Origin of the sequence: Bacillus sp. VT 712 (genome assembly GCF_001614195.1) — a bacterium.
GTDB classification, from domain to species: Bacteria; Bacillota; Bacilli; order Bacillales; family Bacillaceae_H; genus Priestia; species Priestia flexa.
Window position 1 is genome coordinate 1 of sequence record NZ_LWBK01000014.1, and the last position, 53710, is coordinate 53710.

Genomic DNA, 53710 nt, shown 5'->3' on the forward strand with positions numbered 1-53710 from the left:
GCGAAATAAACAATTATGCCTAAAATAATTGAACCAATCCAACTAATTAATCCTATTTTCGTAACTAATTTTTCCCAATCACCAATCCAAAAGTACAGAATGATTAAATGAACAATAACTAAAGGTACTGAAATTATTGCTAATAGTTTTTTTAACATATTTATCCCTCCAAGCATTATTATACTATTATTCTTGGAAAATTTTCCAACACCTTTGCCTTCCAATAGCAACAATCTTTTAGAAAAGAGCCAAAGGAAAAGACTTTTCCGCCTGAATCTCGCTTACCATCTGAGCATGAGCTTTCGAAAATGTTTGGCGTTAGTCGTGCACCTATTCGTGAAGCGTTAAGCGTTTTGTCAGCTAGTGGATTAATTGAATCCAGACAAGGTGGAGGAAGCTATGTTAAGCGAGTAAACTTAGCAGGCATGCTTGATCCGATGACGTTTGAAATGGTTGAAGCAGACCAGGTGTTAGAATTAGTTGAGATGCGAATTATCATTGAATCAGAAGCGGCAAGCCTAGCGGCTATTCGTCATACCGAAGAAGAACTACTAGAAATTAAAGAATCGTTAGAAGCATTCAAAGGAACGATTAAAAATAGTGCTGAAATTGGTTATGAAGCAGATTATCGCTTTCACCATGATATTGTAAAAGCGGCACATAATTCATTTTTGCTTCACACAGTAGAGAACTTGGGTCATCTATATCGCAAAGCGTTAGCGTATTCGTTAACGCAAAGGCCTGAGAGTCGCAAGCAGGTTCATGAAGATCATGATCGCATCTTTGAAGCAATTAAAAATAGAGATGCTCAAGGTGCAGCAGAAGCAGTTCGTGAACATTTAGAGCATGTTCGTATGAAAGTGATGCAAGGATAATAGATTCACAAAAAAGAACGCTAGCAATGGCGTTCTTTTTTGTGGCTTCCAAATGCTCTAAAGTAGTTATGCTTGTTTTGGATCAAACAATGCAAACGTTACGTCCGCTTCACAAGCCACTTCGCCATCGACCGACGCAACAGCACGAGCTTTCGCAATCGTACCGCGCACGCGTGTCATTTCTACTTCTAAACGAAGCTGATCGCCAGGAACAACTTGCTTTTTAAAGCGACAGTTGTCGATACCTGCAAATAAGCCAAGTTTTCCTTTGTTATCATCTTTTTTCAACATAACAACGGCGCAGACTTGAGCAAGTGCTTCTACAATTAGAACACCTGGCATAACTGGATATTCAGGAAAGTGTCCGTTGAAAAATTCTTCATTAGCCGTCACGTTTTTAATACCTACGGCACTTTTGCCTTCTTCTACTTCAATAATACGGTCCACTAGTAAAAATGGATAGCGGTGAGGGATAATTTCTTTAATTTGCTCAATTGTTAGCATAATGGTCTCTCCTTTATGTAAAAACTTATACCTGATACTAGTATCAAACTATATACGTACAAAGTCAACTTGTAAAGAGTAAAATTAATAAAAGTGCATGGATCTCATTTCGGTTCCGTTAATAAGATTTGGGTAAAGCGATAAGTGAAATAACATTGTCCAAATAAACCTAACATTCCAAGTGGAATTAAGAAAAGGTATCTTTCAGAATACAGCATGCTAATAGAAAAGAGTAAAAAGCAGGCTGTGATTGTTAATAGATGAATGACTAGTTTACGTGTCATGAATTAGACCTCCCTCTTATAAGAATCGTATACCATATTTTATTATATTTAGTTATGTTTGGATTTTTATAAAAGGCTGTTTTCGTAAACTTTGTTGCTTTTATGATGAAAAATAAATATTGTAATACAATTAGGATATAGGTTTGAATGCGGTAAATTAAGAATAGGAGGAAATGTCTTGAACAGAAAATATACTTTTTTGTCCGCAATTATATTTATCGTATTACTATCTGCGTTTGGTTCTCCCAACGATGATAAAACTGACAATGGCAAGATAGCTGAAATTAGTGGGATTGAAAAAACAGTTTCTAATTTTGTAGGTACAATCAAGGATATTAACGGTCATAGGGCAATCGTTAATGCTAAAATTGGCGGGGGAGAAGGGGATGTGTTTGTTGACCTTTCTGTGAATAAAGATGAAACATTCCAAGTCGGAGACAATATAAAAATAGAATACGATGGCACTATTTTAGAATCGAATCCTGCCAAGATAAATACACTTTCTGTTGAATTAGTTAAGTAAATAAATACTTTTTCGGTTAACCCCCTTAGAGTTCAATACGGTCATTACAATATTGCTAATAAGAACGTTCAGATAGTCTGAGCGTTTTTATTTGCCGATTGTAATGCCGATTTGCCGTTTAAAGTTTTCTCCCCATCATCCGAACCTGATAGAAGAGCAATATGCTTTCCTTTTATGCTTTACGAAACAGCCTTTAAAGAATTGACAGTAGTGTTGTTCGATTTTCGACACGCTGAAATAAGCATTTGCTCAACTTGTTTTTCAAATGCCAAGTTTTTCCCTATATCAAGCCAACGGAACCAGTAGAGATAGTTGTCCAGGTATTTCGTTGCGACCCCTTGAAACCGTTCCATCCACTTTTTCAAGCGATTATGAAAGTTATTGACGTGCTGAATGTGGTATATGCCTTTCTTTACACGCTGTTTCTGACGCTCGTTGACCGTTTCGTGTTGTAATCCTTTTATCTTGGCAAACTTTTTATAATTCGTTGCTGTATCCGTACATAACAAAGAAGACGGGTGAATATACTCATCTATCACAGTGTCAATTTCTTCGGCTCTTACACGACCTATTCCTGCTTTCCGAGCAATCACGCTACAGTTACGGTCTTGTGCAACCACAACAGCAATTTTGAGGTTAGAAATACCTCTCTTCTCGTCTTTCTCACCACGCTTCTTGGGTTTTCTGTGGGTGATTTCGCTACCTTTCATAGACTCACGAAAGAAGGTTTCGTCACTCTCAACGATGCCTTGCAGTTGATTAAAGCCGATGCTTCCTAATGCGTTCAGGATTTTATGTCTCCAATAGAATGCAGTAGAGACATGAATTTTTAGCCGTTCAGCGATTTTGGGCAAAGTATAACCTTCGACCATTAGTTCAATATACTTCACCCATTTTTCAGGATAGCGTGAGCCAGAAAATGGCGTATTCGTCATATCATTGAACGATTTCCCACAATCATTACAGAGATAGCGTTGTCTTGAACGATATTTACCGTTCCTTTTAACCGATGTGCTTCCGCAATGAACACAGCCCAAACCAGAAGCAAATCGGGCTTCACGAATGCTTTTGAGTAGTTTGGTAATCTTATCTGGTTCATCTGGAAACAAGTCATCTTTCATTGTGTTAAACAACGCCAATTGCTCTGATTTAGTAAGTTCGCTGAAATCTACATATACTTCTTTCTACATACTCAAAGGCCTCCTGACCGTCGTTATATCAACTATTTAACAGTGTGGTCAAAAAAGCAACAATCTATACAAAACAGCCTTATAAAAAGAGGGTGGGACATAACAAAACAAATTTCCAAAAAGACGAACACTCTCTTTTCTCACCTCTTTACGTTGTCAGAACCATTCGTTCCATTGCGCTACGGCCACTCGCTTTCCGCGGAGAGGAAATTGAGCTTCCTCGCTGCGCTGCGGGATCTCAGTTTCCCTCTCTTTCCTCCAGGAGTCGAGTGTCCTACGCTCCATTCCACCCTGTTTCCAACATTGTTTTCACAATCAACAAAAACCTGAACGGTTAAAAGTGAGGAACTCTCGATCGTTCAGGTTTATCATTGGCTGAATTACCTATGTCTCAGCCTCTTTTTAATAGGAAAGAGCCACGGATTGTTTTAAATGAATTTCTGCATTTGCTGCGTGTAATAAAAAGTGGGCTACGTCTGCGCGGCTAATGTTTTTGCTGTCTTCAGGTACACCCGTCACAGCTTTTCGATACTGAGCGGTTACGGGGCCATTTGTTAACCCCATTGGTCGAGCGACTGTCCAATGAAGGTTGCTTGTTTTTAGCAGTTGAACAGCTTTTAAATGGTCGCGTAGTGGATTTTTTAAAATATTTTGAGCAAGCCAACCCGTCATACCTGGAATTTCTCCTTCAATTCCAGCTGAAGCAGTATATAAGATTCGGTGTAAGCCTTGCTCTTGCATTGCTTTAATAATAGTAGATGTTGCTTCTTCTAAAAATGTAGAAGGGCCTAATCCATCAGTTCCTAAGCAAGAAACAACAGCATCGTGGCCTGTAATAGCATGAGCCACCTGAAAGGAATCCGTTACATTTCCTTCTATAATATGCAAATTGCTATTTGTTATTGTTAGCTTATCTGGTGTTCGAACGAATGCTGTGACGAAATGTCCTTCTTCTAAAGCCTGATTCACGAAAGCTTGTCCAGTGCGTCCGCTAGCTCCAAATACAACAAATTTCATGATCATCATCCTTTTCTGTAGAATTACTATCCCATATCCTTCTTATAAAAAATATTCTATACGTAACATAGCATATTTCGCGGTGAATTTCTCACAAAAAGTATAGAATTGCTGAAAAAAACAGAAAACTAGCGTTTTAATAAGAGATTTGCAAGATGAAGGAAAAAGGAACGAGGCTTGTACCCACCGTCTGACAAAAGGATGTCTAATTTTAAAACTCTTGTCATAGACTGTCTAGAAAAGAGAGAATTGAACGAACGGTTTATAAAGGTGTTTTTTAATAGAAAGCGAACTTTGTATATAAGCATATGGAGCGAAAAGGGAGCGATGAGGAATGGGAAAAAAGATAAGCAAGGTTCGGATTGGTGTTGTATTGATAGGGCTACCACTCGTTTTTGTCATCGTATCCATCATCACAAAAGACTGGCGATATTTAACGTGGAGTATACCACCTGCGTTAATGTCTTGTTGGACTGCACTTGTTGTTTTACGAAAGCAAGAAGAATCTTAAAAGCCAAAAAAAGGAGATGGGGAAATGAATGGTCAACAGCTTCTTTATAGTTTGCTAACAGCGAATGGACAAGGGTTACAAAGTGCGTTTGTCATAAGTAAACATAAAATATCCAAGCTACAACCAACTTTGCCAAACGAAAAGGATGAACACATCCAGTTTCAGCAAAATCTCCAGCAGGATATGAAAAAAATTGCTAAGCAGCCAGAGGTCGATTTGCATCTTCAGCTGTTTTTACATATGGCTGAATACTTTCGACTACCTGTTTCTCACACTACAACAAATGGAGAACTATACGAACTTAGTGAAGAAATAGGCAATATGTTTGTCGCAAAGTATAATGAATTGTTTTCAATTGCTCGCTGTCATTCCCTAGACGATGTTTTGCGTCATCAAATTCGTTTGTTTATTCACCTTGCAGATTCACAGTACTTAATCGCTTCAAAGCGTGAGCAGATGCTGTTACAAACAGCTCTTTTAACATGGATTGAGCAGTTACCAAGCTTATATCAAGATCGGATTCTAGAACTATTCAGCAGAGAAGTCACTCAAAAAGCAATGGAAGAGGTCTTACAGAGACAGGGAATTATCAGCTTTTTTAAGCAACTTCCTCCAAGTGCATACGATCTACTATCATCTTTACTTTGTGCAGTAATGCCTTTGTTTGTGCCTATGCAGCATGCACCGTCACTTCTAGTTGGTTTCAATGCACCGCTATGGACGTTAGCGAGCTTGGAAAGTCATGAAATTGTAGCCAAGCGTAAGGAAGCAGAACCTTTTTTACCGCTGTTAGCGACCGTTGTTCATTTAATGTGGATGTGTAAGCTTGAGCACCAAGATGAGTTGCTTAACTACCAATCTTTGTTAATTAAGTGGTCATCTGTGTATCATCGGTATGAAGATTTTCAAATAAAAAAAGAGCAGGCTCAGTTTGACGTCGAGCGTCTTGAGGGCCTTATTTATAATGGAGAGCAAGATATTAAAGAGCTTAAAGGTATAGAAAGACAGCTTACTAAAAAAATAGATAGCTTAAAAGAGTCCATTCGCCATCAGCTTAATCAAATGGATTTAAAAACGTTAAACTGCGGCCTTGTTATGAAAAGGATGGTTCAGGAGCATGAAGCCTTAAAGGAAGATGTAGATGAATTAAAAAGAAAGCTTTCAATAAAAGGCGATATCATGGAACGAATTCGACTTACGTTTCGTTCAGCTGAGCGCATAGTAAAAAGTAAAGTAAAGGAAGTTGAGCGCAAAAAAATACTGATGCAAATGACGGATTTTATTTTAGCGAACCGGCTTCCAATCTGTGTGGATATACAAAATGAAATTGAAGAATTACAGGAGCGTTTAACAAGCACGCTGTTGAAGCTTAATCAGCATATTGAATTGCTGGACGAAACAAAAAGTTCTCGAGGGCTAACGAGCGGTAAACTTAAGCGATACGAAGCAGAAATCAAGCGCTTGGAGAAAGTCTATTATGGACTAGCTGTCAGAGAATTAGAGCCAATTTCGTAGATTAGATAAGCTGATAGATAAATATGAGTTACCCTAAATTTAGCCTAGGTTATTATGAATAAAAAAAGCAAAAAAAGTACGATTTCTTTGAAAAAAATGAGTAAAAGTTTATACAAATCCCTTTGAAATTTTTTTGATAATTTGGTACAATAAAGTTGCTTATTTTTGTTCCATAAGGATAGTTCGATGGGTTTCGTCTTGACTTATTGTAAGAGCAAGAATGGAGTAATACACAAGGTGTAGCTTGCTGCACGAGGAGGAAAAGAGATTATGTTACAAGGTAAAGTAAAATGGTTCAACGCTGAAAAAGGTTTCGGTTTCATCGAAGTTGAAGGACAAGACGATGTATTCGTACACTTCTCAGCTATCCAAGGCGAAGGCTTCAAAACTTTAGAAGAAGGCCAAGAAGTTACATTTGAAATCGTTGAAGGTGCTCGTGGACCACAAGCTGCTAACGTTCAAAAGTAATTCTTTTTATAGGATTATCAGGGGCTCCCAAATGGGGGCCTTTTTTCTTTTCCTTCGAAAAAGGCTGGTCATCTTGTATAAAAAAAGCGTATAATGAAATGATGAAAATAGGAATTGTATAGTAGAAAGGATAATTAAACTTATGAGCAATCAACAGCAACAGCAGATGGTCGACTCACGTCGTACGTTCGCCATCATTTCCCACCCGGATGCTGGAAAAACAACATTAACTGAAAAAATGTTATTACTAGGTGGAATGATTCGTTCTGCTGGAACAGTTAAAGGTAAAAAGTCAGGAAAGTTTGCAACATCTGACTGGATGGAAATTGAAAAGCAGCGTGGAATCTCCGTTACATCAAGTGTAATGCAGTTTGAATATAAAAATCATTTTATCAACATCCTAGATACACCTGGACACGAAGACTTCAGTGAAGATACATATCGAACACTAACAGCGGTAGATAGTGCTGTCATGGTTATTGATGGAACAAAGGGAATCGAAGCGCAGACGTTAAAGTTATTTAAAGTGTGTCGTATGCGCGGGATTCCAATTTTAACATTTATCAATAAGCTAGATCGTGAAGGAAAAGATCCTCTAGAGCTATTGGAAGAAATTGAAGAAGTACTTGGAATTGAGTCTTACCCAGTGACGTGGCCGATTGGCATGGGGAAAAGATTCCAAGGTACGTACGATCGCTTTTCGAAGCAAATCGAAGTGTACCAAGGAAATAAAGAATCATATTTTGCAGACTTTGACGGTGAAAACATTGATGATGAAGTGAAAAAGCATGTGGATGAAATGTATTTGCCAACGCTTGTGGATGAATTATCTCTTCTTGATGAAGCAGGTAACGATTTTTCAATTGAAAAAGTAAAGCAAGGCCTTTTAACACCTGTATTCTTTGGTAGTGCGATTGCAAACTTTGGAGTACAGTCGTTTTTCAATTCATTTTTGCAATTAACATCACCACCACAGCCGCGTGAATCATCTGTTGGAACAATTCAACCAACGGATAACAATTTCTCAGGCTTTATCTTTAAAATTCAAGCAAATATGAACCCAGCTCACCGCGATCGAATTGCCTTTGTACGCGTGTGCTCAGGGAAGTTTGAGCGTGGCATGAACGTAACGCTTGCTCGTACAAATCGTAAAATGAAGCTTGCTCAGTCACATCAATTTTTAGCATCAAGTCGTGAGACGGTGGATACAGCATATCCAGGTGACATTATTGGTTTGTATGATTCTGGTACGTATCAAATTGGAGATACGATTGTGGGCGATGGTAAGGTGTTTCAATTTGATGCGCTTCCGAAGTTTCCACCCGAGCTATTTGTGAAAGTACGTGCTAAAAATGCCATGAAATCAAAGCATTTTGAAAAAGGAATTAACCAGCTTGTACAAGAAGGAGCGGTTCAGCTCTATCGTACACCGTTCTTTGGAGATTATATTTTAGGTGCTGTTGGTGAGCTTCAGTTCCAAGTGTTTGAACACCGTATGAAAGGTGAGTATAACGTAGATTTAGAGTTTGTTCGCATGTCTCATAGCATTGCAAAATGGGTGGACAAAGAGACGATTAAGGATAGCATGTTTGACTCTCGCGTTATGCTTGTTGAAGATCGGGATGGGCATGCTGTACTCATGTTTGAAAATGATTTTGTATGGCGCTTATTCCAAGATAAGTATCCTGACGTGAAGTTTTTAGATCCATTTAATTTATAAAAGAAACGCTTGGCGGTTGCCAAGCGTTTCTTTTAATGCGCAAATGACTTTAAATTTAAAATGACAACTCCTGCAATAATTAACGTAATGCCAATGACCATTGAGATGCTGCCGCTTTCCTTCCAAATCACAACACCGATAATAGCTGTAAGGGCAGTTCCTACTCCTGACCAAATTGCGTAGGCAATGCTCAGTGGAATTTGTTGAAGAGAAGCAGAGAGTGAATAAAACGCAACTCCAAATCCAACGATTACACCAATGCTTGGCCAGAGTTTTGTAAATCCCTGAGATGCTTTTAACATGGATGTTCCAAAAAGTTCCGCTGTAATAGCAAGTGCTAGAAATAAATAGGCTTGCATCTGAATTCACCCCTCGCTACGTAAAAAAATATTTTTTACGACGTATACTGTAAGATATGCTAAATTTAACTTCGACATCTTATCATAGGATGAAAAAACTCGCTACTATTTTTTCTTGGATAGGTAATCCACAGTTTCTTGCTTTCCTAAAGCGGCATGTCCTTGTTTTTTGTTATAGTTTAATATCACTTTAATTTCATTGACTTCACATTCATCACTTAATGTGTGAAGACCTGATAGAAAAGGAGTAAGATGATTAGTCATATCAAATTCTGAGGCTGCGTTTTGGAGATAATCAATTGGTGGGACGTAACCAATTTTCTGATAAAACGCTAAGATGTTAATTCGCTCATAAAACATTTGAACCACTTCTTCTTGTGACATGTTGGGATAAGATAAAGAAAAAACGTTACGAACGGGTGTTTTAAGCCACTTCGTTAAGCATGTTTGTGGATTATTTACAACTGCTGTAGCACCTTTTAAATAACCCGCTAAAATGAGCGACATGAAGCCTCCGCCTGACGACCCGTAACAGGTTACGTGTGATAGGGGGACTTGTAAATTCGCTAGAATTTCACCTAACAAAACAGAAATTTCTTGAAGATAAAACCTTTCTTTTGTTCCTTGTCCCCATCCTAACGAAAGCGGACCTAAATATAAGGTAGGATCGTTATAATAAATGACGGATGCATCGAATAGGTCCATCCATGAATGGCGCTGAAAATAAGGAGGACCTTGCGGGTGCTCTTGCTTAGCACCGGCTCCAGAGCCTAACAGAATCATCTTTGAAGAGTTTTCTTTTAGTTTGATTAAAAATTCATATAATACGCCGTCCCACTCAACAGCAAGGACATACGGCATGTCATTTAATAAATCAACATCATGTAGCTGATGCTTTTTGATTGCAATTCGCGTGTAGTTTTCAATCAATTGTTTAACACCACTTTCTATATAGTAAAAAGCATTCATTCCATCTTATGAAAAATCTAAAAAAGTGCTTGTACGTTTAATGTATACTCTATAAAAATCAAGTCATATTAAGAAACAATAGAAGGGAAGTGATCGTTGTGCGAGATATATATCAAACGTTTCAAGAGCTATCTCAGTGTGAGCGAGCTGGAATTGACTATGAAATTGAGTGCATCATTCGTAAGAAAGACATTGTTGTGTTGGCGATTCATGGCGGTACAATGGAAGAGGGTACACTTGAAATGGCAAGGGAATTGGCGCAGGAGGTTAACGGGACTTTTTATGCATTTAAATGCTTAAAAAAAGAAGATCCCTTTGAACTGCATGTAACATCTACTCATTACGATGAAGAGTTGGCAAGGTCATTAGTCCATCAGTCAAATATAACTATTTCATTTCACGGTGCACGCGGTGCGGAACGAGAGATTTATATAGGAGGGCGCGATGAACCTCTTGCATCTCGCGTGAAAGAATTATTAAAACCCGGGTTTATTGTAGTTGAGCCGCCCCCTCATTTAAGAGGAGTTTCGCCAGATAATATTGCAAATGATAATACCCGCCATCAGGGACTGCAGTTAGAATTGACAGTACCTCAATATGATGAGCTGCTAACTAACGTAGAAAAAAACCAGTCTTTTATTGAATCGTTAGTAAAAGCGATTAAAGAAAGTGAATAGCATGTATACAGCGCCGGAAAAAATAGGCGCTGTATTTTTATTGCAGGATAGTTGAAAAGCGCATCTCCATATGGAAGATATGCTAAAATATAGAAAAAGAAAGTGTTGCACCTTTAATGGTTGGTTTATAAAGTGAGGAGATAAGATGAAAATTAAAACAGAAGGAATATCAGAAGTTGTCCTTGAAGTACAGTCAATGGAACGAGCCGTACAGTTTTGGTCTAATCAGCTTGGCTTTCCAATCGTGGAACAATGGGGGTATGATAACGGACAGTTTACCCAGGAATCAAATGGAATTTGGGCAACATGGCTCTATGTTGGAGGGCCAACAAGGCTAGGACTATGGCTTCCTCGTATGTTTTCCAAAGCTGAGCAAAAGATGAAGCAGCTGAATGTTTCAAGCTGGCCAAACCTTTACGATGAGGGTGGCGTTCACGTTCACTTAGCTCTCCACGTGCAGAAGCAAAATCTTGAGGGAACGCTTATATTGTTGAAGCAGGAAGATATCGATGTGAAGATAATAAAAGAAGCAAATGAAACAAGAGTGTATTTTAAAGACACGGAATCAAATATTATTGAATTCTATACAAAATCAATGGCCGACGATTACACAAAACAAGTGATAAAGAAATAGTAGAACACTAGGGAGGGGTATCAATGAATGAACTCAATGGTTATTTGCTTGCAATGGAACACGTAAATCATTATACAAATCATGTCTGTACGTTTGTATTTGATACAAAAGAGATGCTATATGTGCTTGAGCTTGGAATTGATAGCTAGAAGAAGCTATTTCAATGAGAAGTGAAGGAATTAAAAATTCGGCGCTTTCACCTTTAGAAAGAGGTGACTTGCACTTTGGTAATGTTTATACATACGTTCAGATGAAACGCTATAAGAAAGCAACCTCATGCTTTGACAATGCGTTTGAGGAAGCAAGACAGGAAGAGTTTCCTTATGATAAACAGTATGAGCAGATACTAGAGATTTATCTAAAAGCGGGAAGAGAGTAAGATGCACTCCGTATCGTTGAGGAATTAATAGAAAGAAGCTACTATGATAAAGAGTTTTTAAGGTTAGAAACAGCTAAGCGGTGGGTGCAAACAGAAATGCAAAAGCGTGCTCTATCATGAGTACGCTTTTAAATTTCGTTTAGCTTCGAGGCCAAACAATGACAATAACGCCAACTAAGCAGATAATGCTACCTAACCAATCTTGGAAATCTGGTGTTTCTTTGTCAATTAACCAGCCCCAAAATAGACTCATGATAATAAAAACACCCCCGTAAGCCGCATATACTCGTCCGAAGTCGGGAAAAGCCTGCCAAGTGGCGATAATCCCGTATAGAACGAGAGAGATTCCACCAGCTAATCCAAACCAGCCAGACCAGTCATCACGAAGCCATTTCCAAATAAAGTACCCGCCACCAATTTCAGCAATTCCAGCTAATATAAAAATAATAGTTGCCTTAAACATAATTTGAAGCTCCTAACATAGTAATCTCTGTTTTAATGATATCTGTATTTGTTTAAAAATACGAGGTGAAATTAAAAATGTGTTAAAATGGATAATAAGGAATAAAAAGTATAAAAATGGAGGTAGTTCGTTTGGGTTTCATATTGTTCTGTCCAAAGAAGGTAAACAACGAGTATTGTAAGAACGGAAAAATATGAAACTTTTTAAACACTATTTCGTATTACTTAATATAAATTAGATTTTTTATTTTAACAAAGGAGATGACAGAAATGAAAGAGGCGGGATGTATAAAATGTGGTGGACAGAGCGTTGGGCAAAAGGAAGTGGCAATGACAGGCACAGGTCTTTCAAAGCTTTTAGACGTTCAGCATAACCGCTTTGTTGTGGTTTATTGTAAGTCATGCGGTTACTCAGAGTTTTATAATAAAGAAGCGTCTAAGGCGTCTAATATTCTCGATTTGTTCTTTGGTTAATTTAGAAGAAATACGACTGTTTAGCCACTTTTCATCATATGGATAAGTTATATGCATATGATGAGGAGGGGAAACTGTGAGTGATTCGTTTTATTCGCCGTTCATAAATAAAGAGGGAAGAAAGCTAACGATTGCTGAAATTTGTTTCTCTGATGTAGAAGTGATGGTTGCGAAGCAGTTAGAAGAAGGGTATCAGCTTGAATTTAAGCGAGAAGTTAGTTCCACTGTGAAGAGGAAGATTCCAAATATTATTGCATCGTTTGCCAATGAAATGGGCGGGTGGCTAATATTTGGAGTTGATGAAGATGATTACTCAATCAATTTACTTGAAAAAAAAGAGTATGAGCTCTTTATTCACAACATGCTGAAGGATGTAACGAATCCAATTCCTCGTATTTTTACTCGGTTTCTATCACCTGAACATACCACAGAGTACGGCGTCTTTGTTATTTGGATTCCAGAAGGCTTGTACCCTCCTTATATGTCATACGGGAAAGTTTATCGCCGTATTGGGAGCGGAACTTCTCCAATTTCAGAAATTGATGACCGCTATCACCTGGACCGTCTATATCAAAAGTCAAAAGACCGAATGATGCGTTTAGAAGCATTTTGCACAAAAGAATTATCTATCTATAACCGAAAGGGACTTACGCACGGCGAAGGCTATGTTCACTATGGAATGTGCAATATGTACGTCATTCCAATTTATGACTTGTACTTATTGGAACATATGGATGAAGATAAATTAAAGCAGTATATCTTATCAAAATCAAATGAACCGAAAGCTTATCCAATGTATGAAGAAATTGAAATGAACGTTCATTTACCGTTTGTTAAAGCATCATATTCTGCAGAGTCAATTATTTTTCGAAACACTGATGTTATTGACTCCTATGATAAAACCGTTGCTTGGGAACAGTTTGTTAATGGAGCGGCAAAATTTCATATTCCAATTCCATATGTAGAAGAGCTTGATGAAGTAAAATCTGTTTTGCAAGAGTGCGTACCAAGCTACAGAAATGCTGCTATTTTTGATCAATTTCAATACGTTGATGGCCATCAATTTTTAACATTGTTACTAAGCTGTCTTGGTGAGTACATTGAATGTATGACGCAGCTCAACGCTGAATTAGAAGATATGATTGTTGTAATTGATCTTGAAAACGTGCGAAATGATGTTTTGTATTTTAACCATGGGGCATATAAAGGTTTTTTAAGAGAAGAAGGCCTAGTTTTTTCTGATAAAAAGCATTATCGATTTAATAAATCTTTTCGAGCTATGAAGCTAAAAGAAAAAAACGGTGAATCTTTATTTCAATATGTTGATTATATTATTAACGCGTTTGGTCTCTCTAAAAACAAAGCTCTTCATTTTCTTATGCAATCTTTTTATCAATCAAAGTAAAAAAAATGACTATTTTTTAACAATTGAGAACATTTATACATTTTCTGAAAAAGGTATGGTACCATCAAATAGAGTGAGGGGAATAGTGGTTATTCCTCAAACTCGCTTGAATAAACCTTTCAAACAAAAGGGGATGTTACAAAGGTTTATATCAGACTTTGTGAGACATAGGGGAGAGAATGAAACATGAAAAAGGTTGGGTCCATTCTGTTAATTGTGTTAGCGCTAGCAGGATTGGGAGGGGTGTGCGCTGCTTATTATCATTTCGAGCAGCAAAAAGAAGCAGTAGATAAGTTTGTGGTAAATGAAACATACATATTAACAGTAGGGGTAACACAAATATAGAGATTTTAACCAGATATACGGGTAAGCTATTCAAGAAAAAAATCCTAATAATTGTTAGGATTTTTTTCTTGAATAGCTTTTTTAATTTGTTTAATTGTTTCAACATGCATTCCCTCATGGTAAAAGTTAAACAAGAACGTGCTGCCAACGTGATCAAACGAAATGCCAGCTTTATTAGTGAACCGCTTGGCTAGCTTCAAATCATAATGAGCGGGTATGAATTCTTTAATACGCTCAGTTTAAGTCATCAGCTCTTCTTTTAGTTGAATTAAGGTAGGAGGTGTTTCCTTCCATTGAGAAGGTTTTGTTTCAGCCGCGAATAATCGCTCATATGAGGCAGGCAATTGATTTTTCTTTCCAGCAAGCTCAAAAACAAGCTTTTCTTGAATATATACAATGTGCCCTAAATTCCAAAAAATGTTGTTTGAAAAGCCATCGGGAGTTACTAACGATTCCTGTTCAGTTACGCTTGATAAAACTTTTAGCGTAATACTTCGAACGGTTTCTAAATGATGTAATAACAATAAATTCATAAATAATTCCTCCTTTAGACTTGTTTCTTTTCTAGTAATATCTTTTAATTATAACAGGGAAACAGTCAAATACGGTGTAGTTTGCTTAACGAAAAGAGTAAGAAGAAAGGGCGATACCATGTCTAGTTTACGTTTTGAAAAAATATTGCAAGTAACAAAGAACCATATTGAGTTGTTAAAGGAAGCTGATCCATCAGAAGAGGTTATTTCAGGCTATATTGAGAGAGGAACATGCATTGCAGGAAGAGCAGATGGTGAGTTAGTGGGGCTTGTTGTACTGCTACCAACAAGGCCGAATACGGTGGAAATTGTCAATATTGTAGTAAAGAAAAACATGCGAAATCAAGGATACGGAAAGCAATTGGTGGAAGAAGCTTTAAAGCTTTCAAAGCACTATGGATATAAAAGCGTAGAAATTGCAACAGGTAATTCAAGTATTGAGCAGTTGGCGTTGTATCAAAAATGTGGATTTCGTATTACAGGAATTGAAATGGATCACTTTGTTCATAACTATGAAGAAGAAATCTATGAAAATGGTATTCAATGTCGTGATATGATTCGACTGCGACAAATATTGAGTTAAGGGTACATATTTTTAGAAAATGGGCGTTTAGACAAGCAAAAGGATGATGCGTGCATACACTGAGACAGAAAGGATGGTGTATGTTATGTGTTTTTACGGCGGTTATTGTGGAGGATACGGCTATAATAAAGGCGGCAGTGGGTTTGCCTTAATCTTAGTTCTGTTTATTCTTCTTGTTATTGTAGGATGCGTTTGTTGGAATTAATAAAGAAAAGAAGTATACAAAAGGAGACTTTTGTATGCTTCTTTTCTTTAAATTAAAACTAATCTAAAAAATTTTATAAAATAAAATTAAAAAAATATTGACACTATATACAAACTACCTGTAGAATAGCCATCATAACAAAGTGAATAAAAAAGCAACTCTTATCGAGAGTGGTGGAGGGACTGGCCCTATGAAACCCGGCAACCTATCAGCAATCGTGCTGTAACGGTGCTAAATCCTGCGGTGTATCTTTATACACTGAAAGATAAGAGAAGCAGATTGGTTAAAATCGCTTCTCTTTATCTGCAAGAGGCGTTTTTTTTATGGAAAAAAAGAAAAGGGAGCGATTGACATAATGAAAAAAACAACAAAAGTACTAGGTTTAACACTGGCGTCAGCACTACTAATTGTAACGGCTGCGTGTGGAAAAGAAGAAGCAAAGACTTTGAGCACAGAAAAGATTACAATCGGAGTAACTGGTGGTCCTCATCAACAAATTAACGAAGAAGTGAAGAAGTTAGCAGAAAAAGATGGATTAGAGATTACCATTAAAACGTTTAACGACTATAATACACCGAACACAGCGCTTGATGAACGTGATTTAGATTTAAATAATTATCAAACATTACCGTTTTTAGAACAACAGGTAAAAGATAAAGGCTATAAAATTGAGGATGCGTTTAAAACGGTTGCGTTTCCAATGGGTATTTATGCAGACGGCATTAAAGATATAAAAGAACTGAAAAAAGGTGACAAAATTGCTGTGCCAAATGATCCAAGTAATGAATATCGTGCGTTAAAGCTATTTGAAGCGGCTGGAGTTATTAAATTAAAAGAAGGCGTTGAAGAAAAAGCAACGAAAAAAGACGTAGCTGAAAATAAACTGGATCTTGAAATCGTTGAGCTAGAAGCTTCACAAATTCCATCTCAATTAGGTGAAGTAGCAGCTGCTGCAATTAACACAAACTTTGCGATGGGTGCAGGTTTAACAATTAATGATGATGCCATTTTCCATGAAGAAATTGAAAACAATCCATATCCAAACTACGTTGTTGTACGTACGGAAAATAAAGATGATGAAGTTGTAAAACAGCTAGAGAAATACTTCCATTCAGATGAAATTCGTCAATTTATTGAAGAAGAGTTTAACGGCTCAGTTGTCCCAGCATTTTAAGGAGTGGTGAACGTGATTGAATTAAAGCAGACTTCCAAAACATATGAAGTCAACGGCAAGAAAGTGGAGGCTGTGAAAGACGTGTCCTTGACTATTGAAAAAGGAGAGGTGTTCGGAGTAATTGGATATAGCGGTGCGGGGAAAAGTACGCTGATTCGCTGTGTTAATCTACTTGAAAAACCAACGTCTGGAGAAGTATTCATTAATGGTGTAAGCCTAACGACTCTTTCAAAGCAGGATCTTCAAAAGACACGCCGGAAAATCGGGATGATTTTCCAGGGGTATAATTTATTAAAAACAGCAACTGTATATGAAAACATTGCAATTCCTCTAAAACTAGAAGGCATTGATAAAGAAACCATTCAAAAGCGCGCAGAGAAGTATTTAGAAATTGTCGGGTTGTCTGATAAAGTTAATCACTACCCGTCTCAGCTATCTGGCGGTCAAAAGCAGCGTGTTGCCATTGCACGAGCGTTAGCGCATGAGCCTGAAATTTTATTAAGCGATGAGGCCACAAGTGCCTTAGATCCAGAAACAACGGAAGCTATCTTGGAGTTACTATTAAAAATTAACCGAGAATTAGGCTTAACAATTTTTCTAATTACGCACGAATTAAACGTTGTTCAACGTATTTGTGATCGCGTAGCAGTGATGGAAAATGGAAGAGTCGTAGAAGAAGGAAAAGTAGTGGATATATTTACTCATCCACAGCATCCAACAACTAAGCGTTTTATTGGTTCAGAATCTGCATTTAATCTTCCAGAAGCTTTAAAAACAGAATATCGTAAAACTGGTAAGCTTGTATCACTTTATTTTAAAGGAAGTGAAAAGTCCAATGAACCGGCGCTTGCGATGGTTTCACGCAAATTTGATGTATTACCAAGTATTTTAGCCGGTGGAATTGAACAGTTAAAAAATGAAACGCTTGGAAAGCTGCTTGTTCATTTAAGAGGAGATAAGGAAGCTTATGAAGAAGCAATCGGATATTTAGAAAGTGAAGGCGTTATTGTAGAGGAGTGGAAATAAGATGGCTGAATTTTTTGTAGAGTGGGGAGACGTTATTTGGGAAGGCTTCCTTCAAACGTTAACCATGACAAGTATCTCATTAGTTATTGCCATCTTGATTGGTTTACCGCTTGGGATTTTACTTGTTGTAACTAGACAGGGTGGACAGTCAGAAAACAGATGGTTATACCAAGTTCTGAACTGGATCATCAACATTATTCGTTCGATTCCATTTATTATTCTATTATTCTTCATTCTACCATTTACTAAGCTTATTGCTGGAACAACCATTGGTGTACAAGGCGTAATTGTTCCCCTTGTGGTTTATACCGCACCTTATATTGCAAGATTAATGGAGTCTGCGCTGTTAGAAGTTGATAAAGGAATAGTGGAAGCATACCAATCAATGGGGATTTCAACGTCAAAAATTATTTGGTACGTTGTTGTAAGAGAAGCGCGTTCTGGTATTATCTTAGGATTAACTATTGCAACAATTGGTCTCATCGGTGCTACTGCAATGGCAGGCCTTGTTGGTGCTGGTGGGCTTGGAGATATCGCCTTTCAATATGGGCATTTACGCTTTGAACCAACAGTGATGTACACAACTATTCTCGTATTAATTATTATGGTACAGTTGATTCAATCGTTTGGTAGCCAGCTAGCTAAGAGATTAAAAAGAGAAGGGTAAGAGAGAGGTAGGTTGCTCATGGGAAGGAAAGTTGGAATTATTGGATGTGGCAATGTTGGCTCAGCGACAGCTTTTTCATTAGTTAATCAGCAAGCAATAGAAGAATTGGTACTTGTGGATTGTTTAAAGGAAAAAGCGGAAGGTGACGCGCTTGATTTACAGGATGCAACTGTCACAGCGTCTGGGTTTACAAACGTATATGCAGGTGGATTGATCGATATTAAAGATGCAGATGTGATTATTATAAGCGTTGCCGGTCCAAGACCTCAAAAAGGTGAAACGCGGCTTGATGAACTAAAAGCAACTGCACCTATTATTATGGAAGTAGTTACAACTCTAAAAGAGCTTGGTTTCTCAGGCTGTTACGTTGTAGCCACAAATCCATGTGATGTTATTACATACCATGTATGGAGTTTGTCTGGATTGCCAAGAGAGCGTGTAATTGGAACAGGAACTTTATTAGATAGTTCACGTCTTCGGCGAGTTGTTGCAAATGAACTCAAGGTAAAGCCACATGACGTTCATGCGTATATGCTTGGTGAACATGGCGATTCGCAGTTTGCACTATGGTCACATTCAACAATTTTTGGACAAAAACTAGAAGATTACTACCAACATGAGCAGTCTATTTTAGATAAAGAAAAAATTGAAAAAGAAGTGATCAAACTAGGTTTTGAAATCTATTGGCTGAAAGGAAATACGGAATTTGGTATTGGAAACGCGATTGCACAGCTAACCAAAGCCATTGTCAGTAACGAACGAGCTGTTTTTCCAGTTTCTACGATATTGCAGGGAGAGTATGGCTTACATGACGTAGCTATTAGTATTCCATCTGTTATTGGAAAAGGAGGAATTGAGAAACGAATTCCTCTTCATTTATCACTAGAAGAACATCGTAAGCTGGAATATTCAGCAAACATTATTCAAACAGCAATTTCTGAAATACGTTCTCAAAAAATACAGCACTAAAAAAGAGTTTGGGACATAACAAAATGATTGCTTCTAAGAGACGAACAATAGCTGTTCCAATCTCTTTGGTTCGTCTGAACACGTTCGTTCCATTGCGCTACGGCCACTCGCTTTCCGCGGGGAGGAACCTGAGCTTCCTCGCTGCGCTGCGGGATCTCAGTTTTCCCTCTCTTTCCCGCAGGAGTCGAGTGTCCTACGCTCCATTCCACCCTGTTTCCAACATTGTTTTCACAATCAACCAAAAACCTGAACGATTGAAAGTGAGAAACTCTCAATCGTTCAGGTTTATCATTGGCTGAATTACTTATGTCCCAGCCTCTTTTTAACGATAGCTTGTCGTACATACATAACTCATACTAAATAAAATAAGGTTTTTGCCTGCTCCGTCTTTTTGAAAATTTCTATGGTTGTAACAAGCAAAAAGATAAAAGCAACACTAGAGGCTAAAAGGGAAATACGCAAAAATAAACGCTTTCTCTTTAACAGCCGATAAATAAAGAAAAGCATGATCCCAATTAACACAATACAAGCAATACCAAGTTGGATAGAGAGCTTTGCTAATTCATCAATGGTTTCTTTAAATAAAAGTAGCCCTTCGTTGTTAAGCTTTGTTTCAGAAATATTTGTTTTTTCTTCATGGTTTAATACGCCGATGTCCCACTTTTGAGAGGATGTATCATTGTATACTGTGTAATAAAACGGCCCGAGTTTTTGTTCATCAACGTGATGGTTACTTGCTGAGACGTGTGAAGCAATGGGAAAGGCGAGTAAAAAAATAAGCAGTGAAATCCATCTTTTCATAGTTAAAATCCTCTTTCTCTATCACAATCTTCTTTTATTATAAAGGAGATTTTTTTTTGTATCTATCATCCCTCCGTCCTATTTAGATTTCTATATATAAGGCGAAAGGGGGAATGAAGGATGGCAGAAAAAATTCAGGAAAAAAGCCAGCTTCGCATGACATTTCACAACGGTGATAAGGAGGATGGAACGATGATTTTAAAATCCAAACTATACCCAAATATTGCAATAGCTTCTTCACCTGATGCGTTGCTAACAGCAAGTGAAGCCATTGCGAGTCTACAGTTACTTCCACTTGTTGAAGTCGCAGAAGTCGTAACATATACGCTTGTAAGTGAATAATAAAGGGGGGAGCTAAATGAAAACATTAACAATGCAGTTTTTGAACTTAGAACAAAAAACAGTGGGTATTTCAATTGAGCAGCCGAAAGAAGGGCTTGAAGCTTCTGAAATCAGCGCAGCTATGGATCAGATTTTAGCAAGCAATGTGTTCACATCAAATGGTGGAACACTTACATCAAAAAAGGGTGCACAGATCATTGAGCGTAACGTAACGGAATTTGAAATCTAAACATGGTTTGCCTTGACCAAAAACCACCTCCGCACTACAATGAGTAGTGTGAGGTGGTTTTTTTATGAAGATTCAACAGTTTAAGTTTAAAGAAAGTGGCTTGAATCGTTTTTTTGGACCTCTAGAAGCAAAGGTAATGGAATGTATATGGCATGGAAAACAAATGACAATTAAAGATGTGCAAATTGCTCTTGAAAAAGATAAGATAGTCAACTTCAATACGGTTATGACCGTTATGAATCGTCTTGTAGAAAAAGGGCTGTTGGACAAGTATGTAAAAGGGAGAGTTTCTGTTTATCAACCTGTGCTGTCACAGCAGGAATTTTTAGAAGGGCAATCTAAGGAATTAACGTCTGAATTAATTGATGAATTTGGACTCTTGGCTGTGAGTCATATGTTAGATGCAGTAGAAGAAGCAGATGAAGAGCTGCTGCTGCTTTTAGAACAGAAAATTAAAAAGTTAAAAGCGAGCGAAGAAATATGAATAAAAAGCAATCTGTTGTTCTTTTTTACGCATCCATACTAGTAGCCATTAGCCTGCTTGTACAAATGACGGTTTATCTCATAGACCCACATCATCATTTAAATGTGTTTACTCTATGCTATCACGCTGTAGAACATATTGGTTGGAAGTGGGCACAGTATGTTTTATATGGGTTTGTGGTTTATACCCTCTTGCTTGTTTTCTGGAAGCTAACTAGACAGTTTTGGCTTTTGTACCAATTTTATCATCAAATTAAAGTCAGTAAAGTATCAAGCTTAACTCGTTACATAGGCAAGGATGAAGATATTTATCAAGGGGTCGTTGTTGTTAATTCTACCCGTCCATTTGCTTTAACGAAAGGATTTGTGAAGCCTCAAATTGTTGTTTCAACAAATTTAGTTAATCTGTTAAATAAAAAAGAACTTGAAGCAGTGTTATATCATGAGCAATTTCATGGGCGTAATAAAGACCCACTGAAAATTTTTCTGTTATCATTGTGTGCATCTGCACTGTGGTATCTTCCTGTGCTGAAGTGGAGCAATGAACGTTACAAATTAATAAGTGAACTGTTAGCTGACCGTGCTGCGATTGATTCGCTAGACTCGACACTTCCAATTGGAAGTGCGCTTTTAAAACTGATTAAGTACCAAAAGCAGCAAACTTCTTATGCATATGCGCCTTTTGCCGAGACAGCAGTCAATTATCGCATAAAGTGTTTGGTAAATCCAAAGATGACCATCACATGGAATATTCCAAAACTTATGATGGTAAAGTCAGTGGCTGTGTTTGTGCTGCTTTGGTCAGTATTTGCTTATTAAGGAACGAATAAAACATATTGAGGGAGAGGTGAAAGCTGCTTCTATTTAAGTTGCAGCAAACAAAATGGCAAAGTCAAAGAAAAAAGGAAAAACAGGAGTTCAAAAAAAGCAGTCTACAAATTCTAAATGGCTGTTTTGGACAATTGGAATTGTGAGCGTGGTTGTTTTAGCGTTTATTATCTTTGGTAATATCAATAAAGGTAGCGAACAAGCTGATATCAGCTATGAAAATCAACCGTTCTTGGGTGAAGAGGATGCACCAGTTGAAGTGATTGAATTTGGTGATTATAAATGTCCTCATTGTAAAGAGTTCAACAATACATTTTTTCAATTGATTGACCAAGAATACATTCAAACAGGCAAAGTGAAGTTTTACTTTATGAACTATGCTTTTATTAACGTAGATTCAACTCGCTCGGCTCAGTTTGCTGAAACGGTTTACAAAGAGCTAGGAAATGATACATTTTGGAAGTTCCATAAGCTGCTTTATGAGAAACAACCTGATTCAGCCGGTGCTGAAACACAGGATATTTTTACAGACCAATTTTTACAAGATACCCTCGGCGAAATAGCCAATGAGGAAGATGTGCAAAAAGTAGTGAAAGCTTATGAAAACGAAGAGTTTAAAGAAGCGTTCCGCCAAGACATGTCTTATGCCAAGAAACTAAATGTTTCTGGAACACCGGCTCTTTTTGTAGATGGAAAGCCATTTGAAGGATCAACTGCTGAAGACTTTGATAAGATGGTTAAAGAAGCAGCTGAGAAGAAGGGACAAGAATGAAGAAAACATTAGTAGGGAGCTGGATTGTTACAATTGTTGCAACTCTGGGCAGCTTATCTTTTAGTGAAGTGTTTAATTTTATTCCATGCACATTTTGTTGGTATCAGCGAATTCTAATGTATCCGCTCGTGATTATTTTAGGCATAGCTGTGTATGAACAGAATGACAGAATTTATAAATACGTACTGCCGTTCTCAGTCGTAGGTATGCTTGTATCGGGCTATCACTATGCATTACAAAAAATACCTGCATTACAAGCGTTTGAAACATGTACAAGCGGTATACCTTGCTCGGGTCAGTACATTAACTGGCTTGGCTTTATCACAATTCCATTTTTAGCATTCATTGCGTTTACAATGATTACATTCTTAATGGTAATGTTAAAAAGACAAAAATAACAGAAGGACTCTAAGCTAAAAACTTGGAGTCCTTCTGTTATTTTTGAATAAACTATGTTCTAAATAAATACATATTACATCAACTAAAAATGATGTTCTTATAAAGAAGGAGCTTGTTTTATTGAAATAAATTTTGAAAAGAGAAATCGAACAGCTGGCCCTATAATAAGAATCTGTGTTGGGTAGGCGACAATTATGTTTTTTGCAAAAATTGTAAAGAAACTAATTAGTACATGTTGGTTTGTCAAAGATCCAGCTATAGATGCATGAATAAGTCCATAGATTGACATGAAAAACACCATTCCTATCACCATACACGTAGATAAAGTTAAGATCATATAAAACTTCTTCTCTTTCTTAAAAGGTAGTGAAAAGACAACTTTGTGAGCTATAGACCATACTATTACTAATTCAAGTGCAAGAGCAATAATGAAGACCATTATCATTTCTTTTACCATTTGCAGCGGTGTTAGTACGTTGAACATTCCATTAAGCATGAAGTTATACGTTGTCATAACGAATACCATGCCTAAGCACATCATCATTCCAAAACAAAATTCCTGTTTTTTTTTGTTGTTGGCGTATCGTAATCCTCCTTTTGAATTCTTTGTTAAGCATAGAGATTTAAAAAACGCTTCGTAAGTGAACATTATGTGAACTTTTTTTGTTTTTCGTCCCTTTTGAAAAGTAAAAAGCCTATATATAAAGCGATAGAGCATTAAAGGAGGAGAAGAAAAATGACGGATTGGCTTTCTTTCGTTTCAGATGTTGGCTTTCCAATTGTAGTGACTTTATATTTGCTGCATCGGATTGAAGCGAAGCTTGATATGGTTGTAACGTCGATTCAAAAATTACCTTACGAGTTAGAACAACGGGAAAATGAATCAACTTGAAAAGTGGAGAAATATCGATGTGTTAGTAAAATAAAGGAAAAGAGCTTTTTGCACTTATGAGCATGTTATACTTGTTCTAGCTGTTAAGATAAAAAGTGGAGGGATTCAAGTAATGAACATGTACCCTGACATCGCAACAAGCTATGGAGCAGATTTAATAGTATGTGAAAATCAATTTGAAGCAAGCTATTATTACCATGAAATGAGAGGGCAATGCTTACAAAAGTTAAAAGAAATTAGCAAGTTAGTTGATGAATTTGAATTTGACTTTTCACCAGACAGTTTAAAGATAATTGAACTTCTATATTATGATGTAGAAGATCAGCAGTCTTTTTCATTTTTTAATCTGACTAAAGAAGAATTTGAACGTTGTCTAGGCGTTTATTTAGGGGAAGTTGTAGTTAGAAATATTGAAAAAGCTCGCTGGGTTGTTCGTGAATATTCCCTCGACTCTAGCAAATTTTTAATGGGAATTGAAAAAGGGAAGTTTGCGTTAATGCTTCCTTATGGATATCGTGAGCATAAAGAACGCTATCCGCACTTTCGATTCACTCTTTATCGAGACTTTTTACAATTTAAGAACCATAACTAAGCTTGAAAAATAGCTTGTAGTTGAACATAAAATAATTAATTAATTATATATTAAAGACAGAGAGATGAAGGAAAGCTGAGAATATTTTCTCGGTTTTTTTCATGAGTATGGATGAAAAATGGTATAATTAGGTGAATATCTTGTTTTGGGAGGTGATCGAGAATGGTAAACAGCTGTTTACCTGCTTCTGTTCGTACTCATGCAAAGCCTACAAATGGAAAGGCGATACTTTGCATGGGGATAAACGCTTGATTAAGTCGCCCATTGCTTAGTTCACTTCATTTAATAGGCTTTGCCACCTTATTTATACTAAAGAATAAGGAGCGAGCAGAAATGAAATATGTGAACGCAACGACTGTTTTACCTACTGAGCTAGTTAAAGAACTTCAGAAATATGTCCAAGGAGAAACTATTTACGTGCCAAGTACAACCCGAAAAGAATGGGGCGCGTGCTCGGGTACCCGAGAATGGACGAAAAAGCGAAACTGTGACATTAAAAAAGCTTTTCAAGAAGGCCGAACAATATATGAACTAGCAGAACAATACTTTTTAGCTGTTGAAACAATTAAAAAAATTGTTTATAAAAAGTAATTATTAAGGCACTCATCAAAAGATGGGTGCCTTAATGTATATCTTTTTTTAGAACTGTTTTTGCCATGTTAGCAAAATGTCCTGAGCATATAATAAGAAGTAGAATAAAAGAAAGGCTTGATTTAATATGGAAGCATTTATTAATCATCATCAATACAATCTTATACGAGAGCAAGTGAAGTTAATCTCTGACAGTTATGCGAAATCTAATAGCCACGATGTAACAAGTGCTATTAAAGCCTTGGCTGCTGAACGAGTATTTAATCAATTTGAAGAGCTAACACCGTTGCAAAAAGATATTTTGTCACCTATTTCAATGCTGTCAGACAGCAAGGAAGCCGAGGTGTTTTTGAATAGCTTAGAATCGGTTATCATTCCTTTTCCACAAATAAGCGAAGCCGGAATTAAAAAGTTATTTAAAAAGGTGAAAAAATTAAAGGTACCGGCTAACATTAAAGAAGAAACGCTTCACTGCTCGTATATTGGGTGGAATGATTACGGTGCCAGTAAAAAGTATCTTATCGTAGAGTATCACGGAAAGTTAATTGGCGTTGCAGGTGAATTTAAGCGTATTCAAGATAAAGGAGTATGTACAATTTGTCATCGTATTTCGGACGTAGGGCTATTTATGAACCAGAAAAAAGCAAGTTCAGACGGTACGTTTATAAAGCGTGGAAACTATATTTGCCAAGATAGTGAATGGTGTAATGATCATCTAACAGATCGAAGCAAGCTAACTGAATTTATTGAGTGGTTATATTAAAAGCGAGGACTTGCTCCTCGCTTTTTACTGACCAATCTTTATCGGAATGTGAATCTTTATTACAATATCGTTATCTACGTTAAAGTGTGTAGAGGTATCAACAATTTCTAATGTAGGGCCAGGAATTGCTTGATGTCCAGATTTGGAAAGCCAATTTTTTTGAATCATCTCGTAAGTTTTATGAAGACTTTCAAACGTACCTTTGTGCTCATATTGTATATATGTATAAGCGGGAAACGTGTGAACATTCATTCCTTTGGGGATGGTGGTTGGATCGTTTACTTCTACACCAGTGATATAAAAGTAGTCATTTTCAAATGGAGGGAGACAAATCCCTGTCATGATATGATCATGCTTTCGATGAGGAATGGTACTATAATTCTGTTCCATTTGCTCCCAAAGAGCCTTTACTATGTCCTCGTCTCTTTTATTGAGCTTAGACCTTTTTTGAGCAACACCAACTACTGAAAATCCTTCTTTATAAACGATTTGACCTTGCATAATCCACCTCGTATGTAATGGGATAAAGTGAAGCTTATCGTGATTTTAACATACAATGAGGCATTGGAAAACAGATAAAAAAAGGTGAAAGAATTCTTCTTTACATAAAATGTAATAAATGTGTATAGGACATAATTGGCTCTCGTATATATTCAATAATGTCTATTCTTCATTGATGAATCGAATATAAAGGAGCGAACGCTATGATTAGTTTATTCAAAAGCCGAATTCAAATGTCTGCTACCCAAACTACGAACTCTTTATCGATTCCGTTTAACACTGAGACAACAGTTTTAACACTAGCTGTGCCTACAACCATTCCTCAGCAGCCCAAAAAAATCGATGGAATTGTAGGAGTAGAAGCGAATATTCCACTGGGACTAACAAGCTATGAGTATGGTGTGACGATGCGCTTGTATCGAAATGGTCAACAGCTAATGAGCCAAAACCTACGCCAAGGTGCAGCTGCGGTATTAACGCTGGGATTCATTCAAAATAGTACTATCCCTTTTTCATGGGTAGATCAAAATGCTGTTCAAGGAACGAATACGTATACCGTGACGCTTCAATTCTTTACACGTTCAACAAGCGGAGTGACCATTCAAACAAATACAAGAAGCCTAAACGTTATCTCCTAGCTCAGCAAAGCTCAAAGTGATAACTAAACCAATAATCGTCTTGGATGTTACGCGTATTAGAAGCAAGGATATGCTCTTTTCCTTCCTCATCTAGTGCTAACCAGTTATAGTTAATGTCCATTTTAATAGAGTAAAAATGTCCTTCTTTAAACAAAATGACGGGAGGGGTTACTTCTACATAATCATTTAGTTTCTTAACAACGTCTTGTTTACAACGAATAAGTTCCATGAAATTGTTTCTCCTTTGTGCATATGTATAGCATATTCTTTGCGGTATAGCTTGCACCCTCTTTACAATTAAGAGGAGCAAGGTTATTTTAGCATATTTTAAAAAAGAATTAGAGTGAAAAGGACCGAGACAAATGAATGAACAAATTATCTTTGCCAAAAGACCAGCTGGAATGCCAGAGACAGACACATTTCGATTTGAAAAAATTGCAATGCCAGAAGCAAAAGAAGGAGAGGTAGTTGTTCAAACCCTTTATTTGTCGAATGAAAGGATTCATTGTGGCTGATTATGCAGAACGCTTTCAAGAGGAGATTAAACAATTAGGTGAATGGGTGCAGCAAGGAAAGATTAAATACCGTGAAAATGTTGTAGAAGGATTTGAAAATGTTCCTGAAGCATTTTTAGGCTTATTCAGTGGCGCAAACCTAGGAAAGCAGCTTGTAAAAGTAGCCGAGTAAAAGCTTATATTAAAAACCCAGCTTTGTATAAAAGCTGGGTTTTCTTTAAAGGACAGATGCGGTTTGCTGTTCCTCTGTATTTTCTTGCTTGTGGTTACGCTCAATAGCCGAGCGTTTATGGTAACGACCAAGTAATCCTGTCATAATAAAAATTGCTAACAGAGAATAAAGCACTTGAATGACCCCAAATACGGCAGTTGCTGACCCAACAATGAAAAAATCTGTAATAAGCATCGTTTTTCCAGGATTCACTCCAAACCTTTTGTCTAAAAAAACGCAAAGCATATTAATGCCACCGAGTGAAGAGCCGTTTCGAAATAAGATAATAAGCCCAATCCCAATGATGATGCCTGCTGTAATTGCAGAAAGCAGTGGATGAGGCAGTTGCAAGGAAAGCATTCCTGCAAGAACATCTGACATAATAGACATTAAGCTAACGCTTATGAAGCTTCGAATTGTAAACTGCAAGCCAATTTGAGTAATAGCCATGAAATAAAACGGTAGGTTAATAATAAAGAAAAGCATGCCAAATGAAATGTTGCTTAATTGTTCAAGTACAATCCCTAATCCTGCTGTCCCGCCGATAACCAGGCTTGAAGCAGTTAAAAATTGAATGCCAGTTGCTACGAAAAGGCATCCAATTGTAATCCATATCCATTGTTTCACCCTGTTCATTTTTAATACCCCTTTGTATATGAATTAATTTTTTTATATATAAATTCTCGTTTTCTGATATCACAAATCCTATTGTACTACAAAAAAAATTCTTTGTATCTATAATTGTAAGAGGATCTAACACAATTAAAAAAAGTAAGATAATTTAAATTGGTTTAACTTTTCTGTTTATTTCTGTAGTTTTAAAATGAATATAAAATGTATATTTAGAAAGTGGAAAAGGCGAGCAGAAATTTGTGAAGAGCGTTTCTTAGTTGGTAAAATAAAAGCGTAGTAGATTAGCCAAAAAAAGAAAAGAGGCAGCATGAAGATGAATCATTCCGTTGATGTAAAACAATTAAAGGCAATGAAGCAAACATTAACAAGATTTATGATGGCTTATAAGTTTGCTTTAGATGAAATGAGCACGAAAATCAATGTATTAAAACAAGAATTTGAATATGTAAATGACTACAATCCCATTGAACATATTAAAACGCGTTTAAAATCGCCCGAAAGTATTCTAAAAAAAGTGTATCGAAAGAACGGAGAGTTATCTTTAGATTGGATTAAAGGAAATTTAAAAGATATTGCAGGCATCCGAGTCACTTGTTCCTTTATCTCTGATATATATAAGCTTCGCGATATGATTCAAAGTCAAAAAGATATTAAAATTGTTGAATGTAAAGATTACATAGAAAATCCAAAATCAAATGGATATCAAAGCTTACATCTTATTATTGAGATCCCGGTCTTTATGTCTGATAGGCAAGAAAATGTGTTTATCGAGCTTCAAATCCGATCCATTGCTATGGACTTCTGGGCCAGCCTTGAACATAAAATTTACTATAAATATAATAAAAAGGTTCCAAAGCAGTTGATAGATGAATTAAAGGAAGCGGCGGTTACAGCAGCCGAATTAGATCGCAAAATGGAAAAGCTTCATGAAGAAATCAATTACTTAAAGCTTGTAGACGATGAACAAGAAGAAGCAAATGAGTTTGAGATTAATCACGTGAAGTTTCCTTTACCCGATGAATTATTAAAGCTTGTAACAAACGATAAAAAGAGGCTGGGACATAAGTAATTCAGTCAATGATAAACCTGAACGATTGAGAGCTCCTCATTTTTTGATCGTTCAGGTTTTTTGATGATTGTGAAAACAATGTTGGAAACAGGGTGGAATGGAGCGTAGGACACTCGACTCCTGCGGGAAAGAGAGGAAAACGTGAAATCCCGCAGCGCAGCGAGGAAGCTCGGATTCCTCTCCGCGGAAAGCGAGTGGCCATAGCGCAATGGAACGAACGTGTTCAGGTAACGTAAAGAGGTGAGAAAAGGGAGTGTTCATCTTTTTGGAAATTTGTTTTGTTATGTCCCACCCTCTTTTAGAAAATGATGATAAATTCATGAATAAGTAATAATAGAAAGAAGAGAGTCACAATGAGGTGTTGGTTATCAGGAACAAGGTTTGTTCTAATGGAGGGGAGTATTTTACTTGTTCTGCTATAAAGCTGTTCATATTCATGTTTTGTCACTCGGTGAGCACCTAAAAAATACGGAAACCACCAAGTGAAGATGTGAGAAATGAATAAGATAATAGTGATAACAAAAGCTACCTTAGTAGTAAAAGGTAAATTAATGTACATACAGCAACCAATAGTTAAAAGGGGAATATATTGATACAACAGCTCACTTTTGCGATGGACAGACGTTTTCTTTTGAAGATCGTTAAATGGATATAAAGGACATAAGTTTTTAATTAGTAGATAGACAAAAAATAAGACAACCACTAATAAGCTCCATGCATGTAAAGAAATCATTGAACTCACTCCTATGATGTTAGCCTACTAATATATATACGATTTTCAAGAGTAAACATTCTGAATAAGGCATGGTTTAATTTACGTGAAAAAGCCACATTAGCGCATGACAGCGCTAGCGTGGCTTTTTATAATGCTGTTTCTTTTGAATTTAGCTTCTTCCATTCATGTTGGAGAATTCCATAAATCACAAGGTCATGGTAATGGTCATATAAATATTCTCCGTCACGACAAATTCCTTCTTCAGTAAAGCCTAATCGTGTGGGAACGGCACGGCTTTTGTGGTTATCAACCCCACAGCGAATTTCTACTCGGTGAAGTTTCAGCGTATCAAATGCGTAAGTAAGGCAACCGTGTACAGCTCTGGTCATAATACCTTTTCCTTGAAACTGCTCCCCAATCCAATAGCCAAGGCTAGTGCTTTTATTCCCCCAGTTAATTGTATGAAATCCAACCATGCCAGCAATTTCATCATAGTAGCGAATAATTGCTTGAAAACCTTGATTGTTATAATATTGAGTTCGCCATTCGGGGATTAAATCATCGTAATCGGAGATGCTTCTCATACTGTCAACCCACGGCAACCACTCCCGCAGATAAGGTCGTGATTCATTTACAAGAGATAAAAGTGGAAATGCATCACTTGGCTCAATTAACTGTAAACTAATCTCTTTATCAATTTTATACTCAAACATAAAACAACCTCCGAAATTAATAAGAATAAGCATTAAATATACCTTTATCATAGCATATTTATAAACTGTTTTTTCGAATTTTTCTATAGTTCAGAATGGTTTTAGAATCATAAAAAGCCAAATAAATGGTAAGAATTATCTTACATGAAAACAAGACAGTGCTATAATGAGAAAGGATGAACTACTACTAAGGCTACATGTTGTAATTTAGAAGGTGACAAGATGGACGTACAATTATTACTGACAGTATTTGCGTTGGGATTTTTAGGCTCATTTTTAGCGGGTATGCTTGGTATTGGAGGCTCGGTTATTTTATATCCAGTTTTACTTTTTGTACCACCCTTTATTGGAGTAGGGGCATTTACAGCGCATGAAGTAGCGGGAATCGGAGCGGTACAGTCTTTATTTGCATCAATTTCTGGAACGCTTGCCTATAAAAAAGGCGGCTTTTTACATAAATCACTTATCATTTATATGGGAACGAGCGTGTTGCTTGGAAGTCTCGTTGGTTCAACTCTGTCTAATTCGTTTTCAGAAGATACCATTAATTTAATCTATGGAGTAATGGCTACAATTGCTGCAATTCTTATGTTTACACCTAAGAAGCCTACACAAGATGAGAACAAAATGGAGGTCTGGTTTTCAAAAAAACTAGCTGTTCCGCTTTCTTTAGCCGTAGGTATATGTGGAGGGATTGTGGGAGCAGGTGGTGCTTTTTTGCTTGTTCCAATTATGATTACCATATTAAAAATACCGGTAAGAGTGACAATTGCTAGCTCACTAGCAGTGACCTTTTTATCTTCAATTGGAACAACCTTCGGAAAAGTGGCTACTGGACAAGTGTTAGTGCTACCTGCGCTGATGATTATCGGTGCAAGCTTACTAGCAGCGCCAATTGGAGCATTTGTTGGTCAAAAGACAAAAGTGAGTTCCCTTCAAGTTGTTTTAGCTATTGTTATTACCGCGACTTCGTTAAAAATCTGGTTTGATTTACTAAAAAAGTCAATCTCTTTCCATTAAATAAAAAAGATAGCGTGATTTAAACGCTATCTTTTTTATGTTGTTTTTGAAGAAACAAGATGTGCCACTAGGATGTAGCGTTCTGGCGCAGAACCTATAAAGTTAAAAGGGTAACAAGTACTGACTGTTAGAGTAGCTCTTGGTTTAGGAACAATTACGGTTCGATCATCGGCATCGACAATTCGCACTTTATTAACTCGATACGTAAATGATCCCGCTTCTGTATGAACTAATAACAAGTCTCCTTCTCCAACTTCCCCTAGTTTTCGAAAGACTGTATCACGATGACCGGATAGCACAGAATTGTCGCTTTCTCCAGGCAACACGCTGTCTGCAAAATGACCAACGCCTTTTTCAAGCTCATCTTCGTTAGTACCATGATAAATTGGAAGCGTAGCCTTCAGCTTTGGAATTTCTAGTTCACCCATTAAGTCTCCTATTTTAGGCTGTGAAGGATAAGATGCATCTTTCTTTTTGATTTCCTTTAAAGAACTGCTGTTTTCTTTCTCTATAGGCTGTCCTGCTTTTGCTTCAGCAGGTGCTTTTACCTGTGGTTCAACAGCACCTGTTTTATAAGCAAAATATCCTTTAGCAAACTTATAAGCATTAGTAGTGGTAAACCATAGGCCGAAACAAAGAACCCCTACAATAATCGAAAGAAAAATCAATCGCTTTTTGCGACTGATTTTTCCTTTTGAACTTCTTGGTTCCATATCATGCTCGTCTCACTTTACGATATGCAGCAAATGCTAACAAAACAAGGGCTGATCCAATTAAAGTGTTTAATAAATAGTCTGAAGCCGTATTTGGTAAGCGAGCTCCTTTAACAGTCTTCTTTACTTCAGCTTTTTTTACTTCTATTTTTTGAACTTTTTCTTTAACAGGTGCTTGTTTTACAATGTTATTTACATTTTGAGCAGATTTTTCAATGCTCGTTCCTGTGTTTGCAACCGTATCCGAATTAACCATTTCACCTGTGATAATCATATCAGCTAAAAATTTGCCGTCAGCTGTATATAGGTTAATTTTTAAGCTAGCATTTTTTAATTCTTTCATATTCATTAAATCAAATAAAGATAATGTCTTTTCGGTTCCGTCTTGAATCAACGTATATGTTGCTTTCATTTTAAAGATAGAAAGCATTTCGTTATAAATTGACATTAGTTCCGCAATTTGATCAGAAGTTAGTTCAGTTGTTGTATCAAAGTCTTCAAAAGCTGCTAGACGCTCGGCAAGTGCCATTAAGCGATTTAACGTTTCTTCATCCGCAAGCTCATCTTCAATTGACATTAAGTGATCGTTAATGCGCTCTAACTCTTCACGCGTTAGTCCAAACTCATCTTCCAACATTTTTAAAGCAGATTCAAAATCATCAGTACTAATCTCGTCCGCATACTCTTCATCATCGGCATAGTCAAACTCATCTTCTAAATAGAAAAAAACTGTTTGGTCTAAATCATCAACAAATACGTAATCATTTAAATCTTCACCATTTTCTTCTAATAATGATTGAAGAGATTTTTGATTTAAGTCATAGCTTTCATAGATAGAGCTTAAATTGCTTAAGTCGCTTTTGATGACGTCACCCAAAAATTCTTTTAATTCTTCCACAGTATCAAAGTTTGATAATTCCTCATCGTAAAGTGAAAGTGAAAACTCGATATCATCTTTTGAAACATCAAACCCACGAGTAGTACTGACAGTTGTTAAATATTTCGTCAAGTCTGCTTCAAATGTTTTGGACTGAGCAGCAAATGACACAGCAGGAAAGCAACTAATCATCAGTAGTAAAGCAAGTAAAATTGAAACCCCTTTTTTCATCTCTCATTCTCCTTTTTATGTAGTCTAGAAGATTATAAGTTATGAGTAATATTTTTACAATACTAGATATTAAAGTTTTTATATGGGAAATTATAACTTTTAGATTGAGTGTTAATATATCAAAAAAGACAGCTCACTTCTTATTTAACAGAAGGCTCTGTTAAAGGTAAATGTTGATATTTGATAACTCCCCGAAATCTTGATATTATAAATATAAGAACAAGCATTCGGGGGAGGTTGTAAAGGTGGGCAAAGCGTTTGGCAACTTGTTAAAGTATATTGACAAATTACCGCATACCCAAAAGGAACAGGTCTATCAATGGGTTAAACGCTATGTTGACCCTTCTTCCTCTGCTGGTGGTCGGTTAATTAATGAAATGAGAGAAACTCGCTTCAAGGAAGGATTTGAGTGTCCACACTGTTCATCGGAACACGTTGTTCGTTTCGGAAAGTATAATGGTCGCCAACGCTATCGCTGTAAGTGTTGCAATAAAACTTTTACCGACACAACAAACACTGTTTTGTTCCGTACTCGCAAAGGCAATGAATGGATTACATTTGTAGATTGTATGTTTAAAGGATATTCCCTGCGAAAATCGGCTGAAATCGTAGGGGTTACTTGGGTTACACTTTTTTATTGGAGACACAAACTCTTAAATGCCCTAAAACAAATGGACTTTGAGCAATTTGAAGGTATCGTTGAAATTGACGAGACTTATTTCCTATACTCTCAAAAGGGGCAACGTGGCATTGCTGACCGTAAACCACGTAAACGTGGCGGTAAATCCAAGCACAGAGGGATTAGCCACGAACAGGTTTGTGTTCTTGTTGCCAGAGACCGAACAAAAGCCACCGTCTCTAAAGTCGCTTGTATGGGGCGTATTGTAAAACCGAAAGTTGATGCCTTGATTGGTTCTAAACTATCCAACGAGAACGTGATTGTAACCGATGCTTGGCGTGCATACAAAACCTATGCAAAAGAAAAAGGTTTAGAACATTACAGAATTAAGTCAGATGGTGGAAAGCACGTTATTAAGGGCTTGTATCACATCCAAAATGTCAACGGTCTACATTCTCGCTTAAAACGATGGATAGACCGATTTAAAGGCGTGGCTACGAAATATCTTGATAATTATCTGGCTTGGTTCTTATTTGTTGATAGTCGTAGTAACGAAAGCACCAATCAGCATATTAAGGAATTCCTTTTAACGTCATTCGTATTTGAAATGACTGAAACATATGACAGTTTACGACTGTCAAAATTCATTGTGTAGCTATTATTCAACGAAATAAGAATGGTATTTTAGGGGGGAGTTTAGTTGTTTGAGACAGAAAGATGTTTAATTAATACCATTGAAGCACCTGATTATACTGATGTAAAAAATTTATATGGAAATGATGAAGTTAGGAAATTTCTTGGTGGAATACGTTCAGATAACTCCATTAAAGAAGTATTTGCAGATATGCTCAATTCAGGCAATGACTCTTTTTATTGGGTTGTTAGAGAAAAGCACACAGATAATTTCATAGGGTTAGTGTCTCTTGACCCTCACCACGAAAAAGTTCACCTTGAACTTTCATATCAGTTTTTACCGAAATGGTGGGGAAAAGGTTATGCGACAGAAGTTGTTCAATTGTTAATTAACTATGCTCTAAATGAATTAAAATTATCAAAAGTAATTGCTGAAACTCAAACTGCAAATAAGTCCTCTTGTAAACTCTTAGAAAGAATAGGTATGAATTTAGAGCAAACGATTACCGGATTTGGAGCTGAACAAGCAATTTACTCCATCAAAAAAGTTTCGAGTTAGTTGAACAAGAGTAGAGGAAACTGTATTTATAGGGTTTCCTTTAACTTTTATGCATTTATCAACATTAAATTTTAACAGAGCCTAACAGAAAAGAAATGAGCTGTCTTTATTCATAAATGTTACCGCTCTCTATGTTAAGGTAACTAAAAAAGGGAAGACAAAGAGCGTATGTAGTGATATTCGTTACCGTTACGGTTTAAGGCTTTAATAGCGAAAGGGTTGAAAAATGAGAACGAGGCTTTGTAAGCTCAATTTTTATCCCTTTTAGTTTTAAACGCTCAACAAACTGTTTGCGCTTTTGACGTTTTTCTTTTGGGGAACGATCCATTGTTTACCTCAACCTCCATTTAGTTAGGTACATCTTAATATACTCATCATACCAAAAAATTGCATATATACAATAAACATTGCAAGATATTCACAAAGATTTAAAAAATGAAGCATTACTTTCTTTTTAACTAGTATTCTATACCCTATTTTTAAACCCTTTAACATGGCAAAAGAAGCTAATGCGCATTGATATTTCTTTATGTGTATCATATGATGATACACATAAAGCTTATATAGAGGTGATAAGTAGATGAAAATTCGTAAAGCATATATTCGCATAGACGAAAAAGTCATTGAAAATGTATTTGTTCATGAAAATAAAAAGGAAGAACAAACGCTAATTGCAATTCCAGATTTGGAATGGTCAACCATTATCCCTTACGAAGAAGAAATTCAAGAGTGTAAAGATCGACTACGGACATCGTTAGCTTCTAAAGTCAGTGAAGAGGTAGCGGAGCAACTAACGAGAAAAATTAATTTTTGGGTACGAGAGATGTAAAAAAGAGAGAGTAACCAAAAGAATAATAATATCTTTCACTTCATTATTTTCCTGGATTTTCCACGATTAGCTCTTGATAAATGGAATGGATTATGTAAAATGAATGTAGGAAACAAAATATACGGCGATGGAGTTCGCCAAAACTGCTGCAAAGCTAATGACTCCTACCCATATACAGGGTAGGAGTCTATTTTTTTGTTCATAATTAAGAAAGAGGTGAAGAAGATGACGTATTTACTAGTAGGTATAGGAGGTATTCTTGGAAGCTTGCTTCGCTACTATCTAGGTGTGTTTACACATTCATGGTGGGCATACAGCTTTCCATTAGGAACGTTAATAACGAACTTGATGGGCTGCTTTATTTTAGGTTGGTTTACATATCGAATGATTAAAATGAATGTGTTTCCTTCTGCTGTTTTAGCTGGCATCGGTACAGGGTTCGTAGGTTCTTTCACGACGTTTTCTACCTTTAGTGTCGAAACCGTTACTTTAATCAAAAACGATACCAGTCTGTTAGCTTTTCTTTATGTAGCACTTAGTTTATTTGGTGGTTTACTGATGTCTTGGTCTGGTTACCGAGTAGGGGATCGTTCAGCCAATAAGCTGAAAAAGAAAGGAGAACAGCTATTATGACAGCTTTACTCATTGCACTGGGTGGGTTTTTAGGTGCCATAGCCAGGTATGTGCTAAGTACGTGGATGAATCAAAAATCAACTACAGGGTTTCCAATTGGCACTTTATGCGTCAATTTAGTAGGCTCATTTCTACTAGGCATCCTGGTTGGGAATGGAATGACATCTGGGGTGTATTCTTTTTTAGGAGTGGGTTTTATGGGGGCATTTACAACATTTTCGACGTTTAAGCTGGAAAATATCCACCTTCATGAAAAGAAAATGCATACGGTTCTATTTCCTTATTTGGCGTTTAGTTATATTGGAGGTATTGTGTTAGCTTTTATAGGAATGTTAGCCGGTGCTCTCTAAAAAATCTTGATTGTAACAAAGGGCTATTTAAAGAAAAGCCAATTTATTTTTTCTGCACGCTTTTTTCCATTTGAAACTATATTATGAAGAAACTTTTTTGTTGACGTACGTTCTAGATGACAGCTATGATGATACTAATATGAGTATGAAGTTACGTCAGGGAGGATACAATGATACTACTTTATATTGGTGTAATCTTATTTTGTTGTGCCATTATGTTTAGTTTATATAATCGCCATGTGCCCGTTCATGGAATTAAGAAGCTTTCTACGCTTGACTGTGAGACTGCGGAAATTGTAGTCGTAGATGTTCGACATTTTCATGAAATGAAACATAAACCTTGTCAAAAAGCTATACACATTCCGCTGCCGTACTTGGAAAGACAACATGTTGAAATTCCGTCAAAACAAGTAGTAGTTATTGCACCGGATACAATTGCAAGAAACTTAAGCATTCGTAAGCTGCAAAAGTATGGCTATCAAGTAAAGGGATATTGCTGTGCATGTGAAGGATAAGTCATTAGTAACGCACAAGATATAGGAGGGATACTGCGTGAATTATACTGATCAGACAAAAAATCGGTTAAAGCGAGTAGAAGGTCAAGTGCGAGGCGTACTGCGTATGATGGAAGAAGATAAAGACTGTAAAGACGTTGTAACGCAATTATCAGCTGTTCGAAGCGCAGTCGACCGAACCATTGCTCAGATTGTTGCGCTAAACTTAGAACAATGTATTGTTGAAAGACAACAAGCTGGAGAAGAGACTGCAAAAGTCGTAGAAGAAGCAATTGCCTTATTAGTAAAGAGTCGATGAGTAGAAAAGTTATCTGACGAAAGTCTGATAGCTTTTTTTTTGATTTTCATGCATAATTCGTACATATTATTTTTTAACGTCACTCACTAAATGGAAAGGAGCGTGAATACCAATTCGAAAGTTTAAGCGACTCTTAGTTCTAATCATTCTTATAGGTGCTATTGTGGGAGGTATTGAATTTCTTCGATATCCAATTCACAGCAACGCTAAGGATGTTGAAGAGCATATAAGAAAATGGAAAGGGATGGGGGACATTAACGGTTCCAAAAAGCTTGACATTCGAGAAATCCAAAAAATTAGCAGTTCGGACACATATGTTGCGTTATTCACTATTCCTGGTAGTGGAGAAGGAATGGCGATTTTAAAAGAAGGATGGAGCAAAAGGTTACGGATTGAAGTAATGACAAAGATGAACAATCTTGTTGAGTATGATGATATACATACTAATAAAGGGACGTATGCGCTGTTTTTAGGAAAGAACCCAAGTAAACAAATACATCGAGTGAAGGTCTCACTTGTAAATGACAATTATACGTTTGATATTAAAGTTCCCAAAGGAGAATATTTTATTTCATATCAACCTGTGCCAAAATATGTTGAAAAGCCATTTCCAGCGGATCTTATTTTATTGAATAATTCAGGAGATGACATCACTGTTAAGGAATATATGGATCAAGAGCTGCGTGAATAACACGCAGCTTCTTTTAGTATGTAGACAACATACATGTCAATTTTTGAACTTTTTGTGAAGTATATAACAAAAGCATTTAATGTGTAATATACTGTAAATGGGCGGTAATCGAACCTACCAAACTTGAATATTGATTGACACAATTCTGTATAGATTTTGTCACAAAATATTCAATAATAGATGAAACCCCTTTTGTATCAAGGGTGATTGCGGTTACATTACATGAATTACCTTTAAAAAGGTAAGTTTCGGTAAGAAAATGCAACATTCATCCTTTTATTTACATTTATTCCTTGTCGAATATATGCTAAAATATCGCAAGGATTGAAGTGTTCTTTGACCTCATGTTTTTACACTATCTTAGAATATTTTCAAAATAAGAAAATCGACAAAAAGTGACGAAAAAATTGTCACTTTGTATTACAATAGTAATGGTTGATGTATAACATGAGTTTAAAGAGATTTTGTATTAAAGCTTTCTATAGTTAACTAGATAGAAAGTTTTAAAGATGATCTAATTTAGAGGCTTCGCATCATGAGTTGTTAGAAAGGAGAGTTTTTAGTGAAACCAAAAAAAGGATTTTGGAAGCTAGCAGGTTTATTTTCTGCACTTTCAGTATTTTTCTTGAGCGGCTGTTCAGAATTAGCCGTTTTGAATCCTCAAGGTCCTGTCGCTAAAGAACAAGCTGACCTTATTGTTTGGTCGCTTTGGATGATGGCGATTGTGGTCGTAGTAGTATTTGCAATCTTTGCTTACGTACTTATTAAATTTCGTGAAAGACCTGACAACATGGACTATGAGCCACCAGAACAAGAGGGTAACTTAAAGATGGAGATTATCTGGACTGCGTTCCCGATTATTATCTTAATTCTTTTAGCAATCCCAACTGTAAAATCAATTTATGCTCTTGAAGAACCACCGAAAAATGAGCAAACAAAAATTGAAGAACCGTTAACAATTCATGTTACTTCAGCAAACTGGAAATGGATTTTCAGTTATCCGGAAGAAAACATTGAAACAGTTAACTATGTAAACATTCCAGAAGATCGTCCAGTTCGCTTTGAATTGACGTCTCAAGGTTCAATGAACTCGTTCTGGGTACCGGAGCTTGGTGGACAAAAGTATTCAATGAACAACATGGCGATGGATTTATATCTTCAAGCTGATAACCCAGGTTCTTATATCGGACGAAGTGCTAACTTCTCAGGTGAGCACTTTACAGATATGGAATTTGAAGTGTTAGCCCAAACTCACGAAGACTATGAAGAGTGGGTTGACGAAGTGAAGGCAACAGCTAAGCCATTAACTGAAGAGAAGTATGATGAAATTATTGAACCAGGTGTAGTAGGTCGCATGACGTTCAACGGTACGCACTTAGAGTGGGTTAACCACGCAAAAGACGCATACATCCCTGGTAAAGTAGACGAGCGCGGCATGAACATGGGACATGGCAATCACAACCATGGCAGCGACGATAGCAAAAAAGAAAGCGACGAAAGCCATGACGAGCATGAAGGTCATGATGAACATGAAGGTCATTAATACGGGCCTAAATAAACGTACGATTGGGGGAAGACATAATGAAGCTAGATGAATTCTTTGTCACTGGCGATCCCGTCATTTATGCAGCTGACGCAGCGATTGTCTTGACAACCATCGGTATCATTTTTGTCTTAACATATTTCAAAAAATGGAAATGGTTATGGACAGAATGGTTAACAACAGTAGACCATAAAAAACTTGGTGTAATGTATATTCTTGCAGCCGTCTTAATGCTTTTCCGCGGCGGTGTAGATGGACTTATGATGCGTATGCAGTTAGCGTTCCCGGATATGAATATCCTGAACCCGCATCACTATAACGGCGTATTTACAGCTCATGGTGTTATCATGATTCTATTCATGGCAATGCCATTCTTGATTGGTTTAATGAACGTTGTCGTTCCGCTTCAAATTGGAGCGCGTGACGTAGCATATCCGTTCTTGAACGCAGTAAGTTTCTGGACATTCTTTATGGGAGCTATGTTGTTTAACATCTCTTTCGTTATTGGAGGAGCTCCTGATGCTGGTTGGACATCATATTTCCCTCTGGCCGGAAAAGAATTTAGTGAAAGTATAGCGAACAACTACTATGCAATTGCTATTCAGATTGCCGGTGTTGGTACCCTAATGACAGGTATTAACTTCTTAGTTACGATTTTAAAAATGCGTGCACCAGGCATGACGTTAATGAAAATGCCAATGTTTACTTGGTCCATTTTAGTTACGTCAGTTATTATCATCTTTGCGTTCCCTGTATTAACAGTAGCGCTTGCGTTAATGACGCTTGACCGCGTATTCGACACAGCATTCTTTACGGTTGCCAACGGTGGTCTCCCGATGATGTGGGCAAACCTATTCTGGATTTGGGGACATCCTGAAGTATATATCGTAATTTTACCGGCGTTCGGTATTTTCTCTGAAATCATTAGTACACACTCTCGCAAAAACCTATTTGGTTATAAAGCGATGATTATCTCAATGGTTGGTATCGCGTTCTTAAGTTACATTGTATGGGTTCACCATTTCTTTACAATGGGTAACGCGCCTGCAGTTAACTCGTTCTTCTCGATTACAACGATGTTAATCGCTGTTCCAACCGGAGTTAAAATATTTAACTGGCTCTTTACCATGTATAAAGGCCGTATTAAATTTACAACATCAATGCTATGGTCACTTGCGTTTATCCCAAACTTCGTTATTGGTGGGGTAACTGGGGTAATGCTTGCAATGGCTTCAGCTGACTATCAGTACCATAACAGTTACTTCCTAGTAGCTCACTTCCACTATGTATTAATCTCAGGAACAGTATTTGCATGTTTCGCTGGATTATACTACTGGTATCCAAAGATTTTCGGTCACACGCTGAACGAAAAGCTAGGAAAAATCTCTTTCTGGATCTTCGTTGTTGGATTTAACGTATGTTTCTTCCCACAATATTTCCTAGGTCTAGATGGTATGACTCGTCGTATGCAAACTTATTCAGAAACATTAGGTTGGGGAACATTAAACTTAATTTCAACAATCGGTGCTTTCTTAATGGGTGCAGGTTTCATCGTATTGGTTGTAAATTTACTTTGGAGCGCTTGGAAAAACAAACGCGACACTGCAAACGACCCATGGGATGGACGTACACTTGAATGGTGGACTAAATCACCAGTTCAACACTATAACTTTGCGGTAGTTCCACATGTGAAAGAAATGGATGAGTTCTGGCACATGAAAAAACGTGGAGAAACAAAAATTAAAGAAGAAGACATTAAACCAATTCATTTACCAAGCAACTCAGGTATCCCATTCATCTCAGGTGTATTCTGGTTCATCGGTGGATTTGGACTTGTCTTTGAATGGATGCCAATGGCGATCTTCGGATTAATCGGAATTTTAGCTTGTCTAGTTGCACGATCATTTGACTATGATGAAGGCTTCTATGTTCCGGTAGATGAGATTAAACAAACAGAAGGTATTACAGGGGGTGACAAATAATGGGTGGACATTTAGATAAGTCATTACCACTCGAGTATCAAGATCACCAGGGCCGAATGAATATTCTCGGCTTCTGGATTTTCTTGGGTGCGGAAATTGCACTGTTCTCTACGCTGTTTGTCACGTATTTAACGTATCATACTCGTACAGCTGGAGGCCCTGGACCACAAGATTTATATATTGTTGAAACGTTTATGATTCAAACAGTTTTACTATTAGTAAGTAGTTTCACAATGGGAATCGTTGTATGGCACATGCGTAATAATAACTTAAAAGGGTTAATTACTTGGCTAGTTATTACGCTTTTACTAGGTGCAGGATTCTTGTACTATGAAATTGAAGAGTTCATTCTTTATGCAGCTCACGAAGGTGCAACAATGCAAACTAGTGCATTCTTGTCTTCATTCTTTGCGCTGTTGGGAACACATGGACTTCACGTAACGATGGGTATTGGTTGGGCAATTTTACTTATTATCCAGTTAGTAAAGCGCGGCTTAACGCCTGTTACAGCAAGAAAAGTATTTATTATCGGTTTATACTGGCATTTCCTTGACGTAGTATGGATTTTCATCTTTACGTATGTATACTTGAACGGATTGGTGGGATAAGACATGGAAAACAAACAAGGCCAAAAAGCAGGATTTCCGCTTAGTCATGTAATGGGGCTTATCCTTTCTTTAGCACTAACGTTTGCAGCGCTTGGATTAGTTATGTTAGCTGACTTATCAAGAGGCGTAACGATGACACTAATCTCAATTCTTGCGTTCTTACAAGCAGCTATGCAGCTTGTGATGTTCATGCACATGACTGAAAGTGAAAACGGCAAGGTACAAGTTGCAAATATGCTTTATAGCTTCTTTATTGCACTATGTATCGTTGTTGGTACGCTTTGGATCTTAGCAGATCACTTTAACCATTAATACAAAAAGCCACTTACTTCTGCGTAAGTGGCTTTTTTACTATTCATTAGTAGCCTTATATCGAAGTGTTTGATAGTGACCTGTGGCCACTCGGTCGACCACTTCACCCTCCTCATTTGTATATACCTCGTATTCCTCATAAACTTCAACATCAAAACCATTGATTCTTTCAGTTGTTATAAGAACATTTTTAAGGCTCATTTCAACGTCTTCATCGTTACTTGAAGCTTCTACTTCACCGCTGTCTAAAGAAAGAGGTGAGACGGCTTCAAAGTATTCTTGAGACTCGTTGTCCATGTAGCTAATCACAACCATGATTCCAATAAAAAAGATTCCTAAAAACAATATACGAGCTGATGTCATCTTAAAAGACCCCCGTAAATTGACATACTAAAACAACTAAGCCAAGAATCCATACGTAAACAGCAAATGTTTTTAGAGAATGATGCTTTAAATAGTGAATCATCCATTTTACGGCCATATAGCCAAAAAGCGCAGCCGAACATGTTGCTACAAATAAAGAGAAAAACGAGATGTATTCTACACCACCACCGACAACATCTTTAAGCTGTAAAAGAACGGCTCCACATATGGCTGGCGTTGACAGTAAAAAAGAAAAGTAAGCAGCTGTTTCTCGGTCTAGCTTACGCATTAAAGCAGCTGCCATTGTTAGACCAGAACGTGAAACGGCAGGAAAGATGGCGGCTGCTTGAAAGGTACCGATAAACAGTGCGTCCTTGTAGGAAATATCGTGCATCTTTTTTGCTCCTTTTTTTACTGAGTCAGCAAACCATAAGAAAAGACCTGTTACAAGAAATTCCCATCCAATTGTAGAACCTGTAATTGAGATTTCCTCAAAATAATCTTTAAATAATAAGCCAACCACAACAGCTGGAATCGTACCAATGATTAGCAAGAAGGTAAGCTTGCTAAACGGGTGACGAATCATGTGCCACAGCTCGTCTTTATAAAAGACAAAAATAGCAAGCAAGGTTCCAATATGTAGCATCGTATCTAGGTACAAACCTGCGCTATCTAATCCAAATAAGTGTCGACCTAAATACAAGTGTCCTGTGCTACTAATGGGTAAAAACTCTGTTAACCCTTGAATGATTCCTAAAATTAATGCTTCAATCCATGACATATTTTCACCTCTTAAAGCGTGTCCTTGTATTATTGTATCGACCAAAAGGCATGAACATGACAAAAATTAATGAGAATGGTTAGATAAAGCAAAAAAATTAGAGTCCACTATTAGTATTTCTAACTGCATGCAACAACTAATGGCTATATTGAAATAGAGATTAAAGCATAGTTAGTAATTGATTAAACTAAAAGGTGAATCTTTGCTTAGAAGGTTGAAATCAACATGGATAAACTTAAGTGATTACACAAACGATAAGTTTGAAACCAACATAACGTTTGTGCAAGAAAAATGGATATTTAGCTTGCGGTATACAAATTTGTATTCATCAAACGGAGGTGGGAACTCATGATAAAAAAAGTGTGCATAGCACTTATTTTATGCTTCATTGGAATTCATTCACATGTAGCAATGGGAGAACAACCTAAAGTGGAAGTGTTTCAACTTGATACAGGTAAGGTCATTCGGGTAGCTGATAAAACTGAAGTTGTTCAAAAAGAGGTTGAAAAAAGCATCGCTTCCATTACTGGGATTTATAAAAAAGTAAATCCTTTACCTAAAACCGGTTATTTGGTGAAGGTACCATTAGACCCCGCTGTACAAGTGCAGCAAAAAGGGTTAGATGTGTTAGCTAGTGAAGCTGTTGTTGTATTAAGCCCAAATGAACAACCTGTACTCATGCTATACGATAATGAAAACAAAATTTATTTTTTTGAATTTACCTATGACATCTCTACGTTACGAAAAGAATTAGAATTGTAAAAGAAAGCTCCGCATAGAGATGTCGGAGCTTTCTTCATTAGTAACATACACATCATATATATAGATATCTTCAGGTTTTTTCTTTAGTTTAAAGCCTCCTTTTACACCTGAGACGGAAGTGATGAGATCCGCATGAACTAGCTTTATTAACAGTTTTTTGGAAAAAAATAAGAGAAGCGCCTAGCTGCTTACTCATTGCATCTGCTGGCAATACAGCTTTGGAAGGTAAAAAGTGAAGAAGTACCATGGCGTATACAGATTGTTCAACGCCTGTTTTCATATGCAAAGTATATCAAATCTTTCTAAAGTGGATAATAATTATCCACTTTAATCGTTTTATTTGAGAATACCAAATAAATTTTTCGGATTATTTGACAGTTAATTCAAACAACTATAATATATTTAGAAAAATCAAATATTTTACGATGAGGTGGGAATGCGATGATTGAATTAAGACCGTTCACAAAAAAAGATATAAAAGAACTCATTGAATGGATTCCCTCAGAAGCCTTTATGATTCAGTGGAGTGGTTCCACGTTTGCATATCCACTTACGCCTCGCCAGCTCAAAGAGTATATCCGCTATGCCAATTATGAAGGAGCTCATACGTATGCTTTCTCCGTTTTTTATCAACAAACCGGCCAGCTAGTTGGTCATATTTCTCTTGCTCATATTGATTATCACCATAAGACGGGCAGAATTGGTCGAGTATTGCTCAAAGAAGAGGAAAGAGGAAAAGGATACTGTAGTGATATGTTTGACCATGTTTTATCATTCGGTTTTGATGTGTTAGGACTTCATCGTATTTCCCTGGGCGTATTTGACTTCAATAAAGCTGCTATTAAGTCATACGAGCGTATTGGGTTTTTACGTGAAGGGATGATGCGAGATGTAAAGCACGTGAACGGACAGTATTGGAGCTTAATTGAAATGAGTATGATTGATTATGAGTGGAAACAAAGAGAAGAAAGTTCTGCGGAAGCAATAAAACATATTCAGTAAAATGAAACCGGATTGAAAAACTCAATCCGGTTTTTTGCGTCAAACCCTTTTGTCATTTTATTTTCGCGCTTCTAATTATACTTAGCAGGTATAAATCTTTGAAAAAAAAGGCATATAGGAAGTAAATAAGCTAATAAAAGCAGCGGAGGGACAGAAGGGAGAGACATAAGTTATGAAGTTCAAGTACAGGTTACTTTCCGTACTCATATTTCTTGGTTGCGTCTTAACTGGGGTCTTATATGTTTTTAGTGAAAAAAAAGTTGAGGCAAAGGAATTTAACATGCTCGTAATGGGTGTAGATGAACGAGAAGAAGATACGGGACGTTCAGACGTACTAATGGTTGTTCATTTTAATTCAGAAAATGGACATTTGAAAATGATGCCTATCCCTCGAGATACGCGTGTGAAAATTAAAGGACAAGCAGAAATGGAAAAGATTAATCATGCCTATAAGTACGGTGGAATTAAACTAACAGTCGACACTGTCGAACAATTCTTAAATATGCCAATTGATTACTATGTCAAAGTAAACATGGAAGGATTTAAAGCGGTCGTGGATGAGATAGGTGGTGTAACGGTTGATAATCCGTTTCCATTCACATTTGCATCTTATTTATTTCCGCAGGGTGAAACAAACTTAAACGGTGAAAAAGCTTTAGCTTATGTAAGGATGAGACATGAGGATCCTAAAGGAGACATTGGTCGTAATGAAAGACAAAAACAAGTAGTAGAAGCGCTCTTAGACAAAGGAATGAGTATGTCAACGGTAGCTAATCTTCCCAATCTCTTAAATATTACAAAGCAATACGTTGATACAAACGTAACGATTAAAGACGCGTTAGCTGTATATAACGTAATGGAAAAAGGCAAACCAACGTTTGAAACAGTACATGTAGAAGGAGAAACGCAAATAGTAGACGGAACATGGTACTATATTGTAAAAGACCAGGAGAAGGAGCATATAAAAGCCATGCTATATGGAGATAATCCATCGGAAGAACACTGAAAAAGCGCGCAGCCTGCGCGCTTTTTGTTTAATTCATTTCTTGTTCGCCAATTTCTTCTTGACGTTGCAAACAAGAAATCTGCTTTTTTTCTGGGTGAATATTAAAGGTATATCCCCACGTTTGAATCTTTTCAAGGATAATTTCCTCTTTTTTAAAGCCAAAAATGAGTACGATATCTTGATTTTCATCTAATAGTAAATATTTTTCATCTTTTCTCCACATTGTTAGGTTAGCTGCATAAAAGAAATTCCAACCATTATTCATACGATGACCTGTTGCTTGATTTTTATAGTTTAAAATCATAATAATTTCCTCCAATAGACAAACTTTCTAGTAAAATAGTTCATTTCTCATTATAAACAGTTCTTTCTTATAAATCTATAAGACGAATGAAGCATAAAATGATAAAATGTTTACGTTAGATTTTCTAGCAATATACCGTCTTTTTATTAGAAAGGAGATTTGTAATGAGCATATGGTATTTTATCATCGGAGCACTAATTGCCGTTATCGGAATGATGTTTATTTATCAGTCAACCATTTATACAATTGAAGGTAAGCTACAGGAAGACAAAACAGATAATGAGATTTATCAAGATCTTGTTCGTATTCAGACTATGTTTTTTATTAAACACGCGGTAGTAGAAATTGTTCCGTTAATTTTAATCGTATTAGCATTTATGAACCCAGAACCTGCTTCAAGCATGAGTCCATTAATTATTATGGCTGTCGTTTGGATTGGAGCGATGCTTCGCATTTATCAAACTCACCAACAGGTGGCAAACAGGATAGAAAAACAGCAGTTCCGAGGGTTTCTAACAAAATTTATGATGATAGAGATTGGGTTGATCAGTGCCTTTCCAATTATAGCAATTGTCGGTGCACTTACGCTTAGTGTAGGGTAATACATAAAAGCGTCTATATTAGTAACCTCTCTTGATGAATTACAAACAGTATGATTCAATCTTCACGTTTAAGTATAATAACAATGGGTAAATAAGAAGTATATTACTATATTTAGATTACAAATAAGGTAGGGAAACATATGATTACAAAGGGCGAAGTTATTCCATTGTTAACTGATGCAAGTCCATCATTTCAATATGATGAAGAGGTGAATACAACAACAATAGAAGGTTTGCAGCAAGAGCTCAAGCGCTTTGCTTCTCACTTAATTTCATTAGAATTTAATAATCAATTAGCCCATGAATCTGAGATATTTGAAACCATTGAACGATTATATACAGAAGGTGAAGCTGAAGTAAAAGAAAGCATAACGATAGGCTTGTTTGAGACTATGTATGAAATGCTTTCTGAACAACACATAACATCTGAAGAAATAGGAAGGCTTTTAAAACCACATTCCTTTAAATGGTGGAAAACCATTGAACAGTTTAACAAGCTTTCCTAATAATAAATAAATCACGCCAGTTTCTTGGCGTGATTTATTTATTGCTCATGTTTTAATTGCTTGTCTAAATAGAACGTTCCAAAAGGAATAAAAGATAAAATAAACGCATAGATGCCCCATAAAATTGTTTTTCTATGCTCAAATTTTACGTGCACAGCAGCAAGTATGTATAATACGAACAGAGCACCATGGGCAGCTCCAACGACGGATACAACCTCAGGAATACCAGCTAAATATTTTAAAGGCATAGCAATGAATAGTAAAAGTAGATATGAAATGCCTTCTACAATACTTAACAAACGTAAGCGGCCAATCGATGATCTTAACATCTTGGTTCATCCTCCAAATGTATGATTTTTTAACTGTCGTGAAAAATGTACCATGTAGATGCAACCGTTACAAGCATCAATGGTCGCTGTCACAAAAGATTCAAAAGATAATTAAAAAAGAGCACACTATGAGTTGACAAGGTATAACGTTATCTTTTATGAGTATATATAGTAAATGATGAAACTGTACATTCATTTATTTACGTTCAGTCTCGATACGTTAATCCTGTTTTACACGTGTAATAAGAGGCAGGAAAGGGTTTGGAAATATGACAAAAGGAATAGAACAAAAGGAAAATATCCTTGATGCAGCGTTTGTTGTATTTGGAGCAAATGGTTATCATGATGCTAAAATGATTGATATTGCTAAAAAAGCGGGTGTGTCGAAAGGGACACTTTACCTTTACTTTCCTTCAAAAGAAAGCTTATATATTGCGGTTAATGATCGCTCTTTTCTTTACTTCATTGCTAACGCAAAGCGAGAAACCGATCGCTGTGAAACATTTAGGCAAAAGCTTTATTCAATTGCAAGACATCACCTGTACTTTTTTTATAACACAAGAAAGTACCCAGATTCGTTTTGGCAAGCTCCCCATCAAATGCCTGGAATGATGGAGCGTTTGCATCGTTTTTTTGATGATTATCATTCCCTAGTATCAGACTTGATGAAAGAAGAGGGACTTGAAGATACAGCTTTACATTCAAAAGCGTTTTGTAGCATGCTAAATGGGTATAGAATGGATATTGTATCTAACAAAAATGTGTCAGAAAAAGAAATTGAACGTTATGCAACGTTTACAGTTGACCTTTTCCTAGAAGGTTGCTACTGATTTCTTTTTTTTAAAACTGACCCGCTGGTACTCACTACATTACACATGTAAAATACGACTAATAAAATATACGGGGGCTATTTATGAATTTCTTGACAAAGTTTAGCTTAAAGAATGCAGTAGCAGTATTCATTTTATCGTTTCTGCTTATCGTAGCTGGATTATTCTCATTTTCAAGGTTGAAAATTGACTTATTACCTAATATTGAATTTCCACAGCTATCGATTGAAGCTGTATATCCTGGGGCTTCTCCTAGTGATGTAAACGAACAAGTAACATCGAAGTTAGAAGAGCAGTTAAAAGGTCTTGAAGGCGTTAAAAGCGTTCAAAGTGTTTCTTACGAGAACGTGGGGATTATTAATTTAGAATTTCCGTTCAATACGGATTTAGATGAAGTTGAACAACAAATTGACACTATAACAAAAGATTTAGATTTACCAGAATCATCGACGGTTGATGTGAACCGCTTTTCATTTGGTACTTTCCCGATTATGAACATTTCTTTATTTGCTGAAGGTGATGCAGAAGTTGAAAAGCTTTTAGACAGCGAAATTATCCCAGAATTAAATAAAATTGAAGGGATTAACTCTGTATCTGTTGGTGGCGTAAAGGATGATCTTTTACAAATTACGTTGGATAAAGAAAAAGCAGTGGCAGCTGGTCTGACGCTTGAACAAATCAAAGAGCAAATTAACCAAAAGTCCGTATCGTTTCCAGCAGGAACTGTAAACGGTGAAGAACTCCAAATTCCTGTTCGAGTTGAAGAGAAACTAGATACAATTGATGCATTAAAAGAAGTTGAGCTAAAATCTACAGTTAATCCCGAAGCTCCACCAGTTTTACTTGGTGATATTGCAACGATTGAAGAAGTGAGTGAGCAAGGAGAATACACGCGCTATAATCAACAAGAGGCGCTAACAATGGCTATTACAAAGAAACAGGATGCAAATACGGTTCAAGTTGCCAATGATGCATTAGAAGTGTTGAAAAAATATGATGATGATATTAACTATGCTATTGGATTTGATTCAGCAGAAGGAATTGAAAAGTCAGTTGAAACGTTAGTAAAAGAAGGATTACTTGGGGCGTTGTTCGCTTCAATTGCAGTGCTAATCTTCTTGCGCAACTTCCGTGCTACCATTATTTCAATTATCTCGATTCCACTTTCACTTCTTGTCTCAGCTATTTTCTTAAATGGACTGGATATTTCATTAAATATCATGACACTAGGTGGAATGGCAGTAGCAGTTGGGCGCGTTGTGGATGATAGTATCGTAGTTATTGAAAATATCTTTAGACGTGTTCGAAAATCAGAAGAAGGCATTTCTGATGAATTAGTTGAATCTTCAACAAAAGAGATATTAAAAGCCATTACATCATCGACTATTACAACTGTTGTTGTATTTTTACCAATCGGTTTTGTCGGTGGAATTACTGGTGAGTTCTTCTTACCATTTGCTCTAACAGTAGTATTTTCATTATTAGCATCTCTTCTTGTTGCGGTTACAATCGTCCCGATTTTAGCAAAATTTGCGTTTAAGAAGGTACCAGCAGAAGAGAAAGAGGGTAACATTCAGCGTGGATATGCAAAAGCGATTGCATGGTCACTAAACCATAAGATTAAAATTTTAATTCTATCTTTCTTACTATTATTTGGTTCATTTGCTCTTGTTCCATCGCTTGGCTTCACATTCATTCCAAACGAAGAACAAAGGCTTTTACAGGCAAATGTTCTGCTACCTTCGTCTACTTCTTTAGAACGTACAAATGAAGTGTCGTTAAAAGTGGAGGAGCTATTTGCAAACGAAGATGAAGTAAAAGAGGTAACAACAGAAGTCGGTTCACGCGACTTTGCAACTGGCGTAAAGCGACCAAATCAGATCGGTTATTTCTTAAATCTGAAAGATGGCGTAGATGTAGATGCGTATATTGATGAACTTCAAAGTAAGATGGAAGACATTGTAGGAGAAGAGTCGCCAAAAGCAACACTAAGCGTATCTGAAGCTTCAACAGGTGGACCACCAACTAATAACAACGTAACGGTAGATTTATTCTCATCTGACTTAGATGACTTACAAACGGCGGCAAAAGAAGTAGAAAATTATTTAAATACGTATGATAACTTAAAGTACGTAAAAAATAATTTCTCTGATAAACAAAAGCAGCTTGTGGTTGAAGTCAATCAAGATAAAGCATCTGAGTATGGTGTATCTGGATTCCAGCTTGTGGGAACGATTACCGATCAAACAAAACCTGTATCAGTAGGTGACCTAACGTTAGATGGAACAAATCGTGCAGTTCAGCTTTCTTATGATGAAGATATTAGTTCAACAAAAGCAATTGAAGATCTGCAAATCTTTACACAAAGAGGACCAGTAGCAGTAAAAGATATTGCTAATGTAAGCGAAATTGATACATTTACATCCATTCAAAAATTAGATGGAAAAGTGTTTGCTCGCGTTGAAGCGGATATTAAAGACGAAAATATTCAAAAAGTGACGCAAGACGTAGTAGAGGGTGTAGAGAAGCTTAATTTACCAAAAGGGGTAAGTCTTGAAGGTGGAGGCGGTAGTGATGAAACCGTAGAAATCTTCCAATCTTTAGGATTGGCTATTTTAACAGCCATTGGTCTTGTTTACTTGACGATGCTCATTACGTTTGGTAAAGCTCGTATACCATTTATTATTTTATCGTCGTTAATCTTTGTTCCAATTGGTTCACTAATTGGCTTAGTGATCGCAAAAGAGCCTCTATCTGTTAGCGTAATGATTGGTTTCCTAATGTTAATTGGAATTGTAACGACAAACGCTATTGTATTAGTAGACCGAATTACCCAAAATAGAGAACAAAAAGGTATGACAATTCGCGAATCGCTTATTGAAGCTGGTAAAACGCGCTTACGTCCAATCCTAATGACAGCCTTTGCAACAATTGCAGCGCTGATCCCGCTTGCTTTGACAACATCAAGTGGAACATTGATCTCTAAAGGTCTAGCAATAACGGTTATTGGTGGTCTAACATCTTCTACTTTATTAACCTTAATTATCATTCCAGTTGTATATGAATTATTCTTTGCTAAGCAGGTTCGTAAAGAAAGAGAACTGGGAAAAGGTGCGAAATAAGAACTATTTTCTATAAGAGGAAAATACGACCATTAATTATATGCTATAATAAAGGTACGTTTTATTTAACCCCTTATATTATATAGATGAAGCCAGGACCCTTTAAGCCGAGGGGATCTCTGGCTTCGTTTTTTTATTGCTTTTTGTTAGAGATAGTTTACACTTAAAAAGTATCCATGAAGAAATACAGTATTGATATGCGAGGTGAAGGGGAATGGGCACTGATGACCCCAATTTGTACAGAGCTATAAATAGAGGCAACATAAGGTGTTCCATGTCTCTTTTCACACGTAACGAAAAGTTACTTTTGATGCCTCACTTTTAAAATGAGGTGAATGAATATGATTAAAACATATCTTTATTATTGAAGCTCACGCTTTGAATCTTGCTCTTTTTCAGCGCTGTTATTTTTTTACTTCAAACTCTTTAGGAGAGCTAGTAAATAGCAAGATGGGAAATACTACTGCTAAAAAGGTGCTTATAGCTCTAAAATCTTATAGTAGAGTCATTCAATATGTTTTTCAACAACAAGAGA

Annotated in this window: 74 protein-coding genes, 3 pseudogenes and 2 riboswitches; of the genes and pseudogenes, 54 read left to right on the plus strand and 23 right to left on the minus strand. The window is 36.7% G+C overall.

Annotation, left to right across the window (positions count from 1 at the left end; translation table 11 throughout):
* Window positions 1–266: 266 nt before the first annotated feature.
* Together A2U94_RS22095 and A2U94_RS08635 are read left to right on the plus strand one after the other, a co-directional pair.
* A pseudogene (locus tag A2U94_RS22095) lies at window positions 267–392 on the plus strand (FadR/GntR family transcriptional regulator); the annotation flags it as partial.
* A gap of 57 nt (window positions 393–449) precedes the next feature.
* A complete protein-coding gene (locus A2U94_RS08635; protein WP_286140479.1) occupies window positions 450–875 on the plus strand; it encodes a FadR/GntR family transcriptional regulator in 426 nt (141 codons plus the stop codon).
* A gap of 66 nt (window positions 876–941) precedes the next feature.
* Here A2U94_RS08635 and fabZ read toward each other — a convergent pair whose 3' ends face one another.
* Both fabZ and A2U94_RS08645 read right to left on the minus strand, forming a co-directional pair.
* Window positions 942–1379: a 3-hydroxyacyl-ACP dehydratase FabZ gene (fabZ, locus tag A2U94_RS08640; protein WP_025909904.1), complete on the minus strand. Its 438-nt coding sequence runs from the start codon at window positions 1377–1379 to the stop codon at window positions 942–944.
* Window positions 1380–1483: 104 nt separating this feature from the next.
* Complete coding sequence (locus A2U94_RS08645; protein WP_025909905.1) at window positions 1484–1663, minus strand: hypothetical protein; 180 nt, start codon at window positions 1661–1663, stop codon at window positions 1484–1486.
* 178 nt (window positions 1664–1841) lie between these two features.
* Here A2U94_RS08645 and A2U94_RS08650 point away from each other — a divergent pair, with 178 nt between their 5' ends.
* Entirely contained in the window at window positions 1842–2186 is a 345-nt protein-coding gene (locus A2U94_RS08650; protein ID WP_025909906.1) for a DUF3221 domain-containing protein, read from the plus strand.
* A 179-nt stretch (window positions 2187–2365) separates the two neighbouring features.
* Here A2U94_RS08650 and A2U94_RS08655 read toward each other — a convergent pair whose 3' ends face one another.
* Together A2U94_RS08655 and A2U94_RS08660 are read right to left on the minus strand one after the other, a co-directional pair.
* Entirely contained in the window at window positions 2366–3325 is a 960-nt protein-coding gene (locus A2U94_RS08655) for an IS1595 family transposase (protein WP_152545188.1), read from the minus strand.
* A 453-nt stretch (window positions 3326–3778) separates the two neighbouring features.
* On the minus strand, window positions 3779–4393 hold the full coding sequence (locus tag A2U94_RS08660) for an NAD(P)-dependent oxidoreductase (protein ID WP_025909907.1): 615 nt from the start codon (window positions 4391–4393) through the stop codon (window positions 3779–3781).
* Window positions 4394–4727: 334 nt separating this feature from the next.
* Between A2U94_RS08660 and A2U94_RS21495 the strand changes: the two genes are divergently transcribed.
* From A2U94_RS21495 to A2U94_RS08675, 4 genes are all read left to right on the plus strand, one after another.
* Complete coding sequence (locus A2U94_RS21495) at window positions 4728–4904, plus strand: hypothetical protein (protein WP_167556121.1); 177 nt, start codon at window positions 4728–4730, stop codon at window positions 4902–4904.
* Window positions 4905–4928: 24 nt separating this feature from the next.
* Entirely contained in the window at window positions 4929–6419 is a 1491-nt protein-coding gene (locus A2U94_RS08665; protein ID WP_025909908.1) for a hypothetical protein, read from the plus strand.
* A gap of 270 nt (window positions 6420–6689) precedes the next feature.
* Window positions 6690–6887 (plus strand): cold-shock protein CspD, encoded by a 198-nt coding sequence (cspD, locus tag A2U94_RS08670; RefSeq protein ID WP_025909909.1) that lies wholly within the window; start codon window positions 6690–6692, stop codon window positions 6885–6887.
* 142 nt (window positions 6888–7029) lie between these two features.
* Window positions 7030–8607: a peptide chain release factor 3 gene (locus A2U94_RS08675; protein ID WP_025909910.1), complete on the plus strand. Its 1578-nt coding sequence runs from the start codon at window positions 7030–7032 to the stop codon at window positions 8605–8607.
* 32 nt (window positions 8608–8639) lie between these two features.
* Here the strand turns inward: A2U94_RS08675 and A2U94_RS08680 are convergent, their stop codons facing one another.
* On the minus strand, window positions 8640–8966 hold the full coding sequence (locus tag A2U94_RS08680) for a DMT family transporter (RefSeq protein ID WP_025909911.1): 327 nt from the start codon (window positions 8964–8966) through the stop codon (window positions 8640–8642).
* 105 nt (window positions 8967–9071) lie between these two features.
* On the minus strand, window positions 9072–9896 hold the full coding sequence (locus A2U94_RS08685) for a hypothetical protein (protein ID WP_025909912.1): 825 nt from the start codon (window positions 9894–9896) through the stop codon (window positions 9072–9074).
* Window positions 9897–10033: 137 nt separating this feature from the next.
* Between A2U94_RS08685 and A2U94_RS08690 the strand changes: the two genes are divergently transcribed.
* From A2U94_RS08690 to A2U94_RS08700, 4 genes are all read left to right on the plus strand, one after another.
* Window positions 10034–10612: a poly-gamma-glutamate hydrolase family protein gene (locus A2U94_RS08690; protein ID WP_025909913.1), complete on the plus strand. Its 579-nt coding sequence runs from the start codon at window positions 10034–10036 to the stop codon at window positions 10610–10612.
* A gap of 145 nt (window positions 10613–10757) precedes the next feature.
* Window positions 10758–11246: a VOC family protein gene (locus A2U94_RS08695; RefSeq protein WP_062954513.1), complete on the plus strand. Its 489-nt coding sequence runs from the start codon at window positions 10758–10760 to the stop codon at window positions 11244–11246.
* 23 nt (window positions 11247–11269) lie between these two features.
* On the plus strand, window positions 11270–11395 hold the full coding sequence (locus tag A2U94_RS22100; protein WP_258954115.1) for a hypothetical protein: 126 nt from the start codon (window positions 11270–11272) through the stop codon (window positions 11393–11395).
* Window positions 11396–11409: 14 nt separating this feature from the next.
* Window positions 11410–11625 (plus strand): hypothetical protein, encoded by a 216-nt coding sequence (locus tag A2U94_RS08700; protein ID WP_025909915.1) that lies wholly within the window; start codon window positions 11410–11412, stop codon window positions 11623–11625.
* Between the two features lie 139 nt (window positions 11626–11764).
* Here A2U94_RS08700 and A2U94_RS08705 read toward each other — a convergent pair whose 3' ends face one another.
* Window positions 11765–12088 (minus strand): YnfA family protein, encoded by a 324-nt coding sequence (locus A2U94_RS08705; protein ID WP_025909916.1) that lies wholly within the window; start codon window positions 12086–12088, stop codon window positions 11765–11767.
* A gap of 269 nt (window positions 12089–12357) precedes the next feature.
* Between A2U94_RS08705 and A2U94_RS08710 the strand changes: the two genes are divergently transcribed.
* The 3 genes from A2U94_RS08710 (at window position 12358) to A2U94_RS21125 (ending at window position 14311) form a co-directional block, all read left to right on the plus strand.
* Window positions 12358–12561 carry a zinc ribbon domain-containing protein gene (locus A2U94_RS08710; protein ID WP_025909917.1) on the plus strand — a complete coding sequence of 68 codons (204 nt, stop codon included), beginning with the start codon at window positions 12358–12360 and terminating at the stop codon, window positions 12559–12561.
* 76 nt (window positions 12562–12637) lie between these two features.
* Window positions 12638–13966, plus strand: a complete 1329-nt coding sequence (locus A2U94_RS08715; RefSeq protein ID WP_025909918.1) for an AlbA family DNA-binding domain-containing protein — start codon at window positions 12638–12640, stop codon at window positions 13964–13966.
* A gap of 186 nt (window positions 13967–14152) precedes the next feature.
* Window positions 14153–14311, plus strand: a complete 159-nt coding sequence (locus tag A2U94_RS21125; RefSeq protein ID WP_153301146.1) for a flagellar basal body-associated FliL family protein — start codon at window positions 14153–14155, stop codon at window positions 14309–14311.
* 239 nt (window positions 14312–14550) lie between these two features.
* Here the strand turns inward: A2U94_RS21125 and A2U94_RS21810 are convergent, their stop codons facing one another.
* Window positions 14551–14844, minus strand: coding sequence for a DinB family protein (locus tag A2U94_RS21810; RefSeq protein WP_231882745.1), 294 nt, complete (start codon window positions 14842–14844; stop codon window positions 14551–14553).
* A 118-nt stretch (window positions 14845–14962) separates the two neighbouring features.
* Between A2U94_RS21810 and A2U94_RS08725 the strand changes: the two genes are divergently transcribed.
* From A2U94_RS08725 to A2U94_RS08745, 6 genes are all read left to right on the plus strand, one after another.
* Window positions 14963–15427: a GNAT family N-acetyltransferase gene (locus tag A2U94_RS08725; RefSeq protein WP_025909919.1), complete on the plus strand. Its 465-nt coding sequence runs from the start codon at window positions 14963–14965 to the stop codon at window positions 15425–15427.
* 85 nt (window positions 15428–15512) lie between these two features.
* Window positions 15513–15632 (plus strand): YjcZ family sporulation protein, encoded by a 120-nt coding sequence (locus A2U94_RS20595; protein WP_076512449.1) that lies wholly within the window; start codon window positions 15513–15515, stop codon window positions 15630–15632.
* A gap of 158 nt (window positions 15633–15790) precedes the next feature.
* Window positions 15791–15904: riboswitch (SAM riboswitch) on the plus strand.
* Between the two features lie 83 nt (window positions 15905–15987).
* Window positions 15988–16806 (plus strand): MetQ/NlpA family ABC transporter substrate-binding protein, encoded by an 819-nt coding sequence (locus tag A2U94_RS08730; protein WP_025909920.1) that lies wholly within the window; start codon window positions 15988–15990, stop codon window positions 16804–16806.
* Window positions 16807–16818: 12 nt separating this feature from the next.
* On the plus strand, window positions 16819–17832 hold the full coding sequence (locus A2U94_RS08735; RefSeq protein WP_035320727.1) for a methionine ABC transporter ATP-binding protein: 1014 nt from the start codon (window positions 16819–16821) through the stop codon (window positions 17830–17832).
* A gap of 1 nt (window position 17833) precedes the next feature.
* Window positions 17834–18499: a methionine ABC transporter permease gene (locus A2U94_RS08740; RefSeq protein ID WP_025909921.1), complete on the plus strand. Its 666-nt coding sequence runs from the start codon at window positions 17834–17836 to the stop codon at window positions 18497–18499.
* Window positions 18500–18517: 18 nt separating this feature from the next.
* Complete coding sequence (locus tag A2U94_RS08745; RefSeq protein WP_025909922.1) at window positions 18518–19468, plus strand: L-lactate dehydrogenase; 951 nt, start codon at window positions 18518–18520, stop codon at window positions 19466–19468.
* A gap of 351 nt (window positions 19469–19819) precedes the next feature.
* On the opposite strand, the gene A2U94_RS08755 is transcribed toward A2U94_RS08745, so the two are convergent.
* Complete coding sequence (locus tag A2U94_RS08755; protein ID WP_025909924.1) at window positions 19820–20269, minus strand: hypothetical protein; 450 nt, start codon at window positions 20267–20269, stop codon at window positions 19820–19822.
* Between the two features lie 120 nt (window positions 20270–20389).
* Here A2U94_RS08755 and A2U94_RS08760 point away from each other — a divergent pair, with 120 nt between their 5' ends.
* The 6 genes from A2U94_RS08760 (at window position 20390) to A2U94_RS08785 (ending at window position 23321) form a co-directional block, all read left to right on the plus strand.
* Window positions 20390–20611: a DUF1659 domain-containing protein gene (locus A2U94_RS08760; protein ID WP_025909925.1), complete on the plus strand. Its 222-nt coding sequence runs from the start codon at window positions 20390–20392 to the stop codon at window positions 20609–20611.
* A gap of 16 nt (window positions 20612–20627) precedes the next feature.
* A complete protein-coding gene (locus A2U94_RS08765; RefSeq protein ID WP_025909926.1) occupies window positions 20628–20840 on the plus strand; it encodes a DUF2922 domain-containing protein in 213 nt (70 codons plus the stop codon).
* A 64-nt stretch (window positions 20841–20904) separates the two neighbouring features.
* The gene (locus A2U94_RS08770) at window positions 20905–21324 is read left to right on the plus strand and encodes a BlaI/MecI/CopY family transcriptional regulator (protein ID WP_025909927.1); all 420 of its coding nucleotides are present in this window, start codon (window positions 20905–20907) and stop codon (window positions 21322–21324) included.
* Window positions 21321–22142, plus strand: coding sequence for a M56 family metallopeptidase (locus A2U94_RS08775; RefSeq protein ID WP_025909928.1), 822 nt, complete (start codon window positions 21321–21323; stop codon window positions 22140–22142). Before A2U94_RS08770 ends, A2U94_RS08775 begins: the two co-directional genes overlap by 4 nt.
* Window positions 22143–22206: 64 nt before the next feature.
* Window positions 22207–22923, plus strand: a complete 717-nt coding sequence (locus A2U94_RS08780; RefSeq protein ID WP_025909929.1) for a DsbA family protein — start codon at window positions 22207–22209, stop codon at window positions 22921–22923.
* Complete coding sequence (locus A2U94_RS08785; RefSeq protein ID WP_025909930.1) at window positions 22920–23321, plus strand: disulfide oxidoreductase; 402 nt, start codon at window positions 22920–22922, stop codon at window positions 23319–23321. Before A2U94_RS08780 ends, A2U94_RS08785 begins: the two co-directional genes overlap by 4 nt.
* A 98-nt stretch (window positions 23322–23419) precedes the next feature.
* Here A2U94_RS08785 and A2U94_RS08790 read toward each other — a convergent pair whose 3' ends face one another.
* Window positions 23420–24040, minus strand: a complete 621-nt coding sequence (locus A2U94_RS08790) for a DUF2798 domain-containing protein (protein ID WP_486644351.1) — start codon at window positions 24038–24040, stop codon at window positions 23420–23422.
* Window positions 24041–24058: 18 nt separating this feature from the next.
* Here A2U94_RS08790 and A2U94_RS08795 point away from each other — a divergent pair, with 18 nt between their 5' ends.
* The 4 genes from A2U94_RS08795 to A2U94_RS08810 all read left to right on the plus strand — a co-directional run bounded on the left by A2U94_RS08795 (window position 24059) and on the right by A2U94_RS08810 (window position 26160).
* Window positions 24059–24214 (plus strand): YvrJ family protein, encoded by a 156-nt coding sequence (locus A2U94_RS08795; protein ID WP_025909932.1) that lies wholly within the window; start codon window positions 24059–24061, stop codon window positions 24212–24214.
* A gap of 112 nt (window positions 24215–24326) precedes the next feature.
* Window positions 24327–24806 carry a YwmA family protein gene (locus tag A2U94_RS08800; RefSeq protein ID WP_025909933.1) on the plus strand — a complete coding sequence of 160 codons (480 nt, stop codon included), beginning with the start codon at window positions 24327–24329 and terminating at the stop codon, window positions 24804–24806.
* Window positions 24807–25139: 333 nt separating this feature from the next.
* Window positions 25140–25397: a CD3324 family protein gene (locus tag A2U94_RS08805; RefSeq protein WP_025909934.1), complete on the plus strand. Its 258-nt coding sequence runs from the start codon at window positions 25140–25142 to the stop codon at window positions 25395–25397.
* 127 nt (window positions 25398–25524) lie between these two features.
* Window positions 25525–26160, plus strand: a complete 636-nt coding sequence (locus tag A2U94_RS08810; protein ID WP_025909935.1) for a FusB/FusC family EF-G-binding protein — start codon at window positions 25525–25527, stop codon at window positions 26158–26160.
* 24 nt (window positions 26161–26184) lie between these two features.
* Here A2U94_RS08810 and A2U94_RS08815 read toward each other — a convergent pair whose 3' ends face one another.
* Complete coding sequence (locus A2U94_RS08815) at window positions 26185–26661, minus strand: GyrI-like domain-containing protein (RefSeq protein ID WP_025909936.1); 477 nt, start codon at window positions 26659–26661, stop codon at window positions 26185–26187.
* Window positions 26662–26864: 203 nt separating this feature from the next.
* Between A2U94_RS08815 and A2U94_RS08820 the strand changes: the two genes are divergently transcribed.
* Window positions 26865–27299, plus strand: a complete 435-nt coding sequence (locus A2U94_RS08820; protein ID WP_025909937.1) for a hypothetical protein — start codon at window positions 26865–26867, stop codon at window positions 27297–27299.
* Between the two features lies 1 nt (window position 27300).
* Here A2U94_RS08820 and A2U94_RS08825 read toward each other — a convergent pair whose 3' ends face one another.
* Window positions 27301–27528, minus strand: a complete 228-nt coding sequence (locus A2U94_RS08825) for a hypothetical protein (protein WP_025909938.1) — start codon at window positions 27526–27528, stop codon at window positions 27301–27303.
* A 133-nt stretch (window positions 27529–27661) separates the two neighbouring features.
* Here A2U94_RS08825 and A2U94_RS21130 point away from each other — a divergent pair, with 133 nt between their 5' ends.
* Both A2U94_RS21130 and A2U94_RS21135 read left to right on the plus strand, forming a co-directional pair.
* Window positions 27662–27814: a hypothetical protein gene (locus A2U94_RS21130; RefSeq protein ID WP_119542930.1), complete on the plus strand. Its 153-nt coding sequence runs from the start codon at window positions 27662–27664 to the stop codon at window positions 27812–27814.
* A pseudogene (locus A2U94_RS21135) lies at window positions 27792–27986 on the plus strand (NADP-dependent oxidoreductase); the annotation flags it as partial. The gene A2U94_RS21130 and the pseudogene A2U94_RS21135, both read left to right, overlap by 23 nt.
* Window positions 27987–28031: 45 nt before the next feature.
* Here the strand turns inward: A2U94_RS21135 and A2U94_RS08835 are convergent.
* Window positions 28032–28661 carry a YitT family protein gene (locus A2U94_RS08835; RefSeq protein WP_025909940.1) on the minus strand — a complete coding sequence of 210 codons (630 nt, stop codon included), beginning with the start codon at window positions 28659–28661 and terminating at the stop codon, window positions 28032–28034.
* Window positions 28662–28965: 304 nt separating this feature from the next.
* On the opposite strand from A2U94_RS08835, the gene A2U94_RS08840 reads away from it, so the two are divergent.
* The gene (locus A2U94_RS08840; protein WP_025909941.1) at window positions 28966–29727 is read left to right on the plus strand and encodes a GTP pyrophosphokinase; all 762 of its coding nucleotides are present in this window, start codon (window positions 28966–28968) and stop codon (window positions 29725–29727) included.
* Window positions 29728–30025: 298 nt separating this feature from the next.
* Here the strand turns inward: A2U94_RS08840 and A2U94_RS08845 are convergent, their stop codons facing one another.
* Both A2U94_RS08845 and A2U94_RS08850 read right to left on the minus strand, forming a co-directional pair.
* Window positions 30026–30460: a hypothetical protein gene (locus A2U94_RS08845; RefSeq protein WP_025909942.1), complete on the minus strand. Its 435-nt coding sequence runs from the start codon at window positions 30458–30460 to the stop codon at window positions 30026–30028.
* Between the two features lie 128 nt (window positions 30461–30588).
* Complete coding sequence (locus tag A2U94_RS08850) at window positions 30589–31155, minus strand: GNAT family N-acetyltransferase (protein ID WP_025909943.1); 567 nt, start codon at window positions 31153–31155, stop codon at window positions 30589–30591.
* Window positions 31156–31377: 222 nt separating this feature from the next.
* Between A2U94_RS08850 and A2U94_RS08855 the strand changes: the two genes are divergently transcribed.
* Entirely contained in the window at window positions 31378–32175 is a 798-nt protein-coding gene (locus tag A2U94_RS08855) for a sulfite exporter TauE/SafE family protein (RefSeq protein WP_025909944.1), read from the plus strand.
* Between the two features lie 35 nt (window positions 32176–32210).
* On the opposite strand, the gene srtD is transcribed toward A2U94_RS08855, so the two are convergent.
* On the minus strand, window positions 32211–32888 hold the full coding sequence (gene srtD / locus A2U94_RS08860; protein WP_025909945.1) for a class D sortase, LPxTATN-specific: 678 nt from the start codon (window positions 32886–32888) through the stop codon (window positions 32211–32213).
* Between the two features lies 1 nt (window position 32889).
* Window positions 32890–33996 carry a processed acidic surface protein gene (locus A2U94_RS08865; RefSeq protein WP_025909946.1) on the minus strand — a complete coding sequence of 369 codons (1107 nt, stop codon included), beginning with the start codon at window positions 33994–33996 and terminating at the stop codon, window positions 32890–32892.
* A 245-nt stretch (window positions 33997–34241) separates the two neighbouring features.
* Between A2U94_RS08865 and A2U94_RS08870 the strand changes: the two genes are divergently transcribed.
* Complete coding sequence (locus A2U94_RS08870; protein ID WP_025909947.1) at window positions 34242–35270, plus strand: IS1595 family transposase; 1029 nt, start codon at window positions 34242–34244, stop codon at window positions 35268–35270.
* A 45-nt stretch (window positions 35271–35315) separates the two neighbouring features.
* A complete protein-coding gene (locus A2U94_RS08875; protein WP_025909948.1) occupies window positions 35316–35807 on the plus strand; it encodes a GNAT family N-acetyltransferase in 492 nt (163 codons plus the stop codon).
* Window positions 35808–36003: 196 nt separating this feature from the next.
* Here A2U94_RS08875 and A2U94_RS22105 read toward each other — a convergent pair whose 3' ends face one another.
* Entirely contained in the window at window positions 36004–36135 is a 132-nt protein-coding gene (locus A2U94_RS22105; protein ID WP_256993296.1) for a hypothetical protein, read from the minus strand.
* 252 nt (window positions 36136–36387) lie between these two features.
* On the opposite strand from A2U94_RS22105, the gene A2U94_RS08880 reads away from it, so the two are divergent.
* From A2U94_RS08880 to qoxD, 10 genes are all read left to right on the plus strand, one after another.
* Window positions 36388–36636 carry a YueH family protein gene (locus tag A2U94_RS08880; RefSeq protein ID WP_025909949.1) on the plus strand — a complete coding sequence of 83 codons (249 nt, stop codon included), beginning with the start codon at window positions 36388–36390 and terminating at the stop codon, window positions 36634–36636.
* A gap of 114 nt (window positions 36637–36750) precedes the next feature.
* Window positions 36751–36810: riboswitch (Fluoride riboswitch) on the plus strand.
* 51 nt (window positions 36811–36861) lie between these two features.
* Window positions 36862–37269: a fluoride efflux transporter CrcB gene (crcB, locus tag A2U94_RS08885; RefSeq protein WP_025909950.1), complete on the plus strand. Its 408-nt coding sequence runs from the start codon at window positions 36862–36864 to the stop codon at window positions 37267–37269.
* Entirely contained in the window at window positions 37263–37619 is a 357-nt protein-coding gene (crcB, locus tag A2U94_RS08890; RefSeq protein WP_025909951.1) for a fluoride efflux transporter CrcB, read from the plus strand. The genes crcB (A2U94_RS08885) and crcB (A2U94_RS08890) overlap by 7 nt, the downstream gene beginning before the upstream one ends.
* Before the next feature lie 170 nt (window positions 37620–37789).
* Window positions 37790–38134, plus strand: coding sequence for a rhodanese-like domain-containing protein (locus A2U94_RS08895; protein WP_025909952.1), 345 nt, complete (start codon window positions 37790–37792; stop codon window positions 38132–38134).
* 37 nt (window positions 38135–38171) lie between these two features.
* On the plus strand, window positions 38172–38432 hold the full coding sequence (locus A2U94_RS08900; RefSeq protein ID WP_025909953.1) for a metal-sensitive transcriptional regulator: 261 nt from the start codon (window positions 38172–38174) through the stop codon (window positions 38430–38432).
* 163 nt (window positions 38433–38595) lie between these two features.
* Window positions 38596–39123, plus strand: coding sequence for a hypothetical protein (locus A2U94_RS08905; RefSeq protein ID WP_231882746.1), 528 nt, complete (start codon window positions 38596–38598; stop codon window positions 39121–39123).
* 562 nt (window positions 39124–39685) lie between these two features.
* Entirely contained in the window at window positions 39686–40666 is a 981-nt protein-coding gene (gene qoxA / locus A2U94_RS08910; protein WP_025909955.1) for a cytochrome aa3 quinol oxidase subunit II, read from the plus strand.
* Window positions 40667–40704: 38 nt separating this feature from the next.
* Complete coding sequence (qoxB, locus tag A2U94_RS08915; protein ID WP_025909956.1) at window positions 40705–42648, plus strand: cytochrome aa3 quinol oxidase subunit I; 1944 nt, start codon at window positions 40705–40707, stop codon at window positions 42646–42648.
* The gene (qoxC, locus tag A2U94_RS08920; protein WP_025909957.1) at window positions 42648–43256 is read left to right on the plus strand and encodes a cytochrome aa3 quinol oxidase subunit III; all 609 of its coding nucleotides are present in this window, start codon (window positions 42648–42650) and stop codon (window positions 43254–43256) included. The genes qoxB and qoxC overlap by 1 nt, the downstream gene beginning before the upstream one ends.
* Before the next feature lie 3 nt (window positions 43257–43259).
* Window positions 43260–43568: a cytochrome aa3 quinol oxidase subunit IV gene (gene qoxD, locus A2U94_RS08925; RefSeq protein WP_025909958.1), complete on the plus strand. Its 309-nt coding sequence runs from the start codon at window positions 43260–43262 to the stop codon at window positions 43566–43568.
* Window positions 43569–43607: 39 nt separating this feature from the next.
* On the opposite strand, the gene A2U94_RS08930 is transcribed toward qoxD, so the two are convergent.
* Window positions 43608–43931: a hypothetical protein gene (locus A2U94_RS08930; RefSeq protein WP_025909959.1), complete on the minus strand. Its 324-nt coding sequence runs from the start codon at window positions 43929–43931 to the stop codon at window positions 43608–43610.
* A 1-nt stretch (window position 43932) separates the two neighbouring features.
* A complete protein-coding gene (locus tag A2U94_RS08935) occupies window positions 43933–44712 on the minus strand; it encodes an undecaprenyl-diphosphate phosphatase (RefSeq protein ID WP_025909960.1) in 780 nt (259 codons plus the stop codon).
* Between the two features lie 348 nt (window positions 44713–45060).
* On the opposite strand from A2U94_RS08935, the gene A2U94_RS08940 reads away from it, so the two are divergent.
* Window positions 45061–45474 carry a hypothetical protein gene (locus tag A2U94_RS08940; RefSeq protein ID WP_025909961.1) on the plus strand — a complete coding sequence of 138 codons (414 nt, stop codon included), beginning with the start codon at window positions 45061–45063 and terminating at the stop codon, window positions 45472–45474.
* Between the two features lie 33 nt (window positions 45475–45507).
* On the opposite strand, the pseudogene A2U94_RS20605 reads toward A2U94_RS08940, so the two are convergent.
* Window positions 45508–45760: pseudogene (locus A2U94_RS20605) on the minus strand (RrF2 family transcriptional regulator); the annotation flags it as partial.
* A gap of 155 nt (window positions 45761–45915) precedes the next feature.
* On the opposite strand from A2U94_RS20605, the gene A2U94_RS08945 reads away from it, so the two are divergent.
* Both A2U94_RS08945 and A2U94_RS08950 read left to right on the plus strand, forming a co-directional pair.
* Window positions 45916–46476: a GNAT family N-acetyltransferase gene (locus tag A2U94_RS08945; protein WP_025909962.1), complete on the plus strand. Its 561-nt coding sequence runs from the start codon at window positions 45916–45918 to the stop codon at window positions 46474–46476.
* A gap of 172 nt (window positions 46477–46648) precedes the next feature.
* Complete coding sequence (locus tag A2U94_RS08950; protein ID WP_025909963.1) at window positions 46649–47482, plus strand: LCP family protein; 834 nt, start codon at window positions 46649–46651, stop codon at window positions 47480–47482.
* 28 nt (window positions 47483–47510) lie between these two features.
* Here A2U94_RS08950 and A2U94_RS08955 read toward each other — a convergent pair whose 3' ends face one another.
* Complete coding sequence (locus tag A2U94_RS08955) at window positions 47511–47786, minus strand: hypothetical protein (protein WP_025909964.1); 276 nt, start codon at window positions 47784–47786, stop codon at window positions 47511–47513.
* 164 nt (window positions 47787–47950) lie between these two features.
* Here A2U94_RS08955 and A2U94_RS08960 point away from each other — a divergent pair, with 164 nt between their 5' ends.
* A complete protein-coding gene (locus A2U94_RS08960; RefSeq protein WP_025909965.1) occupies window positions 47951–48388 on the plus strand; it encodes a hypothetical protein in 438 nt (145 codons plus the stop codon).
* A 140-nt stretch (window positions 48389–48528) separates the two neighbouring features.
* Window positions 48529–48894 (plus strand): DUF7674 family protein, encoded by a 366-nt coding sequence (locus A2U94_RS08965; protein ID WP_025909966.1) that lies wholly within the window; start codon window positions 48529–48531, stop codon window positions 48892–48894.
* Between the two features lie 38 nt (window positions 48895–48932).
* Here the strand turns inward: A2U94_RS08965 and A2U94_RS08970 are convergent, their stop codons facing one another.
* Window positions 48933–49223 (minus strand): DUF3817 domain-containing protein, encoded by a 291-nt coding sequence (locus A2U94_RS08970; protein WP_025909967.1) that lies wholly within the window; start codon window positions 49221–49223, stop codon window positions 48933–48935.
* Window positions 49224–49492: 269 nt separating this feature from the next.
* On the opposite strand from A2U94_RS08970, the gene A2U94_RS08975 reads away from it, so the two are divergent.
* Both A2U94_RS08975 and A2U94_RS08980 read left to right on the plus strand, forming a co-directional pair.
* The gene (locus A2U94_RS08975; RefSeq protein WP_035320733.1) at window positions 49493–50053 is read left to right on the plus strand and encodes a TetR/AcrR family transcriptional regulator; all 561 of its coding nucleotides are present in this window, start codon (window positions 49493–49495) and stop codon (window positions 50051–50053) included.
* An 83-nt stretch (window positions 50054–50136) separates the two neighbouring features.
* Window positions 50137–53175 (plus strand): efflux RND transporter permease subunit, encoded by a 3039-nt coding sequence (locus A2U94_RS08980; RefSeq protein WP_025909968.1) that lies wholly within the window; start codon window positions 50137–50139, stop codon window positions 53173–53175.
* Window positions 53176–53710: the final 535 nt, after the last annotated feature.

Excerpts from the sequence above, each read along its gene's own strand:
- A2U94_RS08635 (WP_286140479.1), top strand. The coding sequence starts at position 450 with ATGGTTGAAGCAGACCAGGTGTTAGAATTAGTTGAGATGCGAATTATC.
- fabZ (WP_025909904.1), bottom strand. The coding sequence starts at position 1,379 with ATGCTAACAATTGAGCAAATTAAAGAAATTATCCCTCACCGCTATCCA.
- A2U94_RS08645 (WP_025909905.1), bottom strand. The coding sequence starts at position 1,663 with ATGACACGTAAACTAGTCATTCATCTATTAACAATCACAGCCTGCTTT.
- A2U94_RS08660 (WP_025909907.1), bottom strand. The coding sequence starts at position 4,393 with ATGAAATTTGTTGTATTTGGAGCTAGCGGACGCACTGGACAAGCTTTC.
- A2U94_RS21495 (WP_167556121.1), top strand. The coding sequence starts at position 4,728 with ATGGGAAAAAAGATAAGCAAGGTTCGGATTGGTGTTGTATTGATAGGG.
- A2U94_RS08665 (WP_025909908.1), top strand. The coding sequence starts at position 4,929 with ATGAATGGTCAACAGCTTCTTTATAGTTTGCTAACAGCGAATGGACAA.
- cspD (WP_025909909.1), top strand. The coding sequence starts at position 6,690 with ATGTTACAAGGTAAAGTAAAATGGTTCAACGCTGAAAAAGGTTTCGGT.
- A2U94_RS08675 (WP_025909910.1), top strand. The coding sequence starts at position 7,030 with ATGAGCAATCAACAGCAACAGCAGATGGTCGACTCACGTCGTACGTTC.
- A2U94_RS08680 (WP_025909911.1), bottom strand. The coding sequence starts at position 8,966 with ATGCAAGCCTATTTATTTCTAGCACTTGCTATTACAGCGGAACTTTTT.
- A2U94_RS08695 (WP_062954513.1), top strand. The coding sequence starts at position 10,758 with ATGAAAATTAAAACAGAAGGAATATCAGAAGTTGTCCTTGAAGTACAG.
- A2U94_RS22100 (WP_258954115.1), top strand. The coding sequence starts at position 11,270 with ATGAATGAACTCAATGGTTATTTGCTTGCAATGGAACACGTAAATCAT.
- A2U94_RS08700 (WP_025909915.1), top strand. The coding sequence starts at position 11,410 with ATGAGAAGTGAAGGAATTAAAAATTCGGCGCTTTCACCTTTAGAAAGA.
- A2U94_RS08705 (WP_025909916.1), bottom strand. The coding sequence starts at position 12,088 with ATGTTTAAGGCAACTATTATTTTTATATTAGCTGGAATTGCTGAAATT.
- A2U94_RS08710 (WP_025909917.1), top strand. The coding sequence starts at position 12,358 with ATGAAAGAGGCGGGATGTATAAAATGTGGTGGACAGAGCGTTGGGCAA.
- A2U94_RS21125 (WP_153301146.1), top strand. The coding sequence starts at position 14,153 with ATGAAAAAGGTTGGGTCCATTCTGTTAATTGTGTTAGCGCTAGCAGGA.
- A2U94_RS21810 (WP_231882745.1), bottom strand. The coding sequence starts at position 14,844 with ATGAATTTATTGTTATTACATCATTTAGAAACCGTTCGAAGTATTACG.
- A2U94_RS08725 (WP_025909919.1), top strand. The coding sequence starts at position 14,963 with ATGTCTAGTTTACGTTTTGAAAAAATATTGCAAGTAACAAAGAACCAT.
- A2U94_RS20595 (WP_076512449.1), top strand. The coding sequence starts at position 15,513 with ATGTGTTTTTACGGCGGTTATTGTGGAGGATACGGCTATAATAAAGGC.
- A2U94_RS08730 (WP_025909920.1), top strand. The coding sequence starts at position 15,988 with ATGAAAAAAACAACAAAAGTACTAGGTTTAACACTGGCGTCAGCACTA.
- A2U94_RS08740 (WP_025909921.1), top strand. The coding sequence starts at position 17,834 with ATGGCTGAATTTTTTGTAGAGTGGGGAGACGTTATTTGGGAAGGCTTC.
- A2U94_RS08745 (WP_025909922.1), top strand. The coding sequence starts at position 18,518 with ATGGGAAGGAAAGTTGGAATTATTGGATGTGGCAATGTTGGCTCAGCG.
- A2U94_RS08755 (WP_025909924.1), bottom strand. The coding sequence starts at position 20,269 with ATGAAAAGATGGATTTCACTGCTTATTTTTTTACTCGCCTTTCCCATT.
- A2U94_RS08760 (WP_025909925.1), top strand. The coding sequence starts at position 20,390 with ATGGCAGAAAAAATTCAGGAAAAAAGCCAGCTTCGCATGACATTTCAC.
- A2U94_RS08765 (WP_025909926.1), top strand. The coding sequence starts at position 20,628 with ATGAAAACATTAACAATGCAGTTTTTGAACTTAGAACAAAAAACAGTG.
- A2U94_RS08770 (WP_025909927.1), top strand. The coding sequence starts at position 20,905 with ATGAAGATTCAACAGTTTAAGTTTAAAGAAAGTGGCTTGAATCGTTTT.
- A2U94_RS08775 (WP_025909928.1), top strand. The coding sequence starts at position 21,321 with ATGAATAAAAAGCAATCTGTTGTTCTTTTTTACGCATCCATACTAGTA.
- A2U94_RS08780 (WP_025909929.1), top strand. The coding sequence starts at position 22,207 with ATGGCAAAGTCAAAGAAAAAAGGAAAAACAGGAGTTCAAAAAAAGCAG.
- A2U94_RS08785 (WP_025909930.1), top strand. The coding sequence starts at position 22,920 with ATGAAGAAAACATTAGTAGGGAGCTGGATTGTTACAATTGTTGCAACT.
- A2U94_RS08790 (WP_486644351.1), bottom strand. The coding sequence starts at position 24,040 with ATGCTCTATCGCTTTATATATAGGCTTTTTACTTTTCAAAAGGGACGA.
- A2U94_RS08795 (WP_025909932.1), top strand. The coding sequence starts at position 24,059 with ATGACGGATTGGCTTTCTTTCGTTTCAGATGTTGGCTTTCCAATTGTA.
- A2U94_RS08800 (WP_025909933.1), top strand. The coding sequence starts at position 24,327 with ATGAACATGTACCCTGACATCGCAACAAGCTATGGAGCAGATTTAATA.
- A2U94_RS08805 (WP_025909934.1), top strand. The coding sequence starts at position 25,140 with ATGAAATATGTGAACGCAACGACTGTTTTACCTACTGAGCTAGTTAAA.
- A2U94_RS08810 (WP_025909935.1), top strand. The coding sequence starts at position 25,525 with ATGGAAGCATTTATTAATCATCATCAATACAATCTTATACGAGAGCAA.
- A2U94_RS08815 (WP_025909936.1), bottom strand. The coding sequence starts at position 26,661 with ATGCAAGGTCAAATCGTTTATAAAGAAGGATTTTCAGTAGTTGGTGTT.
- A2U94_RS08820 (WP_025909937.1), top strand. The coding sequence starts at position 26,865 with ATGATTAGTTTATTCAAAAGCCGAATTCAAATGTCTGCTACCCAAACT.
- A2U94_RS08825 (WP_025909938.1), bottom strand. The coding sequence starts at position 27,528 with ATGGAACTTATTCGTTGTAAACAAGACGTTGTTAAGAAACTAAATGAT.
- A2U94_RS21130 (WP_119542930.1), top strand. The coding sequence starts at position 27,662 with ATGAATGAACAAATTATCTTTGCCAAAAGACCAGCTGGAATGCCAGAG.
- A2U94_RS08835 (WP_025909940.1), bottom strand. The coding sequence starts at position 28,661 with ATGAACAGGGTGAAACAATGGATATGGATTACAATTGGATGCCTTTTC.
- A2U94_RS08840 (WP_025909941.1), top strand. The coding sequence starts at position 28,966 with ATGAAGATGAATCATTCCGTTGATGTAAAACAATTAAAGGCAATGAAG.
- A2U94_RS08845 (WP_025909942.1), bottom strand. The coding sequence starts at position 30,460 with ATGATTTCTTTACATGCATGGAGCTTATTAGTGGTTGTCTTATTTTTT.
- A2U94_RS08850 (WP_025909943.1), bottom strand. The coding sequence starts at position 31,155 with ATGTTTGAGTATAAAATTGATAAAGAGATTAGTTTACAGTTAATTGAG.
- A2U94_RS08855 (WP_025909944.1), top strand. The coding sequence starts at position 31,378 with ATGGACGTACAATTATTACTGACAGTATTTGCGTTGGGATTTTTAGGC.
- srtD (WP_025909945.1), bottom strand. The coding sequence starts at position 32,888 with ATGGAACCAAGAAGTTCAAAAGGAAAAATCAGTCGCAAAAAGCGATTG.
- A2U94_RS08865 (WP_025909946.1), bottom strand. The coding sequence starts at position 33,996 with ATGAAAAAAGGGGTTTCAATTTTACTTGCTTTACTACTGATGATTAGT.
- A2U94_RS22105 (WP_256993296.1), bottom strand. The coding sequence starts at position 36,135 with ATGGATCGTTCCCCAAAAGAAAAACGTCAAAAGCGCAAACAGTTTGTT.
- A2U94_RS08880 (WP_025909949.1), top strand. The coding sequence starts at position 36,388 with ATGAAAATTCGTAAAGCATATATTCGCATAGACGAAAAAGTCATTGAA.
- crcB (WP_025909950.1), top strand. The coding sequence starts at position 36,862 with ATGACGTATTTACTAGTAGGTATAGGAGGTATTCTTGGAAGCTTGCTT.
- A2U94_RS08895 (WP_025909952.1), top strand. The coding sequence starts at position 37,790 with ATGATACTACTTTATATTGGTGTAATCTTATTTTGTTGTGCCATTATG.
- qoxB (WP_025909956.1), top strand. The coding sequence starts at position 40,705 with ATGAAGCTAGATGAATTCTTTGTCACTGGCGATCCCGTCATTTATGCA.
- qoxC (WP_025909957.1), top strand. The coding sequence starts at position 42,648 with ATGGGTGGACATTTAGATAAGTCATTACCACTCGAGTATCAAGATCAC.
- qoxD (WP_025909958.1), top strand. The coding sequence starts at position 43,260 with ATGGAAAACAAACAAGGCCAAAAAGCAGGATTTCCGCTTAGTCATGTA.
- A2U94_RS08930 (WP_025909959.1), bottom strand. The coding sequence starts at position 43,931 with ATGACATCAGCTCGTATATTGTTTTTAGGAATCTTTTTTATTGGAATC.
- A2U94_RS08935 (WP_025909960.1), bottom strand. The coding sequence starts at position 44,712 with ATGTCATGGATTGAAGCATTAATTTTAGGAATCATTCAAGGGTTAACA.
- A2U94_RS08940 (WP_025909961.1), top strand. The coding sequence starts at position 45,061 with ATGATAAAAAAAGTGTGCATAGCACTTATTTTATGCTTCATTGGAATT.
- A2U94_RS08945 (WP_025909962.1), top strand. The coding sequence starts at position 45,916 with ATGATTGAATTAAGACCGTTCACAAAAAAAGATATAAAAGAACTCATT.
- A2U94_RS08950 (WP_025909963.1), top strand. The coding sequence starts at position 46,649 with ATGAAGTTCAAGTACAGGTTACTTTCCGTACTCATATTTCTTGGTTGC.
- A2U94_RS08955 (WP_025909964.1), bottom strand. The coding sequence starts at position 47,786 with ATGATTTTAAACTATAAAAATCAAGCAACAGGTCATCGTATGAATAAT.
- A2U94_RS08960 (WP_025909965.1), top strand. The coding sequence starts at position 47,951 with ATGAGCATATGGTATTTTATCATCGGAGCACTAATTGCCGTTATCGGA.
- A2U94_RS08965 (WP_025909966.1), top strand. The coding sequence starts at position 48,529 with ATGATTACAAAGGGCGAAGTTATTCCATTGTTAACTGATGCAAGTCCA.
- A2U94_RS08970 (WP_025909967.1), bottom strand. The coding sequence starts at position 49,223 with ATGTTAAGATCATCGATTGGCCGCTTACGTTTGTTAAGTATTGTAGAA.
- A2U94_RS08975 (WP_035320733.1), top strand. The coding sequence starts at position 49,493 with ATGACAAAAGGAATAGAACAAAAGGAAAATATCCTTGATGCAGCGTTT.
- A2U94_RS08980 (WP_025909968.1), top strand. The coding sequence starts at position 50,137 with ATGAATTTCTTGACAAAGTTTAGCTTAAAGAATGCAGTAGCAGTATTC.